Origin of the sequence: Pseudoalteromonas sp. MelDa3 (assembly GCF_002863625.1) — a bacterium.
Classification (GTDB): domain Bacteria; phylum Pseudomonadota; class Gammaproteobacteria; order Enterobacterales; family Alteromonadaceae; genus Pseudoalteromonas; species Pseudoalteromonas arctica.
On sequence record NZ_PJBR01000026.1, the window covers coordinates 1 to 40967 of the forward strand.

A 40967-nucleotide genomic window follows, 5' to 3' on the forward strand; every position below is an offset into this window, starting at 1 on the left:
TGAGTGGGTACTCGCACCACCAGCGTCGGATTCAACCGGGTTTTATGGTGTTGGTATTGCACAATCAAAACAACTTAATCATTCTCGTCGTGCCGCTCGATTACAGGCTGAGTTTGAATTGGCTAAGCAAACAGGACAAGAGCTGTCTGGTTCTGAACGTTCATTTGAGCAAGGTGGTGCAAGCGGTGATGTTAATACGCAAACTACATTTTTAATCGACCAAATAGTAGATTCGATACCGGTAGTGGGTTACCAAATAGTAGATCAAAAGCTCACGACTATTAACGGTCAATTCCACGCGTATACTTTACTGAAGTTGCCGTATGAAGAATTTAATAAAGCATTACAGCAATTGAAAGCGAAGAGTAATAATAACGCTGTTCAAAAGCAATTTGATGACTTGGAAAGACGCTTAGGTAAACGTCGTGCTGAGAAGGAAAAGACCACTCAAGCTGAGCACAACCGTGAATTAGAACTAATTGAAGCTCGTACAAAAGCTTTAAATCCAAGCCACGAAACTAAAAACAACTCTACTAAAGGTTAAAGATAATGATGTTTAAAAGCCACCTTGCAATAGCAGCTGGTGGCTATCTCGTAGCTTTAGACTTTTTAAGTGATAAATTTGAACAAATTAACTCACAATTAATACTGGGTGGTGCATTAACCTTAATCGGCGCTTCGCTGCCAGATCTAGATCATCCAGGTTCGTTCATCGGTCAGCGTTTTAGATTTATATCTAAGCCAATAAGTTTTGTTTTCGGCCATCGAGGACTAACACATAGCATAATCCCCTTGGCCGTTATTCTGTTTGTATATGGGCAATCTGCTCCGTACTGGCTGCTATGGCTTTGCTTCGGCTATGCAATGCATTTGGTCGGTGATTACCTTACTGACAGCGGGATACCTCTCTGTTATCCGATAACGAAAAAGCGTTTTAAATTTTTATTAGTAACTAAAACTAACACTATTGGTGAGCCAATATTAGTCACTGTTTTCTTAGTTGCATGTTTTCTATGGGTGTTTTTATGAATAAAAAATCTTTTGACAAAAATTATAATCCATTCGGTACAGATCTTAATGAAGACCTGTGCCAAATAATGTCTTCTGGTCACTACCAGCCCGGCGAAATAATTGAGAACGTTACAATGTTTGATGTTACTCAATTAATCGAAGAGGTTGTTCTTGAGGATGCTATTTATGAAAAAAATAGAATTTTGTATAAATTAGACTATTTCGATTTAATAGTTAGACCCCTTGAGTCTGTCTCCAGTTGGAGAGGCGAAGAAACCGTTAGCAGCCTTTATTTTGAAAGCAGAGTAAAGAATTTTTCATTCTTTGATTATCAGCTACTTTCTGAATTCAACCTACGTTTCAAACTTCTAAAAGTATTCATTAACAATGAAAATCAGCTTTGCTTTTGTTTCCCTTTGATTTTAGAAGGTGTCACTACAGAGCATTTGCTTGGTGCAATACACTCTTACATGACTGATTTGCAGAGTGCACGGAAAATGATTAAAGAGCTTGTATGCACAAAAGATATGGACACTACATCAAAGCATTAAATATTTATAAAAGAAATAAGGCGAAGCATAAGGCCGCGCCTTATTTTTACCACCCCAGCTTAGTAGCCTGAATATACATTTAGTATAAATTAGTGCTCTGTTGTTTCCTAAAAGGTAATTATTGTGAAAAAACCTACAAATTCTAAATATTCAGATGATCAGGTCGAGTTTTTAAGTTTGAATGTGAATAAATATTCTTTGGCAGAGCTTACTAAGCTTTTCAATTCAACATTTAAAACTTACAAATCAGATTTAGCTATAAAGAACACGCTATTTCGCAACAATATAAAACGTCCGAAGCCAGCGGGGATAAGTGAAAATACCCTTAAAACCTTTTTTCTGGGCAATACAAATTGCACTGCCGATGAGTTAACGAGACGATACAATAAGGAGTTTGCAAGTAACCTATGTACAGCATCAATTAGAATTAAGCGCAGAAAGTATGTTGAAAAAGTTGTAGAAGAAGAGGAGAGAACGCTTGCGTTTACTAAGTATGATGAAAGTTTAAACCCACATATTAAAGAATTAATATCGTCAAACTGGGGGTTATTGCTAAGCAAGCAGCCGGCAAAAAAAAGCGCAGCATAAATACCTGTTAAAAATTGAGCTTAGAAGGAATTTTAAATGTTTACAGATGAGCAAAAACTATCATGTGCTGTTGGTGAGTTAGTCCATAGCTTAGGGAATTTAATTGTGGATGAAGATTTGCGCTTTGGAGGCTTAACCGTGGCAGATGGTGAAATATTGCAAGCTCTAGGGCAAACGTTACGAACGAAAGAACTGAGCGATGAAAAACCAGTGCTTCAAAATGCAGGAATAAAACCAAGTTTACATTCACGAGCAGAAATTGTTGAGATGGCAGAGGCTATATTGCTAAAAGACTCTGAAAGCACAGGCAGTTAAATCATACTCATTGCTACAGCATTAAAAACAACTGTTTAATCGCTTATAGTTAATAAAGTAAGTTGGTGATAGATACATGATTATGTTTGAAATAGAGAAAGCTGGCCCTGTTGCCGGCTTTTTTATTGTCAATTCAATGAAGAACCATTAAACCTGTTAAAAAAGGTGAGTCTGAGTGAATTAGCTCATACCAGATCTTACAGTTTTGACTAATAGGTTTAGATTTATCTGACAGATATGAGCGACAAGCGTATATTGTTCTATTTAATTTTTCTTTAAAGTTTTAGAAAACTTAGTTATAAAAATACCTTAGGTTATTTGTTAAAACTATATAAAGTAGATAAATGAGCGTTAAGTCGGCAAAAATATGCGCGATGGGCGCACTATTAAATTGTTATATACCTTTCTAGAATTGGTGTTATCCCCGTCATTTTTGTGACACAATTTACAATTAAAAATTGAAAAATTTACCAGTAGGGGCAATTAGGTGGGTGTATGTTTATTAACAGGAAAAGAAGGGAAATATGTTAAATCCCACATAATTCCTAAATCATTAACTAGGCCTTCTAAACCAGGGAATAAATTTATTCAACCTGCTCAAAATCCAACTAAGAAGCGTTATATTAAAAGAGCCGATAGCTGGTATGACAAATCTATTGTAATTAGAGAAGGCGAAGACTATTTATCAGATATTGACTCTTATGCGATAGATGAATTAAGAGCTCAAGGTTTACTTTGGTCAAGCGATAAAATTAGAGAGCCAGCAACTGACTCGGTAAACGAGCTAACAGTTGTTAGCTTTAATGAACCGGTCAAAATAAGAAAGTACTTTTTAAGCTTGTTGTGGCGTGCTGCCGTTTCATCGTTACCTGAGTTTAAGGATATTATTTTATCTAAAAACCAAATAGAGCTGTTGAGAAAAATTATAGTAGGGGAAATGGAAGATGATTTAAGCCTTTTTCCTACTACTTTAATTCAATTAACAGAAGCAGGCCCTGCACACAATTTAACTCCAATTAAGCAAAGAGTCGGTGCTGACGGCAGAGAAGTCTATCGATTTTATATGAATGGTTTAATTGCTCATGTTCATCTCCATAACCCGAATATGGCTGTTTTAATGAATCCAGTTCCATATGATCACCCTATGTTTGTTGGAACTGAGCGAACTATCGTTATTCAAGTTGAAACGAAACATTCTTTTCAGTTAAATAACTTGAGAAAACATACTAACCAATATTCGCATAAATAAGAGTGTATTGGCGCAATCGGTATATAACAACACGCCCTGAGGTGGACGACTAGTAAAATTTAGCTATTAATTGCAAATTTTAAAAGTGGTGAGCCTCTGCGTTTTAAGGCCGCTAAATACGTCGATTCATCGTAGGGCGTATTCGTTTTCCAACACTTAAATACAATCCTTATCCATTTAAATGCCAGTGATCTAATTATGCTGTTATGCGGCTTACCCTTGGCTTTTTGTTGCTCATAATACGCTTTAGCCCAAAACGAATAACGAATAGAAAAGCCTGCCCATTCCACAAATGTTTGCCTTAAAAAAGTGGGGCAACTATAACGCCAATGAGTCCACATTTTTTGACCACTGCGCTCAATAACAGGCGCTATACCAGCGTACTTTTGAAGCTCTGCAGCATCATTATAACGCGCACGATTACTCCCAAAAGCAACAAGTAAACGTGGGGCGAGTTGTGGACCTGCGCCGGGTAAGCTATCAAATATCTTTTTATCCTGCTGGGCTTTATAAGCCGGTTTTATTGCTTTATCGAGCTTTTCAATGCCCTTTAATAACACTTTAAATTGCGTGATAAGCACTTCAACGAGCATTTGATTAGGTACAATTACTCCTTCGTCCAGAGTTAATGGCATCGCATTTTTAATACTATCTAGTCGTGCATTATTGACCGCGCAATAGTGTGAGTTATGACTCTCAAAAAAGTCGAGTAAAGTCTGTTTTCTTGGTTTTTTAACCGCAGTGAGTGATGGCCACTTTTGAATGAAATCGCAGAATATATACGTGTCTTTTTCTTTAAACCATTCAAGGGCCTGCGGGTAATAATTCTTTAATATCGCCGTTATTTTATTGGATAAATCGACACTGTCTTGCACTAAACTTCGGCGATATTCAACAAGCTGAGATAGCGAACGCATAGCTGCTGACTCGGGCTCAATGACAGAGAGCTTGTCCATGTGTAACTTAAGAATTTCAACTTGCAGAAAGGCATCTGATGGGTCATCTTTTGCGCCACTGGGCGTAAAAGCCTGGCGGTATTTAGCAACAGCACAAGGATTAACGGTGAATAAAGTAAGGTGGTCGTATTTAGCTAATGCATAAATAAGCGGCCCTTTTTTAAGTTCGCAAACAATCGCTATTTTCTGCTCTGGATAACGCTGCTTAATATCCATAGCCCATTCATGCAACGCTTCAGGTGTGTGTTTAATAACGGTGTAATGATATTTATTAGTGCTTGTTGGATGCTCACAAATATCATGTTTTTTATCGGCCCAATCAATGCCAATGAGTACAGCAAAATTATCAACGTTATATACTTTCATTTTATAGCGCCTACGGTTAAAGTTAAGGACGGAATGTGCTTAAATCTCGTTTCTCGCAGGTCTTATAGATAGTCTTGGTCGGCAATCCCTGAGTATGCGTTTTGAAATCGAGGTGCTCTGTTGGCTCGAACGTCTTGTTAAAAACATTAGATGTTTGGCATTCAATATTCGTAACCAACAGAAGCATATTCCACTTAATATAATAGTCAGTTACTTTTAAATTAAGTGACTTGGTCGAACTATAAGTCATTTCAGCAGGACAAAAAACAGTTGGTTTTTGCTCGTGCCTCGCTTATTTTAACTAACTATTTTATTGCCTCTGAATGAGGCGTTACGAACGTCCGCTTCTGGCACATATGCGACTGTCAGATTTGATTAAGTCCCGTTAATTAAATCTGACAGATTAAGTTAAGACTTATTTTGTCAAGCCCCTTCAATCACAATTACGTTAGTTTAATTTTAAAAACTGAGTACCCACGTTTATTTTTAAATTACTCTGAAAAGCTTGCTTTGCACAATCAATATCAACACCATCTATTTCTTCGGCCGCTTGTTCTGGGGTATTTATCCATCCTCGTAACCTACCAAATTCGACATTAAGGCGCGCTATAAAGCCCTGATTAATTTTGCGGTGTATATTACCGTTTTGATATGCCCGAGCAGTGAATAATACAACTTTCTTTTGAGCAGTGTGATCGAAGTAATGGAATGTTCTAAGCTTACCTGGTTCCCACTCTTCAACGGTACTTGCTCGCTCTTGGCCTAGCGTATCAAAGCCCAAGTTGTGTGCAATAGTAATTAGATCATCTATTTTGTTTGCAGAACTTTTTGAGAGCCCATTTATTCTATCAAATGAATAGCCGCCAAAATTGCCATAATTACTTGTAATTATTCGGTAGTCCAATGCAAATCTATCTAACCCGGATGGTTTTCTATTATAAAGCCATTCAGAGCGCCCAAATGTTCGTTGATTTGATTTATACAAAGTAATGTTAGACTCGCCAATTAAACTCTCATAAACAGATACTAATTGTGAGTCTATGTATTTATTCACGTTTTTTACTGCCCATTCAGCTATGGCATAAGCATTTTCTTTCGTGAAGTCAACGTTAACATTCTTCATCAACAAGGTTTGCATCTCTTCTCGAGTGCTAGTACATAACTTATCAGTTATTGGAGTAAAGCGATTAAATAGCTCTTTCCAGTATTTGTTTTTTAAAGATTTAATACGAAGTTTAATAGCAGCATAAATAGAGTCGATCGAAACGTTAAGCTCATCTAAAATACTTCCATCTACATGTTCTAAGCCTTTATAAGTGATAATAAGCTTTTCTAAACTGGCATCATAGTGGCTTACCAATGTACTTATTAGGTCGCCACCAGCTATTATTTCAAATTTATCAGGTTGCACATTCTGATGGAGCGAGTCTGCTTTTCTTGCAGCACTACCTTGTGCATCTATATCGAAGTTATCTGAAAACCATGCTGCAAAAGGGTCTACATCAACGGTGGCTCTATCCCATCGTCGCGAAGCACATTTAGATAAGCTTATATGAATGACGTCTACGGTGCATCGTGCTGGCCGATCTGCAGAACGATAGTCAGAGTTGCCTATTACCGTGAAAGTTGCTTTACGGCGAGCTAATGCGTCTTTTATAGCTTGGTTATTACTCCAGCGTGTAGGCAAAATTAAATATACGTCCGGTGCTAGAGATTCCGCGATAATTTTTGAGGCAAACTCAGAGTACTGGGTAAATGGTGGGTTGCAAAATATAACTGATGTTTCAATATCTATAAGCGTCTGGGCCATGAAATCAGTGCCAACAATCATAATATCAGCGGGTAAAGCTCGAATTAGAGGCAATGATTTTTCAATTGCATACTTTTCACCGTATTCATGTGCGATTGCATTAAGCACACGACCATCACCAACACCAATATCTAGCACAGAATAGGGCTTGTCGTAGCCTAACAAGTCGATGTGTTTTTTTATTAATGCAATGTCTGAATCTAATGTTGGATAAAATTCAAAATCACCAAATTCTCTTACTTCTTCAATAAGTTTAGCTATACCCATTTTTTGTGCCTTTGATTTGTTTCAATACGAACACAATACAAAGAACGAGAATTCACGCTACCGAATGGGTTTATACACTTTTATGAATTTGTTGCGTTTGGGAATATGCAATAGCGGCATTTATATGCTCACATTTTAAATTCGCGCATGAACAGGAAAGGGGATTTAAATTGATAGCATATAATTTAGAGTTTTGTATAACGCTAAATCCAACTCCTTTGTAGTAATGAACCGCAGTTATTTCATTTAATCGCTGTTCATTTATATCTACGACGTTGGACGGGTTATTATTGCCTTTGTTGCTATCAATAACACTATCAAGCTGCTCTCTTTTAGTATTAACTTGATTATCTGCAAGGCTAGTTCCCTCTAATGCATCCTGACTAAGCTTGTCGGCATGACTATTGTTAATTCTCTTGATCCAACATAATTCAATAAACTCTAACTCATAACATAGCTTCATAGCCCGCTTATTAAGGATGCGTAAGGCAGCGTCATTACAATTCCATACTCCATTTAGCTGATTAATCACTAACTTTGAATCGCCATACACTGTGGCTTTACGGATGCCAAGCTCAATTGCTTTCTCTAAAGCATATATAAGCGCACTGTATTCCGCTTGGTTGTTAGTACCGTGCCCATTAAATATTGAAACCTCGGCGACCACATTGTTTTGCCCATCAAATATAACTGCCCCACATCCGGTAGGACCAGGATTAGGATTACATGCCCCATCGAAAAATATTTTATGCATAAATTCCCCCTTAATTTATATGCACAATATCAATATTCGATTTTTAGGCTACCACTTGAAATAAAATTATTTAGAAAGGGGGTTTTGGGTATCTCTATCTTTTGAGATTAGTTAACTGAACACGGATAATTGATTTCATAGACATAAATCATAACTAGGAAAAATGATGTTTAAAGTGATCATAACGGCAGGGGTTTTATTATTAACTGCAATGACAGCTAACCCAGCCAATGCGACAGATTTCAAAGAAGGGCTTCACTACGATACATACGCATCTTCAAAATTAACAGGTAAGCCTACATTTATCGAATATCTGAGTTTCTTTTGCCCAGCCTGTGAAAATCTAAACACGTTTCAAGATGAGATTTACCGTTCTGTGCCAAAGGGTGTGATCAAGAGAAGGGTGAGTGTCGATATTATATCAAAAACCAGTCCAGATGGTTTTTTAGCCTTATCTAAAGTCATGGCTGTTAGTGATGAGCTTTATCCCGAGATTGGTAATTCATTAGTCGATTTAATATTTGTGGCCATACACAAAGAGAAAGTGACAATTACACCATCGTTAGTGGAGAAGTTAATCAAGGTTGTGGATGAAAAGTATGAAGCAGATATTTGGGCGCTATATAACAACCCGAAAACAAACGAAGTGGCTAAATTCACTCTTGGAAATCAAAGGTTGATGTCATCGAGAGGTATGCTGAGTACAGTTCCACGCATCATTATAAACGGTCGTCATGTTGTTAAATTTGATGGTTTGGATAAGAGTGATTTTTTTAAAGAGCTTCATGAATTAACTAAATATTTGGTAAATAAGGACTATGGTAATGATGAACATAACAACTAATTTAGAAGATGTAGAATTTATTGAGAATCAAATTATAAGTGATCCTGCAGCAAGCTATTGGCTTAAGGAACAAATTAAAGAAAGTTCAAATCGCGACATATTAGATGTTTTAAACGACGTTGATATTTTGCGTTCTATATTAGCTTTACGTCACGAGGCCATAAAGACGGCAAGGGGTTAAAAACACTTGCAAATCAACGCCTTATGTCCGATACTGCCTAGTATTGGACATAAGGCGTTGTTTTTAATCAACTTTATTGTTTTACTATTATATTGCCAGCCTCAAGTTCATCCAATTACAGATATTCTATTACCAATAAACTTACCCATATCGCACAAAGTGTCCGTCTAAATGAGCTTATTTGGTAATATCCATTACTGAAACCAAAAAAGTTGAGTTATAATAAAATAATATATATGCCATATATGGTATAAAAATTAAATTATAATATAGAAATTCAAAAATAATTCATGCAATTAATTGTTTTATTTATCAACAAACTCAATGGCTTGTTGAGCTTAATTTGTTAGGAAACAGATTTAAATTTCGACCTATACGTAAAATTATGCATTACAATTATAAGTGCTTGTAAAAGGATTTTTGAGCCTAAAAACCAAAATAAAATATGGAAATTATCTGAGCATGCTTACAAAAAAGTTTACCTATTTATTAAAAGAACTAAAACAACCTCATAGTTCAAGTCTCTACATCGCGTATGCTGACACTTTAAAGCAATTCGATTTTGATAAGCAAGATGCTCCCCACCAGCAGTGGATAGAAGCATGGCTTGAGAGCACACCTATTAAATCAATAGAGCTTACAAACCAAGGCATTTATGTTGGAATTACTATTAGAGAAAAGATTTTAGAAAAGTTTTCATTTATTTTAATAGATGCCTTAAAAATCGAAAATACCGCTACTTTACCTGCCGCACAAAATGATATAGAAAAAATAACTGAATTAGAAATAGAAGCATGGTTGGAATACGATTCAGATTGGATGATAACCTTGCTGACAGCAATATTTTGCAAAAACATGGGGATAGACAGTAAATATATAGATCCATACTTAAATGGGCGCCTCTCTATTTATGCAGACTCTTTCAATGAAAGGCTTTCGCTTGCCACAATAGCGATTGAATTTATAGAAAGTGGAGAAATGCCTATTAGTGATTATGAAAAAATCTTGGATTTCTTTGGGGCATTTTTTATATTGGCATTCTGTGAAGATGACGTACTTAAACAAAGAGTTTTGAACACTATAGGTGATATTTGAGCCCTATCACCCTATTTGTAACTCTTGTTTTGGTTAATTTTATTCTAAGATTAAAAATTAGGTCTACTTCATCTTCATGGTTACTCAAGCTTATATTTACACTTGGCGTACCTTTGCACGAAGCTGCACATTACATTTTTGCAAAAACCCTACTTTTAAAAGTCACAAAGACGCAATTTTTACCAAACTTCAAAGATAAAAATAAAATGGGGTTTGTTCAATTCATACCACACAGAGGACTTTTGGGCGCTCTTACCAATATGTTGGTAGGCATCGCCCCCCTGCTTCTTGGTTTCGCTATACTTGTCATTCTATATAACCAGGAGAAAAGCACTGATACAAATGCACTAAGTTATCTAGGTATTGGCTTAACAACTGTGGTTGTTATGCAAAGCATGATCCCATCATGGCAGGATATAAAGATAGCGCTAAAGGGCCTTTGTATCACGCTCGGTTTGCTCGTTGTAACTTCCCTTGCGTTCCCAGTAAGGTGGGAAAATATCATCTCTTATGAACTGTCTGCCCTACTAGAAGTGGTGTCACCGCACCTTATGGTATTAACCCTATATCAAGTAACAGCAGTTTTAGTCTTAACTGTTCTCAAAACTAGAAATTAAATAAGCACTGAATTAGGCTGACTGTTTACTGGCAGCTAGCTTAGTAGTTTTATCTAAATCTTTTATAAAAGACTTCCAAATACCAGTATATTCTAAGACTGAAGATTGCTTACTCAATGAGTTAACCATTTTTACTGTCAAAGTAATTAAATCATCTTCGGCAAATTGTAACCATAAGCACTGTTCCTGTTGCATTATTTTGTTCGGATGATCAGAAAATGCCAACCATAATAAAATGCTGATACCATAATCTGCGTCAGTGAGTTCTATATTTTCAAAAGGCCGCATGGCTGAAGAATAATAGCTATTAAGTAGCATCTTCTTAATTGCAATTACTTCTTTTGTTGAGCCTGTTGGATTTTTGATAATCTGAAGGCATAAATTCCTATATAAAGGAGTGTTTATAGTGTTCAAAGCGCTATCTATATAAGCTTTCATATGTTGCTCAACTCTTTTTGTGTTGGCTCAATAATCTCTGAGCTTTTAAAATCTACGTCGCTAAATCGTTCAAGCAAGTATGGCTTACCGTTACCCTCAATAGCCCAAACATCTTCCCCACTTACAACAAAAGCAAGTTTATAGCTTTTGCTTTCAAATTGCAGATGCCTTGCTTCACTTGCCAAGATTACTGGGTTACCGGAACACGTTTTCATATTTGAAAATAAGTCTTCAACATCAGCGCTTATTTGTCTCGATATTAAAGTACCTGTGAGCGGCATTTGAGCACCACCTACAGACAGCCCGCTTTTAGAAAATTTATATTCTAATAACCCATGAATTTTAATTTTTCCCTCACATTTAGCCGGGTTATATACCCAGTGGCCACTGAGTTTTTCAAAGTCGTTATCGTGAACATTTACAAAGGTTAGACCAGGTGCTTCTTTCTCATCAGAAAATAGAGAGTCGCAGCCAGCTATACATATCGATAACACGGCTGCAAGTAAGATTCGTTTATTCATATTGAGACCTCTTCATTAAAAACACTATGTTATCCATACTTTATGAAGCCCGCAAAAGTTAGAGAGTGCAAATAGGTGCCCTCTAAATTTTTGAAGCTATAAATATGCAGGGTAAAATAACCTAATTAACAATCAACAAACAAACGAATGGAAAAGACAAAAGATTTACTCAACCAATTAGTTGTAGGGAATATCCAATTTCAAGATTTTCTTAATTTGGAGAGTGAGCTTGCTGAATTAATGCAAAAAAGTAGTTACTCGAAACCAGTTCTTCACGAAGATACACCGCTGTCAATTTTATGCATGAACCTATATCAAGCAATAAAGGCTGCAAATAGAAAACAGAGTGCGAGCGTGAAGATTTCGAGCTTTTACAGTAACCCGCTTTGTAAATACTGGCTTAGTAAAGCCCAGTTAGCTTTGCAGAACGGTAGCTAGGTTATTGGATTGTGGTTTAATAATGGGAAGGAGAATTTACATGACAAAATTTGAAATTTATTCCAAGTGCCCTGCTTTGTATTTGCCATCTAAGGTAGAAGATTACACCTATGTAATTGATAATTTTTCTAATCTAAAAACGTGTATAGGCCATGAAATAATAGTTTATGGCTTAGTGAGTAAGAAAGGCGAGCACACATCACAAAGAGGTGTGCCATACACTAGTTACCTCTTAACAGATTCTGACGATTCTGCTTCTTTCGTATTGTTTGGTGATGAAAACTCCCGCGTTAAAGAAGAAAATAAACCAATGCATATCAAGGGTGTAATCGAGCTTGTAAATGGTAAGTATCAAATCAATAAAGCCTCAATTATTGATGATGAAAAGGCTGGTAAAATTGTACCTGTATACGATGGAATTAAAGGTAAGCTAATAAAGGCAGACGCAAATAGATCACTACAGAGCAATATAGGTGAAAGCGAAATTAAAAAAGGCAAAGACCAAATATACTTAGAGTTAGAGCGTTTGTTTGGCAAATCTGTTGAAAGCGTATTAGTTGAATTAGGGTTTGCAGGTACGATGTCAGTCAATAACCTATTATATAAAGCTCACAATCCTAAATTAGTACATGAATTTTATAAATCAATTGAGATGTTAAAGCGACTAAGTACCGCATTAATGGCCGGGGCTATATTAAAAGAACGAAAATGCGTGCCGACTACCACGCTTCAGGTAACCACCAAAATTGATGAAAAATTACTTACCAAATATATACCGTTCACACTAACCGGTGAACAGTTCTATGTTGCTAGCCAAATCATAGATCGTTTGTGTAATGGGCCTACTGCGCTTGATGGCCTACTAATAGGAGATGTTGGGACAGGTAAAACGGTTATAATGGCAATGTTGGCTAGACAGGTTGTACTTTCACAGACTAACAGCAAAGTAATATTCCTCGCCCCTAATGTCTCATTGTGTGAACAACTAAGAAAAGAAGTTTGCGCGATGATACCTGAAGTTCAAAGCGCGTTAATATGCGCAGGTAATAACTCATACGCTAATGAAGCGCGTTTGATATTTGGTACCACAGCCCTACTATTCAAGGAATTTAATGATGTTGAACTCCTCATAATAGATGAGCAACAGCAATTATCAGTAGAGCAGCGACGCCAAATAAAGTCCACACACTATCTTGAAGCGTCAGCTACACCGATACCAAGAACACTGGCGCTTACAAAATACAGCAGTGACAATGTTTTTTATCTCAAGCAGCAGCATTTACCGAAAGAAATATACACACGAATAGTACATAAAGAGCAAGGCTCTGACCTTATGCGCTCAATCCATGAAACTTTATCTTATGGGTGTAAAGTCTTAATTGTTTGCCCAAAGCGAGATAGCGAAGGGAGTAGCAATAAAATGATTGATGCTGAGTCGTTAGCGAGCAGTCTCAATTCACACTTTCCCGGCTTGGTGCGTGTATATCACTCGGCGCTTGATGATGAGGAATGCGAAATTGTACTTAATGAGTTTAAGACACATATACCAATAATGGTTTCAACGTCAAAAATACAAGTAGGGTTAACCATACCTGATTTGCGCCACTGTATAGTTTATGGTGCAGAACGCTTTGGCCTTACTACTCTACATCAAATACGGGGTCGATTAGCGCGCACACAACCGCAAAGCGGAAGTAATTGGGGGAAGTTTGACTTATTTTTACCTAATAAGCCCTCTGAATCCACTGAATTTAGATTGAATGTATTAACGCAGAGCAGTGATGGTTTTTATATCTCTGAAAAAGATCTCGAAATACGTGGAGCTGGAGAGTTATTGAGTGGCGGTAAAAAACAACATGGCTCTACAGACTCATTAATTAAAAATATAAGTATAGACTTAGGAAGATTAGCTTCTGCAATTGAATATTTTGAAGCTAAGGGAGAAAAAATACTCCAATCCACCAGCCCTGTTAAAATTCATGAATTAGCTTGAAAGCTTGAGTTGGCATTAATTGTAAAGTTAATGCCAGTAGTTGAGAGTCGTTAGAGGAATACGAAATAGCGTTTATGCAGCAACGTTCACAAGAATAGGATTTTTAGATAGTTTTGATTTTAACCTATGCAACCTTACTCGGTCGCGCATTCCAATTTTTCGTAGAGCGAAATCATGGATTGTAAAATCAATTACTTTAATACTGGTTAAGCTTGGTAGTGCAGGGATAATTGAACGAGAAGCACCCTGCCTGTAAATTGAATTAGGATTTAAACTAATCGGCAGTGGTTTTGTTCCTAGGTCTATGAAATCACCTTCCCATTCTATTACTAACTCTGCCCCCCGCCCGATTATCCTTTGGTTTGGGCATACAGGATAGCCTTCAATGAAACCATAAATGCCAACCCCACCATATATAGAATCTTGATGAAGATTGAACTGTCCGTTTTTTAAAATTGATATAAGTGATTTTGGAGAACATACATGATTGAATTGAATCAAACTAAAATCTGCCTTTTACAGGAGAATTAAGCCGCAATAATTATTCATTTTGCGGCACTAAAATTATTGTTGTCTTTGTTGTGCTTTAACAGGAAATTTACTACAAGCAATCATATCCTGACACATACGATTTATATTTCTCAAAATTATATCCGACCCTAAGCCAGCGAAATTTGAAGTATATTGAGCCAGCATAAAATGCCCAATATTTAAGGTTGTAGGCCAATCCATTTTGACAGCCATAGAGCCTCCTTTATGGAATACGCTAGCAAATAAACCATCTTCTTGGCGCTCGAAATTAAACCCTTTGTCTTTATTTTGACCGTGGTTCATAAACTGGCAACTAGTCGTGATACCAAGGAAAACAGCGATAACAACAGGTAGTTCTGTAAGCATGATTTGGACACTAAGCTTTTTACTCCAGTCGTAACGCTTGTCACTATGGTCATTTGGGTTAATGCGAACAGCCCCTTCAATCATAATCGTGTCAAAGCTAAAATTTCTACCTTGGCTTTTTCTAGTTTCACTTAACTTAAATTGCAATGCCGCACGTTTAGAGTAAACGGGGAACATTGTGTAATCTCTTTCGTTTTCACTGTCATTTTGAGGAACTTGTTCTTGATATTGCTGATTATTCGTCAGCCCCATAGCTGTCCCTTGCTGAGCTTGTATGTCGTTTTGAGCATAACCATTTACTTGCGAATGTGGCCTGGCTCTATGTAGTGGATTGTTAGGTTGCTCAGTTGCATGGTCAGAGGCAGGCGCTTGCCCGTTATTATAAGAACTTTGCTGTCTATTAGAGCCATTGTTAAATGAGTTCTGCCTTGGTGAATTTTGAAAAGGGTCTGCTTGCATTGGTCACTCCTAAATACATTAGTTATCTTGTATGTATTTATATCAAATTTGTAAAAGCACGCTACTGACTAAATTCGCCTAGATCTACTTTTTACTCTGTTACTGAATAAAACTCAAAACTTAGAGGTGCCCTTTTGGGGTGCTCTAATATTTCGGTAGTTGGTTTAATTTTAATATCATGATGTAAATTTGGGGATTTTAGGAAAAATCATGAAATCAGAAAGTAAGTTAATATGTAGGTTTCTATTTGGCATCTGTGCATTAATATCCGCAACATCGGCTAATGCAGATATTGTTCAATATTCATTTAAGCATTCGCAGACCGGTTCAGACACAATAATGGGTTCACCAGGCTCCACTGAGTATCTTAGTGTTAAGAATACACTTGCGGTATATTCTTCAGCAGGCTTAGATCGAAAAATAAAAATTAAGATTGTTAACAGTACTGGGTCTACTGTTTCATGGAAAGAAACTGGAATTATAAGTGCATCAGATAGATTTAATGTTGGTGAAAAAAGTTACTACGGTGATACCGTTATACTTGCAGCTCCTTCGGATGGTCGTTATAGCGTTGTTCAAGAGATTCTAACTAAAGATAACCAAATAGTAGAAACTTTTAGTAAAGAAATTATCATAGACACGCTAGCTCCAACCAGTAGTCCTAAATTGAGATCTAATTCACATGGCTATTCAAATGACACCACATCGGATGTTTGGAAGATGGGTATTGCTGGTAGCTCAGACCATTATGTGTTTTTAGATGACATTGAAGATGATATTGGTGTTCAAAAAATAACTATTCGAACCCTTAGACAAGATGGAAGTGAATATAAGTCAGCAACACTCGGATATAATATAACCACTAAAACTATTCAATATAATTACCATGATCTTTTTCCTGTATCTAATTTGGATGAGCTGTTTAATGTCAAAGTCGATATATATGATTTAGCGGGAAATATTAATACAGTTTCTCAGCCAGTTTATTATGATAACTATGCCGGCGCTCCATCAGAACCGTATGCAGTTTACGATCCTGATTCTAAGACAAGCATCGTACCGGGTACTACAGGTTATGTACCTTATGTTGCAGGTATGGGTGTTAAGACGAATCCAATCAAGATAATTTACCGACTTGATAAGAATAATTGGTATTCTTTTAATGAAGCTGGTCTAAAAATTTCAAGCCGTTTTGGTGGCGCCGGTCTTATATATTCCGACGAAAAATATGCATATATTACTTTCACATCTCCTATAAATTCCTTTAATCAAAATGACGTTAAATGGGTAAATTTCGGGTCATGGGCTGGAGGGAGCATACAGTATGATTTGGTATTGGAACCAGGCGTTCCTGAAACTCCAGAATTCGGCGCTGATGCACAATTCTATTATTCTGATATTGGCTGGGATACTTGGAGGAAATATTATATTTATAACGATCGCCTTCCTATTTCGATTCCTAAATTGAAGGTAAATGTATCCCCCAGAACGTTTGAACAAACTGTTGAGTTTAAAGGGTTCAAATGTATAGTTCCTACAGGTGGATCATCTTGTATTATTACATTTTCAGCTCCATTAGAATTAAAAAAAGGGACTACTGGATATATTCATAATGAGATTAATATATATAACGCTGAAAAAACACTTTACGCGCAAAGAAGGTGGGCAGAAGTAGAATGGAATGATGCGTACTACCCAGAAATTAGTACAACTTACGATGAAAGTTCGACAAAACTAACTGCTGAAATTTACCAACAAGGGCAAGGCAGCTATTTTGGTAGGCTTACGTTAAGTAATGTATGGATTGAAGACAAGGCGGGTTCTGTATTTGACGTACCTATAAAAAGAATAAGTTCGAATGGGGGCTATTATGTTTACCAGTGGGAATTGAAAAACCTACCTGAAGGCTCGCACGATATAGTTGTTGCCGCAAAAGAAAATCATGGACCTATATCAAAAGAATTAGCTGTAACTTTTAGTTCAGATAGAACTGCACCAATAGTTGAAATTAATTTTAGTAATAATAGTTCCACAATTCCTAGCCTCGATAATGTTGTAATCACTGCATACGATAATCAATCGGACATAAAATTTACTGATATACAACTTCTGGGTGGGCCTGCAAATGAAAACGTATATCTTGCTAGCTCTTCATTGGGCTCAGATAAGTATGGTCTTCTATATCCAGTTCTGTTTCCCTCAGAAAATACAGCAGGTAATTATAAACTTAGAGTAAGTGTTACAGATACCCAAGAAAATACAACCACGGTAGAAGAAAGCTTTTTTTATGATCCTCCACGTGTATCACTCATTGATGGTAGTTCGTCAATTGTTTTACCAAGTATTAGTCAAAACCTGTTACGCCCTTCAGGTGCTAAACCTATTCAATCAAAAGAGTTAACGGTTAAAGATGGTAATGTGCTTAGTGGTTCTTATCCTATTTTTGCTACATTAAGGAGTGATGCTGTAGGCAGTGTAGTTATACAAGGTGTTACCTTAAATCCAGGTGACACTAAAAATATTACTAACAGCTACAACTTTTCGAACGCTGGTGGAAAGTATAATCTTGATTTTTATCCTGCAGATGTTTCAAATAATGCAAAGGGTAGCCTACTTATAGGCACAACAGCCCCTAATGCTCCCGTTTTAGTATTTGCCTACGAATTTAAAAACCTAGAGACAAAACGAGAGGTAATGACTGAACCATTTGCGGTAATCGAAGAGATGACCTCGGATGTTTCTTTGTCTGAAGTAAGTCAGTTTTGTAAATCATTAACACATGATGTTGAAGCAGCGAAAAAAAGCGATCCTTACAATTCAGCTGTGTGTTTAGTGACACATGTTATAAGTGCCGTAAATAAAAAAGAAGTAACGAAAAGCGGTAAAGTTTCGTTTAGTGGATATATGGACTCCCTATCGTATGAAAACCTAAAAGTACGAATTAGCACTTATTCAGGCTCAAATAATTACACTTTGGGCGAATACACTTATGAAATACACCCGAAAACCCCAGATGGAACGATTAAGTCATCACTAAATATTGATACGTCAAGAGTCTTACATAAAATCGAACTTACTGAGTTTACGGCCACATTCGATAACTTTACAGGCTGTTCGATTACTGGAGATAAAGGTATAGCCATGGATTATGCCTTTGATAAAACGGCGAGCAATGGTGAAACTAAGTGTTACCTTGAATGGATAAAACTACCGATTGGCATAGCAAAAGTCGGAAGTAGTGTTACAGCAAAAGGGTATGCTGACGTTGTAGGCGCTAATACAACCTCATGGAGACTATCAATTTTCCATGATGGTGATCAAAGCTTAGTATTGTCTTCAGGGTCGGTAGTAAGCAACGTGGTCATTCCAGAGAGCCCTAAATTACTCGAAACCACTTTAAGCTATAGCAACGGTAGGCAGACTAAAGGTATTGCGCATTTACTTAGAGATAGCAACGCAAAAGTTAAGAGCATCCAATTCGAAGTAGAACCTAGAGACTTTGTTCAAGTAATAAAACTAAATGGACTTACTTGTAATGTACCAATTGGTATTAATGAATGTCGTATCGCACTTGATATTGGACCTTTAGGTGAACAAGAAACTATCATTACTGGAATGATCCCATTAAATACGCTAATTGATTCAATAATTCCATATTTTACGTCATTAAATGAAGGTAGTTTCGTCCATAAGCTAGATTGGGATTACACGCCACCTAAACTAGTGAAGGTGGCGATAAACAATAAAAGAGACGGCACAGTGCTAGTTGAAGATGTTGATGGGACTGAAATAAAACTAAATGAAGATGAAGTTGCACTAATATTATTCAGTCCATTCACTGATTTAAAAGATGAAGAAACATGGAAATTAGCTAATTCAAGCTTATACATTGCTTCTAATGAAGATATAACGTTTGAACAGTCAGTGTTTATTGATAGAAATCATTTCTTCTTTATTCACGATAAAATTAACTTAAATGATGAAAATAAAATTTTAGCAGACGATATTCAAGTCTATGGTAATTATATTGTTTACCGCTATAGTTTTAAATCTCTACCAGATGGTGCGTTTACCTTTGATGCTGATTTGCGTGACGAATTTACAAATGGCCAAGATTATAAGCACGACACCTTTGTAATGCAAAGAACAGCACCAGAAATTCAGTTAAGTCATCTACGTGATAAAGCGAGAATGATAGACGGTGTTTACTTTGCTACAGACTTTGGGGCTGTTACAAATCCGGGCTGGGATAGTAAAAATACGATAATTGAAGCAACGTTTGGCGGCGAAAACCTAACCTTAGTCGATGACCCTGCTGATCCACGAACTTATGTTAAATTTTTTACTGGTGACTTAGACACATTAACTCCCGGTAAATTATATCCCCTTATCATTAAAGCTAAGGATACAGCAGGAAATATAGGTGTATTTAACCAAGAGTTGACCTATGCACCATCTTTTTTCAACATCAAATCTAGTACAGCTACAACAGAGTTATACCAACATGTTCAGCGTGGTACTGCGTATGTATCTCAAAGCAGATACCTTTGTAACTATGTCGCTTCACAGGAGCTGGCAAGAGAGATCTCACGAGAAGCCCGTAAAGGATGCTACGTTAAAATTGATTCACTTCCTGATGGGATGAGCACAATTTGGCAAGGTTGGGCTCTTAAAGTAACTGGCTCTATTAATAAATTATCTGATAACGAAATAGAATACAGCGCCTATGTCGTTAATCCAGATGGTCAAGAAGTTAGAGTAAGTCATGAAACCTTTTCTTACGATATAAAACCTGCAGAGACAATGACCTTTGAAATGTCACCAATAATCAAGCTAGACGATAGCGTTTACGGGGTCATACCTGAAAATCCAGTTCTAGCTAGATATACGTTGGAAAATGTATCCGGCGAAATAAATATAAACGTTACGCGAGGTGAATATTCTAATAGTGAATTTATGGCTCAACGTAGTCATAAGCCCATTTATGAATTATTAGGTGTAATACGTGATGATGATGCTAACAAGCGTAACGTATTTGATAGATACCCATTTAAAGTTGAGGCTGCATACAACTTATCCCCTCAACACAACGCGGGAACATACGGTGAAGTGATTGTTTTACCTTCACGCAGAGTGGCTTTAAATTTAACGATGGAAAGTAACGACTTAATTTTAAGTACCGATGATGTAAAAGTAACGGCTCATATTGGTGCATGGAACTGGCAAGAAAAGCAAAGTGACTATGAAGTTTTATCGATGGGTGAATGGGATGTTTACCTCGCATATAAAGACAATAAAGGGAAAGAACAACGTATATCAGATGTAAAAACCAATTCAGCAAATGGACAGGTTATTTTCAATTTAAGTATTGAGGATATATTTAGAAAAAGTAGCGGTTTTTATGCAGTAGCGGAAGTTAAATCGCCTCACCCGGAATACACAAAAAAATTAACATCTACACCGATATTTATGCGTATTGTGCTAGGCACAGGTGTAAGTGGTGAGCTGGCGAGTAATCAAGTGCGTGGGAAAGTGCCGTTTACTACATTAGTTCGCTATGACTATGATTCAATAGAAGATATGGTTGCTGGTAATGATGCGGTGTGGCTTAAATCTAAAGACAATAAAAACTGGGAGACTATGGATGAATATAGTGGCAGAAGCGCAATACCGTTTTTTATGGGTGAAGCGGGTGATTACTATGTTAAAGCAAAAATCACGAACAAAAATACAAATGAGTCAACGACTACGCAAGCACTTAAAATAAGCGGTTATGATAAAGCTAGCCTTGTAATCAGTGGACCTTCACAGGTTTATGATGGACAAGATATGAAATTAAAAATGCTTGATTATGTAAAAGAGTTAACTGATTACGACGGCATAGCTCAATGGTCTCGTGATAATGGTGCTACGTGGATTGATGGCTCTCCACAGCAAATATTAGTAGCAACCGGCGAGCAAGAAATAATTTTAGGGCGTTTTAAATACCATACGTCTACTGCTGGTGCGGGTGATGATGCATGGGCACTTTCACGTTTTTACGTAAGGCCTGTCGGACCAAGAACCGTTATGGCTCAAATCAAAGCAACACATCTCGTTGAGTTAGGCGTTCCTATTAAAGTAGAAGCGCAAGTTTTAAATCTAAATGGGGGGGTTGATTTACCCATAGTTTATCAATGGTCTAAACCAAATGGGGAAACGAGCGATGAAGTCATATTTGACTACACACCTGTAGAGAGCGACTTAGATGCTCAAGGCCGGTTAAACTTCAAATTAAGTGCGTGGGTAAAAGGATATAAGTCTGAAACATTTAGAGAAACACAGCGTAATTTAGAAACGTGGAAATATGTTTTTCCTGAAATGAATATAGCTGTAAGAAGTAATATATTGGTCGCACCAGCTACCATTACGGGCATGATAGAGGTTCAACGTAAATTTATGCCTGGTATTACATATGATTATGAATGGATACAAGAAGATGGCATAGAAGCAAGAACACCAACTAGAATTTATAGTGAGATAACCCTTAAAGATGCAGGCGTTCATGAGCTAAAAGCAAAAGTGACTGACAGCCGTGGGATGAGTCGTATATTGAGTAAATATGTTGATGTAATTGAGCCAGATGAAACGAAAGGTACTTTTATCCATTTTCCGTCGAACCGATATAGTCGCGCTCCATTAGGCCTTGTAACTAGAGCCCAAATGACAGGAGGCCATCCAAAGGACTATATAATAGATTACAAATGGTTCGTGAATGGGGTTGAACAAGAAACGCTACAATCGCGTAGTCCAATGTTCCGCTTTGAAATTGAAAATCCGGGCAGTTATGAGATAAAAGCAGTTACAACGAGTCAATATGGCCAAGTAACTGAGGTTATCGAAAATTATACAGTTAACGCTAATTCATTACCTGAGTGTGTCAGTGATCAACTTGTTCGTTCTGGAACAATCCGTATTACTGCTAACTGTAAAGACAATGATGGTTACGTGATAGGTTACGACTGGTGGTTTAATGGCGAGTATGTAGGCCGTGGCGCCGCATCTACTCAGTTACGATTCAGTGAATATCCAAGCATGACAGTCAACTATGAAGCAATTGATGATGCTGGTGGACGTACAAAAGGTTCATTTAGCTGGTAGTTAAGAAAAAAACCATAGCCCCATCTAATGCAATATTAGATGGGGCTTTTTTCGTTTTTAACCCCTCTTAATTTCATTCAGAAAATTACAGCACCTATATTGGTACTCTCTATTTTTTAACCTTTCAATTTTCATGCTTGATAATAGAGAAAATTATCAAGGGCGACCCAAATGAAAAAGCATGTTTCAGCAATTTTTGTTGCAGTTTCATTCATATTTTATTTTATATATTTTTCTTCTCGGTACACGCTGGCTTACCCGCCGGGGCAGAGTGCGTGCCTTAACGCGTCTTTTTTCTTAATAGATAAGTGGGATATAGACATTGAACAAGGCGATTTAGCTTATTTTGAAATGAATGTTGAAAATCAATTCTACCCAACGGGTTTACGTTGGATCAAAAAAGTTGCAGCTATGCCTAATAGCGTCGTGTCAGTCGAGGAAAATAAAGTTGTGGTAGACAATTTAACAGAGTTTTCTTTGTCACTAAGACACATCATAACCGCATTAAATTTAGCTGATAACAGTATTGGCGAAATTGAAGATTATACAAAAGTAATTCAACTTGAAAATGATGAAGTATTCATGATTGGCGAGACTATTAACAGTTTTGACGGGCGCTTTTGGGGGCCTCTTAAGAAAGAACAAATTAAAGGAACAGCTTATGCGATTTTCTAAATTAATGACTTTAATCGTTGTCTTATCATGTGGCGCTCACGCACAAACTGCAGAAGAATATGCAGCAAAGGTAAAGCAAGATGCTGCCAATGCAGTCAAATCTATTGATCTGAATAATTCCCCGTTTGAAATTCCTGAAAGTATGAAGGAGAAATTTAGACAAGCTGCTCAGAATAAAGGTGATTTCGCTCTGCCAGATAGCAGCAATAGTTCAATGCACGAGATGACCCCAGCGCAACGTGAACAAATGAAAGTAGCGATTGATAATGTTAAAGCTAAAACAGAAGAAATGAAGGCAAAAGGCTGGTTAGACGCTTTTGATAAAGAAACGGTTAACAAGCAAGTTGAACAATATCGAGCCTCTGCGCAAATGCTTAGTGAGCAATCCACCAGCTCTCTTGAGCGTGCGTTACATGAGCATGCAGGACTAACAAAGGAACAAGCTAGCCACTTTAATGCAAGTGCTGATACTCCAAAATCACGCCAAAATGAAGCCAATGAAAAAGCTATATTTATTAGTTTTTCAATGGACAGAGAAACAATAAAAAATATTATCTACTTAGCCAAAAAGGAAGGGGCTGAGGTCTATGTAAATGGGTTACACCCACAACATAAAATGGTTAATGAAACGATGATGTTACTGCGCGAAATTGTGCAAGGCATTGAAGAACCCCCTATTGTGCGCTTTAACCCAACAGCCTTTAAAAAGTACGATGTAAATTCAGTTCCTACGATTCTTTATCGTGAACTTGATAGATATATCATTGCCTCGGGTGTGACCAGCTTTGATTGGTTAGAAACGGAATATAAAAATCAAAATGAAAGCGTAAATTACGGTGTAACAGGTCCTGTTAGCCAAGTTATAGAAAAAAGCATTATTGATGAAATGAAAGAGCGCATGGCTAATTATGATTGGAAAGCTCAGCGTAAGCGCACAATTGATAGTTTTTGGTCACAACAAGATTATACCCCACTCCCTAGAGCCACCAGCACCGAAGAATGGTTAATTGATCCAACAATATCTGCATCAAAAGATATAAGCACACCGCGTGGCGAACTGATTGCTAAGCAAGGCTCAGTAATGAACCCACTTAAAGGACATGGTGTTGGCTTTACGACAGTTATATTTAATGCAACTGATATTAAGCAAGTTGAATGGGTGTCGAAAAAGTTAAATGAAATGAATACGGTTGGCCAACTGATGTTAATCACTTCACAAGTGAGTAAGCAAAAAGGTTGGGCACATATTGAAGCGCTACAAAATCAGTTTAAACAAAAAATATTTTTAATGCCAAAAGAGCTGGCATCTCGATTCCAACTATCCGCCCTACCAGCAGTCGTTAAAACTGATTTACAAAAATCAATGCTTCACGTTACACAATTCGATATTAATGAGGAAGATAAATGAAAATTATACCCGCTTTATTTTTCGTGGCCGTCGGTATTTGGATAACTTACACATACCCTGATGTTGCCAAGCAAGCATACTCCTACATAGTTGTTGGTGTTAACTGGGCGCTCGCAATGCTCAATGATTTGAGGGGGGCTTAATGTCATTATTTAATATTAAAAACAGTAACAAAAACAAAAGTGGAATGACCAAAAATATAATGTATACAGCATTATTCTTTTTAGCACTTATAGCTTGTACGGCAAAGGCTGAAGATGTAATTCCTAGTGGGACTGCTGCAAGTACCGACGGTGTAGGCGCTTCATCTGTGATTTGTGAAGATGCAAACTTATTTACGAGTGTATTTACAGGCATTTGCTGGGATTGTTTTTTAGATAACGTTTCATTACTTGGTATTGGCAATCCTCCAGACGGTGCGGCACCCCGCTCTCCTGTTTGTGCGTGTGAAGATAGAGCCGGTGTTCCTCAAATTGGTTGGCCTCTTGCTTTTTGGCAGCCACAGCGAGTAATTGAAGTTACTACTATCCCTTGGTGTAGCGGTGGTTTGGGAGGTATTAGGCTACAAAATAGTTATGAGGGTCTTGGTCACTCAAACGAAGCGCCTAAAGATGGCACTCGCTCAACGAGTGGCTTTTATCAATATCATTACTATTCATACCCAATAATGGTGATGCTACAAATGTTTGTTATGCCCTCATGTAGCTCTGAATACGTTGACTTTGATTTAATGTACCTGAGCGAAGTTGATCCATTGTGGCACAATGATTTACTTGCTCTTCTGTTAAATCCAGAAGCAATTATATTTTCCAATCCAATTGCACAAGCTTATTGCTCTTTAGATTGTGTTCGCGCAACAGCAGATGCACCAATTGAGTCCTCATTTCCTTGTGCCGGTTGTGATGGAAATTTATACCCGTTAACAGGCTTTGTATATCCTCAACCTGACCAAGTTGCAGCAACTTCATTAATATCGCAAAGAGCAATCGCATCTCTACATCGTAAAGGTTTAGCTCGAAAGACTATGGGGCCTGAAGCGCAATGTGAGCCTACATGGGCACCAATGACACCTAGATCTCAGTATAAATTCTCTATGTTGTATCCAATACCTGAGTCAAGCACTACACCAGTACCTAATTTTGAAGTAGATGATGAACTTACTGGTCCGGATTCTATTCAAGTGCAAGCGGGTGAAGGTGAGAGCATAGAGGCGTATGAAAACTGCTGTCATCCTATGGGAATGTCAACAGCGCGTTGGTGTGTTCCCGTAGGTGGAAGAAAACGACCAGGTAAAGATAAAACGTTTTTATACCTAATTTGGAACTATCGTGATTGTTGTGTAAGAGATTTACCCGGTGGTGGTGGTTCTGGCAGCACAGAGGGTGGTGAGTAATGTTAAAAAATATAGGTGTATATGGTTCACTGATCATTTCCACGATGCTAGTAAATTCTAGTGCGTTAACGGTAGGTATGCTTTTAGGTACATACTCAACATCAAGTTACGCTCAAGATGAAGACAAAATACTAAAGGACTTAGATAATAAGTACGATATTAGTAATCCATATCGCCATAATTTAGAAAGCAAAACCTATGATGTAGTACCTCGAGCTTCAAGGGATATGACAAGTCAGCTTGAGACTATGATCCTCAAGTCTAACTCAAGGACCAACACGGTTGATATAAAAGGTACAACAGGCTCAAATGCGGATATGACGACGGCAGTGAAGAATGCAAATGCCGTTAGCTCAACCCAAATAATGCCCAGTGTTGACCCCACTACAAATGACGTAAATGTTAAGTTAAACAAAAGCCGAGCTTTTGAAACGTACCGCGATTCAAGTGGTGCAATCAAAGTAAGGCTTAAGCCAGGGGCAGACTCTTCACTTTCACCTGTTAGCGTATCAGCAGACGAAATATATTCTTCTGAATTAAATCACGGACAAACAAAATGGGAAGGTGAAGGAACGTATGAAGATGAAGATGCCTTTTATCAAGCTGGCCGTGATTCTAATGCGAGACTTAGCTCAACGGCTAACAATACAGGCGAAGCTGTTGCTTATCGAACAGTTTTAAGTAATGCCCAATCGGGCGCACAACAAACTGTTCCAGATGCAATAATGGCACAAAGCTATGCAACATTAGATGAATTAGAAACTGGCGGTGCTGGTTTCTTTGATTCATGTGGCTCAACAACTGTCGCTAAAAGTGGAAATTTATATGCCCCAAATATTGAAGAGAGGTTTTGCCAAAGGCTACAAAAAGATAATCCATTTCATTGCCAAGTAAAGCGAGCAGTGCCTGTAATTTCAGATGCAGTGCTTACTGTTGCAGGTAAAGGGCGAAATATATTAACGGTAGAGTTTAATCTTCAAACAGGAATAGTTAAAGCTATTGAACCAACGGATTCGATTGCTTTTGATTTTAACGTAGCTGCAAATGATGCCTTTAAGAACATGTGTGCAACTGATCCAGATGCAGTTTTTAGCCGGGTTACACTAGATACTTGGGAAGGGACAAGCTTGCCGGGAAAAATTGATAAATCTACGATAATGACTGAGCTTCAAGCGCCAAGCTGTGCAAATGGCTTGGTGGGTATTATTAGCATTGAAGATAAAACAGATGAGTATGGTGACACTGAATGGATTCTAAACGCTCAAGCAAAATATAGATTTGTAGGTCAGCTTGGTGAAGATACTCAAATTCCAGAGGGATGCTATGACGCGCTTTCAAGTGAAGATAAAAAAACAAAGGGACTAACTTCTTTCCCACCTGATCCAATCACGGGAGAATTTAAAGTAAATGGACAATGTACGTTTACTGGTTACCAGACAATACAAGGTGGCTTACAGGGGTATGATGAAGAAATGCTAGCCTCTACCCTGCCATGGTATTACGGCGATATAGAAAATATATCGTGGGAAGTTAACTTAGATGGATATACATGCGATCCCTTTAAAGGTGAAAAAGTATGTACTAACGTAGAGCAACCCGATGGCTCGGTAGATGAGGTGTGTAGGTCGTGGGACGAAATTCAATCTACAGGAGGGACGTGTGGAACTTATGAAGAAAAAGATGAATGCGTCGAAATTAAAACAGAGTGTACAGAAGGTTTTACGATTGACGGTTGGAATTACTGCGTAAATGAAACAGTAACCTATGAGTGTGACACAGGCTATGACGTTGACTTTGAATATGAGACAACTGAATCATCATGTGAAGGCATGTTGCCATGTTCAGGTGGTGAATGTAGCTGGGGTGAAAAAGAAGAAAACGAAAACTTCCTTAAAGCTGCGGCCATAGCAAACGTTATGGAACAAATACCAGGTGAAGCTTCGTGTGATGTGCCGGGCGATTTATCAACCTGTCGTATTTTTGAAGGTGAAAGGCAATATTGCTCATGGGCTACCGCTTCAGACTGGGGTAATGATTGCTGCGAAGCACCAGAAGGTATCGACTTTCTTGATTACCTAAACATGACACAAATGATGCTCAAGTTTGAAAATCAGCAAATGGGAGGGGTATTTTCTGAACCCGCTGTAGAAGCCATTAATGGTGCATGGACTACGGTATCTGACTCGGTGACTTCTACAAACGCTTGGGAAAGTCTTAGTTCATTTTATACCAGTGCCGTGGAAACCGTTACGGGCAATGTTGCAACTGCTGTACCGGGTGCGGCTAGCGGTTCTGCAGGAGCAGCAGCTTCAACTGTAGCTGAAGCTGGCTTAGGTCCTATGACACAATATATATATCAACTTATTTATGACGCGTTGCCAGAAGAGTTGGGTAAACTTATGTTCTCAACAGCTGTGTCAACTGAGGCGGGAAGTGATGCGGTTGTAACTGGTTTAAGTGATGGGATGGCAAGTGCCGCTAACTTTTTGGGTGCGGTAATGTTTTGGTATTCTATGTATCAACTAGCACAACTGGTTGGTTCATTATTAACTGCATGTGATGAAGTTGACAGTGATACGGCACTTAAACTTGAAATGCGTCAATGCTATGCGGTGGAGGATAAATATTGCGCTAAAGAAGGCTTAGGTGTTTGCTATATGAAAAGGCAGGATTATTGTTGTTATGGCTCTATTTTAAGTCGAATAGTTATGGAGCAAGCTCATGTATTACTAAGTAAAGATATGACTGAGTGCTCAGGGTTAACGCATGAGGAATTACAAGCACTAGACTTCAATCAAATAGATCTAAGTGAATGGATTGGCGTAATGATTGAGTCAAATTTAATACCCGAGTCGAATCAAGATGATTTAAGCGCTGGTGGTAGGTATGAAAACACTGAATACAGAGAGACACCCACTGAAAGGACTCTACAAAGAACAAGCAATGCAGCTGAGGGAGCAAAGGCTATTAAGGAAAAAATGAACGAACCATTGGATTGTTCAAAGTACCCGCGTCCACAAATTTGTGAGTTCGGGTTTACACTTGGTAGTGAGGAAGGCGGCTGATATTCTTTAGGATGTTAAAATGCCAGCCTAATAGGCTGGCAACTAGAGAAAAATGAATATCTCATTCAGAATAATTATTTGTTTAATTTAAAAGAAGAATTTTCTTTAGTGAATAAATGCATTGTATTGTTATGGATTACGTAAGGGGCTGGAACAGTGTATTTAACCCCACTACCCCAACGACCGAATGTTTGTGGTACTACCGCAAAGCCTGAAGTAGCAATAGCCATATCAGTAAAACCTGCATACCCGCCATGGAAGGTTACTGTAATAACACTTTGTTGCTCACCCTCATAGTTTACCTTTCCAGTTACTTCTACGTTTACTGGCGTAGCGCATGAGCCTTCGTATTCACGTTTTACGTTAATGAATTGTCCTGAGTTATTAGCAAGATCATACTTTAATTTTGGCTGCCCTGTCTTATCACACAGAGCTCCATCAAACATAAACATAAAGTTGTTATCTCTGCCGTCAGCACTAAGTCTCATAATGCCAATGTAATTAGAGTTTTCGATGTTTTCAAAAGTTTTTGTTAATTCAGATTCTACAACTTTTACTGCGTCAGCATCGACGTTTGGGCTATCTAAATCACCTAAAAAAACAAGCATAGGTTTCCAATTAAAGGCTCTGTCTGCCTCTGATTGAGCACCCATGCTCCCAGCTAAATCAATTAAGCCACCAGTTAGGAAAGACATAGCGTATTCCGCCCCAACTAATGCTCCATTTGCTTTGAATTGCGCTTCTTCTGGTAACGCTACATCAGATAAACCTGCGGTTTTACGTGTCATTTGAGCCACATTTAATGCAAAGCTAGCATCATCGTCAAATTGATAAACTTCATTTGATTCCATTGTTATAACAGGTGGCTGAGTAGACATACAAGCTGCCAATGAAAGCGTAGATAGTGCTAAGATTGATTTTTTTATGAAGTTCATTTTTTTAATCCAAATGTTTAATTGCATGTATTAAAACATATTTGTATAAATAGGCTACTGATTGAACTCAATATTATTGATTATATTAGGTGCAATCGCCACAATTCTTCTATTTCGTATACTTTTTCAGTATAGGTATCTTTAATTACGCCACCAGCTGTTACTGTCATATACAGAACTCTACTAAGCCCACTTTTCTGGCGATACTTAACTGAAGCATGGCAACCAGCTACTTTGTTAATTGCTTGTGAAAGCTGCTCAAGGCTATAACAAAGAAAATCGTCTTTGCCGATTGTTTGAATTTTTATCATGATTGTAACCCATCCAATACAAGACCTGCCTTAAATTGAGAAACATGACTACGCAATATATAAGACAATTTAATAAGTTGACGCTCTTGCGGATTTGCCTTGCCGCTTTCCCAATTAAGGTAATCGCTTACTTGTACATCTAATTTTGTGGCGACAGTTTCTGGCGAAAGTAACTGCTTCTCTCTTTGCGATTTGATACGTCTACCAAGAATGCGACTGTATTTGTTCATATACATATTTACCCTACTTCAAATTTACAGAGGTCATTTTTACCTATTGTAAAATTTAGGCTACTGAACAGGAAATATTAGAATGCATGTTTTAGGCACTTCTAAGATTACATATGGCATTAACAAACGATCAAAACGCGGTAGTTGAACACAGAGACGAAAACAAACTTGTACTCGCTTTACCCGGAAGTGGGAAAACCCATTTATCAATAGAATTGGCCAGTGAAATTATAAAGGCTAATGAAATTAATAAACTAATAATGGTTACTTTTACTCGTTCATCTTCAAAGGAAACAGAGCATCGAATTTCAAAATTGATCAGTGAAAATGACTTAAAGCGAATAGATATAAGAACGTTTGCTAAATTAATACTTGACCATGCACGACCGCTATTAGATGGACGTAGTTTAATAATGGGACCAACACACGATTCATTTAAACGTCGTGCTGTAGGTACAGATGAAAAAAATCTACAATTTTTAGATACTCAATTTCCTGTGGAGTATCTAGAATCAAATGGGGAAATTGGCGAGCTTTCAGAAATTTCATTGAAATATCTTCAAGCACTCTGGCAGTACAAAAAAGTTGATTTAACGACATTGAGTATAGAGCTTATTTTTGCATTACGTGCTAAGAAAATTGAGCCGTTGGATTTTACTCACATGCTGGTGGATGAATTTCAAGATACGTCAGCAATAGAATATGCTTGGATAAAAGAGAATAAAAAAGAGAATAGATCCTTTACGGTCGTTGGAGACGATGACCAGGCCATTTATTCTTGGCGTGGCGGTTTTGGTTACGAAAACATGGTTAAATTCCAAGAAGAATTTGAAGCCAAAGCTTTCCTCTTAAGTATTTGTTTTAGATGTGCACCTGAGATATTGGCGTATGCAGCAGAGCTCATTGACTATAATGTAGAGCGAATGCCAAAAAGCATGAACTCTGCAAAAGATCCGGGTGGCAGAGTCGTTTTCAAAGATTATGCACGTTTAGATATTGAAAAAGCCCTTAAAATTGATCCTGAACGTATCCACCAATACAAAAAAGAAACTATTATAAATAGAATCGTACCAAGTGGATTATCTTGGCATTACCGCAGAGCAATTGAAAACTACCTTAACCTCATTAATCAAAAAGTGTACGCCAATAAACCTGATAAAGTCATTATGAGCAAAACTTCAGTACCGTTTGAATGCCAAGGCGTAGTAGCCCTAGAAATAGCTCAAAACCCTAAAGGCTGGGCAGTGTTAGCTCGAACCAATAAGTTATTGGATTTGATGCAGGAAGAATTAGTTTACTTAGATATTCCTGTTGAGAGGATTGGTGGTAAATCTATATGGGAGTCACCATTGATTGTTGGCCTAGTCAGCTTATACAGAAGCTTATCGAACCCGAAAAGCATGGTATTTATTGATGATGCACTTAGCTTTATAGGTGTTCCAAATAATGTTATTAGCGAAACACATAAGCATGTTGTTGAGGTTGGCGATATAAATAAGGTTAGTTCATTATCATTGCCGGAAAACAAAAACCTAAATATTTATTTGGACTTGGCCAAAAACATACCTAGTAATGACGATGAAGAAGGAATTGATGAGTTCATTAGTAAAGTTTTTAATATTGCATCAGTAATATCAAAGGATCACGAACGCGCTGTTAATAAACTACGGTTAGTTTCTGACCGACTACAAGGTTACAGCGGGTCACTAAGAATGAGGGTGTCAGCTTTGATTCGCCTTATGCAGATGAAAGACGAAATTGACCATAGCGATAAAGATAAGGTGATACTGGCCACTATGAATGGCTCAAAAGGACTTCAGTGGGAAAAAGTATGGATAATAGATGTTGAAAAAAATAGAGTACCTACAAAATTTAGAGGCGATAGTGACAATGAGGACAGTAAGTTAGCATTTTTAGAGGAAGAAAGGCGTTTGTTATACGTGGCCATCACTAGGGCTGAGTCACGATTACATATAAGTTATCGCCATGGGAAGCACTCGCAATTTATTGAAGAAATGCAGCCAGATTAGGCGTTCCTTTTAACGGAAGTAGTCTTTTATCAGCGAGGTCAGAAAACCATTTGGCCTTGCTTTAATTTTTTAAATAAAAAACAGTACAAGCCTTGTAAAAAAAGTAAATGCGTTATATATTCAAATTATCGCTACGGCGATAAACCCATTTTCGCTACGGTGAAAATAAATCGCTACGGCGGTAAACCCCCTTTCGCTACGGCGAAAATAAATCGCTACGGCGATAAACCTCTTTCGCTAAGGCGAAAATAAATCGCTACAGCGATAACCCTTTTCGCACCTGCGAACGGTTTGGCTAAGCCAACAAAATGAATTTAAATAAGAATACCAACCCCCCTCCCCCAGTGAGCATTAGCTTATCTGGTATTTTTCATGCTTAAAATTTATTGAAAACATAACTGCCTAGTTATGTCCTTAATAATTTTTACCGTTTTTTTTAACTGAAGTTTTTAACTTCGACTCCTTGCATGGAGTATAACCCTTAGCGGCTTTACATCCCTGTATCGCGACGGTTCAACCTTTTTAGGTCAATGAATCATATGCTACGGCATCAACCCCAAACCCAACCAAATAGTCCTGCTATTTGTAAATTAAAAAAACGGAGAGTAACCACTCATGCGAAAACTTAAAAAAAGCGCACTAACCCCTAAGGCAAATAAAAACATCTTTAGTAATTTTTTCAACCTCGTTGGATTAGTTAATAAATGTATTTATCTGCCGACCTATTTAGTTTCAAAACTTTTTCATAGCGAAAATTTCTTTGGGAGACTCATAGTTTTGTTTATCTGGCTTTTGAATGTAATATTTTTAATGTTTATTTCTTCTACCATGACAAGCACAACAGGCTTATTAACCAATCTTAGTAACTTTATTGTTTCGTTTGGTCTTTTAAGTGCAGTTCCCGTTTTAATTATTCAATTTAGAAAAGACTCTTTTTAAGTTTAACCCCTTAAATCGTAACTAAATAAACCCAAGGCAAATAAACACCATTAGCAACCCATTCAACCACGTTGAATTTGCAAATTTTTGTTCCTAATGCCTACCTAGTAACCGTACTTTAAACCGTAATTATTTATTCTAACCACTCGTTGTATTGCTTATATTGATTTTGACTGTAATAATTTTTTTATTCCTTTCATGCTTTTCAATTAACACTACATGCTTACTAACTATCCTTAACAATTCCTTTGTTTCGCTTAGTTTTTAATTCTGGTTATTATTTATTTCTGCAATTTCAAAGTCACTTTTTAAGTTTAATCCCTTAGATCGTAACTAGACAAACCCAAGGCAAATAAAACACCATTAACAACCCATTCAACCTCGTTGAATTTGCTCGTTAATACTTTTATTTTCCACACCATTTAGTTAACACACTTTCATATCAAACAATATTTAACCCTGCTGTACTGATTATCTTGGTTTTGACTGTAATATTTTTTCTATTGCTTTCACTACCACGGCTATCTTTACGCACTTATTAACTAACTCTAACAATATTTTCTTTTGTTTTGTTTAGCTCTTTAAGTTTGGTTTTTTGTTTTTGTTTTAATTTTTGAAAGTTTTCTTTTTAAGTCCAACCACTTAAATCGTAACTAAATTTAACCCAAGGCATCAGCCTAAACCCTACGGGAGTATTTATTCACTCCTTTGGGGTGCATGTACTCCCGTTTTTTATATCCCGGAGAGTAACCATGCAAACCCATGCAAAGAAAAATAAAGTTAACCACCTAGACAAAATTGAATGCGTTTATCGTCTACAACACCACGGCTCTACTATTAAAGCTTGTGCTAAACGTTTTGGTGTTACTGATAAAAAAGTAATTAGTTGGCTTTCGATGCACGAAAAAGGTGAACTTATTAAGCAACATGCTCAGTGGTCACCAAGTTGGAATAAAGAAAATGTAATTCAACATCCGTTGGATTTAGATATATTGCAGGCAATTAAGCGGGGAAATCCCACTTATGAAGACTCAATTATCTCTTTGTTCGACCCTGAACTTGATGCAGTTAACTGCATATCTCATGTTGAATGGAAAGATGAGGAAATTGAAAGACTATGCTTATGGATGGTTGATCGTTCTTTAGAAATTCTTCGTGATGTTGCTGTTGATAGCGATGACTTAATTGTTGAGCTTGAGTTCGTAAGTTCTAACTATTTTGCATTAATTTGTAAAGCGTTTGGCTTTGATCATGTTGAACTCCGTAAAGGAATTTATCATGAGCTTAGACTTCGCGGCGTAAATGAATTTGCATTAGAAATGTTAGAAATATCAGCTGTATATACTCGTTCTGGAGTTACTTATGTTCCTAAAAGTGAATACTAAGCATTCTTTAAACAATGTATTTACATGTGTATTTGAAATAGATGGAGATATTAAATGAGAGATTTAGTATTTAGGCAAGCATTTGCTTATAACTTAGTTGAAATTATCACTGCGATAGTTACATCAGAAAATCTTAAATTTAATTCATTTATTAATAATACTGATATTTTGGTTTGGATTGCATTAGAGCAAGGTGATGTAGTTCCCCAATTATATATTAGTGAGATAGACAAAGCTTTAACTGAGCTATCAACTGATTTTAATGGGAAGTATATAGAAGCATATGCTTTAGCAGTTCAAACATATAACGAGAATTATGAAATTGATAAAATGGCTGATTCAAGCATTTACGTTTCATAATTTAACAACTGTATATAAAGTTCTAAACTCTAAATTTAATTGTAAAGATTAAATTTAAAACCCTAATCGGGGATAGTTTTCCCTGATAGGGAAGATCTATCTCCAAAAAACTTAATTCCTTTTGGAGAGTAACCATGTCAAACACAAACACGGCAGAAAACGTAACAGAAATTCAATCAGCAAAAGTAAACTACAACGAATTAGAGAAGGTCGATGCACATAGCATATTTCCTGATTTTTTCACTCCCGGTGAAAGAACTCTTACTCGTCGTAAAAATCGTCACCCTGATTGTCAAGGCTCTAACAAGTATTACATTCCGACAGAAAAGACGCTTAAACGCTTATTATCTTGGTGGATGGCGCCTGTTCAACTTCAAACTTTTGGTTTGCATGGTGAAACAGGTACAGGTAAAACTGAAATGTTACTTTTTGTAGCAGATCACTTAAATGAACCTGTATACATGGTTAAGTGTCACGGTAGCTTAATGCCAGAAGATTTAGAGGGTTCACGCGTTCTTATGAGTGGTGAAACACCTTTTAATCCTGGTCCAGCTGCTAAAGCTTACGCTAGCGGTGGGTTAGTAATTTTTGATGAACTTGATAAGGTAAATCGCAACACTGGTGCTGCGATTCATGGATTACTGGAAGGTAAACCTTGGCCTATAGAGCAAATTGGAAAAACACTAACTAAACACTCATTGTGTCGTATCGCTGCCACAGGTAACACGACTGGTGAGGGCGGCTCAGAGTTTTACACTTCTTCACAGAAGTTAGACGATGCCTTACGTTCACGTATCGGTTGGTACAGAACGTATTACCCACAACCAGCGCAAGAGTTAAAAATAATACAAAAGCAATTCCCTGCAATCCCATATGCTGTCGCACATAAGATGGTCTTAGTCGGTAACGAGTTAAGAAAATTACGTGTGGGTGATGATGGTAAAGGCATTGATGATCCAATCGGTTGTATTTTTAGTACACGAACATTGGTTAATTGGGCTTTTCATACGATGGTATTTGGTAAAGATGCGGAATGGCGCGAAGCCTTAGATTTCTCTATGCAAGGCGGTGTAGATAGTGATAGCCAGGATGTAGTTGATGCAGTTTTGCAGCGATTATTAGGTTTAGATCTTGATAAACCAAGTGGAGAAGTTTTTGCCTCACACGCAAAAAAGTAACAGGCTCTTCCACAAAACCGGTAGCTAGTTTTTACGATATGACAGACAGTTTAGATTGTTCCGTTTTTGAAGCTCACGAGTTTCCAGACGGTTCATTTAAAGCATTGTCTATCGGTACTAATGCTAATGGAAAGAGATTATCGGTTACATTTAGTTGCTTTGGAGTATTTACTGGTCTTAATAGTATATACAGAAAAGTTAGTGATATAGAGTGGGTGGATAACAATACGCATCTTGATGATGTTGTTACACACTTTACGATTAAACACAGCACTGAATACAAAGGACAAGAAGCGGTTGAATTAGGCTTTCTACCATGTAGGCCGTCTTCGTACCCAACAGAGTCCTTCGATGTTATTACTTTAAGTAAAAGCAAAGATGAACTTTGGGCCATTGGTCACTTTAATAATGCTCTTTATGTTTTTTACAAAAAGAGCAAACGTTATGGTGATTATTGGATACCGCAAATAGTAGATAGTAAAGTTTCTTCAAGAGATCGTATTCAAGAAAAGCTGGATGATGGTTATTTAACTACCATTAATAGCTTTGAGTTCGATCACAAAACTAGAAACTTAGAATATTGTAAATAGAGGCTAACACCTCTAAACCTAAACCCTACAGGGGCATAATACCCCTGAACAGGGTTGTTATGCTCCGAATTTATCAAACCCCCGGAGAGTAACCATGACAACCCAAACATATACAGTCGATTCAGCAAAAGAAGCTTCTAAACTAGCCGCAAGCAATGCCAACTTAGATATTAAAAGTGGCGCTTGTTTAATTTCAGTAGAAGTTCAAGGAGCATGTGGCGAAAGTATTATCTCTGATAGTAAATCGTTAATAGATGGACAAGTGCTCGACTCTGAGTTGCTTTCAGGTACTAAGCTACGCTGGTTCCCGAAAGAAAAACTTAGATTTGTTAGTAAGTGTTCAGCGCAAGCTCGTCGTGCTCTTAATCAACGAGGTATTAGCTTTGCAAAAGGCGCTACCCTTGTACCAATCAGTCAATTAGATGATTTGATTACAGAGTTACATGAAATTGATACTGAGTTTAAAGCAGAAGTGCAGAACCTTAGAAGTGAGTATGAAAACACCATTGAAGACCATATTTTAAATAACAAGCCTGTAGAGGCCTATATTAGAAAATGTTCAGATGAAGCCAGCAAATTTGCTAGTCGATTCACATTCAAGGTGCACCCACCAATGGCAATTCAACCTCTTTTTGATGGTGATGAAAATGTTATCGCAGAGGAAGCTAGTCAAACTTTGTTTGATGAAATTTCCAGCGAAGCAGCTGAAATCTATCAAAAGTCGTTTCTTATGGCAGAAAAAGCAACAAGCAAGAAGTTAAAACCAGTTTTCGCTCTACGCGATAAATTGATCAATTTATCTTTCTTGGATTCAACTGTTGCCCGTGTAGCTGAGCGCTTTTCTGAAGTGCTTAATGAATTACCTTTGACCTACCCTTTAATGGGCGGTGATTATCACAAAGTTTGTCATTTTTTGACACTTGTAAGTGATCGAGCAAAAGTAATTGCTTATGGAAAAGGTGGTGATGAGCTAAGCGAAGTTGAAGAAATAGAGGAAGTTGAAGAAGTACCAGTAGTGGATAATGCGTCAATTGCAGAGTCTAGTATAAACACTGAAGATAACCCTTTCAGTGATAACCCATTTGGAGAAGCAGTAGAGCAGTCATTTGATGACCCATTCAATTCTGAACAATCAGTTCAGACAGAGAGTGTGGCCATAGACAGCTTTGCTTTTGACGGTTGGTAATTAATTTTATCAATTGTTAGCACCAGTAAAAGCCTAGCGCTTTTGCTGGTGGCTTGCTCCTTAAAAACATTTTTTTTGGAAAGTGTTTCTAAAGATTAAGAACTTAAACCCACGCGGGTACACCATACCCGCTTGGGCATGGTTGTATCCCAAATTTAGATATTTTGGAGAGTAACCATGAAAATTAATTTAAAAAAAATGCTTGAAGGTAAGACTGTTAAAACAGTAGTCCGTGGAGATTACGTTTACAAAACAGTTGAACATAATGGCAAAGAAATTGTTGTAGGTGCACAACTAGCCATTACCAATTCTTCTCGAAGAATTGAGAATAATGAGGAAGTTACTGCATAACCACCATCCAAGCTCGCTTTTGCCCGCTTGGGTGGCGAGCTTTCTTTTTACCGGGTCACGGTGATCACCAATACACCTGAGACTCGGATGTATTGGGATCACCGTGATTTCGATATATGAGGAAGTAATATTATGAACTACAACAATTTCGACAAAATTAACCATGTTAAAGCATTAGTAGACCAAAGTGGCGGTTGGGAAAGTGTTCTTTCAAACTACCATGGGTTAGCGCAATCATTTGAAAAAGGTATTAGGCAGCAGCCTTGTCCTTTAACCGGTGGTGGCCGTACTAAGTTTAGATGGTTTCGAGACTACAGAGATACAGGTGGGGCATATCATAACGATGTTGGGCCTTTACCAGATGGTATATCAGTTGTGTCTTGGTATGTTGGGTGTTCTGTCTCACAGGCTTTAAATGAAATTATACGTATTTGCGGCGGTGACTTATCACGAGTTACTGAATCAGATGCAGCTAAAGCACAACGTAAGCATACCCAACAAAGCGCATACAAAACGTCAGAAGAGGCCTTAGCAAAAGCTAAAAAAGTTCTTAGGAACAATAAAGCTCAAGCTAAGCCAATTTTGAACACTCATGCGCAAGATTACCTTCGCAATCGTGGTATTAATTCGGACCTTACTAATATGTCTGATTTGGGCTTTCATCCAAAACTTGCATATAAGGAAAGCGATGAAACAAATTGGCAGCACTTCCCCGGAATGCTTGCCATGGTACGTGATGTGAACGGTAAACCTGTCACTATGCACCGCACTTTTCTCGACACAAAACTACCGGTTAAGGCAGATATTATGCGCAGCAAAATGATTTTTGCGCCTATATCTGATGTTCGAGGCTGTTCTATTCAATTAGACCAACCAAGAGACGTAGGTTTTGGAGAAAAAGTTATAGGTATAGCTGAAGGCATTGAAAATGCACTTAGTGTTCGTGAAGCTACAGGAACTCCTATGTGGGTCGGTATTTCGGATCGTTTAATGGAAGCTGTAAAGTTTCCAGATGACGTTACGTTTGTCCTAATTTGGGCTGATATTGAACCTAGTGGGGCTGGTCTTGCTGCAGCGAAGCGCTTGAAGGAACGTTTGGAAAAAGAGGGCAGAAATGCAGAAATCTTTGTACCAAATTGTCCTGAAGGTGTTGATAAAATTGATTGGAATGATGTTTATCAGTCAAAGGGCTTTGATGGTTTTCCACCAGCTCTTAGGCCTGAATTTCAACTTGATACTGGAGTTGTTATTCATGATTAAAATCATCACTTCGTCGCGTCAACATCACAGCGTAGAAAGCAAAGGCACAATACTTCAGAGTCTTGAACAAGGCTCCGTTGTACACAAGTCACAGTGTAGAACTGGAATTTGTGGCTATTGTAAGTGCAAATTAAAGTCGGGTTCAGTGACTTACGTCACTGAGCCTTTAGGCTTTATGTCAAACGATGAAATCTTGCCATGTATATCAATTGCTAATGGAAATATAGAAATAGAGAACTGAAAAGGGAAGTCCTTTTTGGTCCTCTATTTTTCATTTTATTGTTTCTCTAAGCAGTAAAACGAAAAGCAGATGATATAGAACCTAATAGCTCCGGCTATAAACCCTTAAATAAAACCCTATACGGCTTAGCCGTTAAACCCCCTATGGAGAGTAACCACCCATGAAATCAAAAAACAGAGTTATAAAAGTAGCTAGAGTATTATCAAAGTTAATGAGTGACAGAGAAGGTATTAAGGTCACTGTTAGTGGTAGTACGGCTTATAGTTGTGGTGGAAGAATTAATATTCCATTTGGTGATTTTACTGATCCTGATTATGTGTCTATGACGCATGGTTATATTGATCATGAAATTGGCCATGAAAAACACACCAGTTTTTCAATCAACTTTAAGAGTAAGTTACATTCTAATTTATGCAATATCTTTGAAGATGCACGAATGGAGAAGTTAGTTGGTTCAGAGTATCCAGGCGCTAAGTTAAACCTTGAAAAACTTGTTTTAATAGCAATTAAGAAAGGCTTGTTTAGTGAACCTGTGAGTTCTGATAATCCGTTATCACTAGTATTAACATACTGCTTATATAAAGGCCGTGTACTTGGTGCAGGCAACCTTTGTCTAGATCAATATGCTGAACAAGCTTTAGCGTATTTAAAAGCAACCTATGACAATAACTTTATAGATAGTTTAACTGAAATAGTACATGGAATTACAAACACTCGTAGTACGCGTGATTGTGCAGATATGGCTTGGAAAGTTATTGAGCTTATGAAAAGTACAGATGAAGAGGAGCAAGAAGAACCTGAAAATGGTGATGATAGCGACGATTCAGAAAGTGATGAGCAATCAGACGATGAGCAATCAGATGATGAGCAATCAGATGGTGAGCAATCAGATGGTGAGCAATCAGACGGTGAGCAATCAGATGGTGAGCAATCAGACGGT

36 protein-coding genes and 1 pseudogene are annotated in these 40967 nt (G+C 37.5%); 27 read left to right on the forward strand and 10 right to left on the reverse strand.

Going from position 1 to position 40967, the window contains the following annotated elements; all coding sequences use genetic code 11:
* From CXF89_RS07420 to CXF89_RS07445, 6 genes are all read left to right on the forward strand, one after another.
* The coding region (locus CXF89_RS07420) for an LPP20 family lipoprotein (RefSeq protein ID WP_145990805.1) at positions 1-544 on the forward strand (544 nt) is incomplete at its 5' end.
* Between the two features lie 5 nt (positions 545-549).
* Positions 550-1029, forward strand: a complete 480-nt coding sequence (locus CXF89_RS07425) for a metal-dependent hydrolase (protein WP_024591267.1) — start codon at positions 550-552, stop codon at positions 1027-1029.
* Complete coding sequence (locus CXF89_RS07430) at positions 1026-1562, forward strand: hypothetical protein (RefSeq protein ID WP_121954236.1); 537 nt, start codon at positions 1026-1028, stop codon at positions 1560-1562. Before CXF89_RS07425 ends, CXF89_RS07430 begins: the two co-directional genes overlap by 4 nt.
* 123 nt (positions 1563-1685) lie before the next feature.
* Positions 1686-2150 (forward strand): hypothetical protein, encoded by a 465-nt coding sequence (locus CXF89_RS07435; protein ID WP_121954237.1) that lies wholly within the window; start codon positions 1686-1688, stop codon positions 2148-2150.
* A gap of 36 nt (positions 2151-2186) precedes the next feature.
* Positions 2187-2465, forward strand: coding sequence for a hypothetical protein (locus CXF89_RS07440; RefSeq protein WP_121954238.1), 279 nt, complete (start codon positions 2187-2189; stop codon positions 2463-2465).
* A gap of 487 nt (positions 2466-2952) precedes the next feature.
* The gene (locus tag CXF89_RS07445; RefSeq protein ID WP_121954239.1) at positions 2953-3714 is read left to right on the forward strand and encodes a hypothetical protein; all 762 of its coding nucleotides are present in this window, start codon (positions 2953-2955) and stop codon (positions 3712-3714) included.
* Positions 3715-3773: 59 nt separating this feature from the next.
* Here CXF89_RS07445 and CXF89_RS07450 read toward each other — a convergent pair whose 3' ends face one another.
* From CXF89_RS07450 to CXF89_RS07460, 3 genes are all read right to left on the reverse strand, one after another.
* Positions 3774-5036: an IS110 family RNA-guided transposase gene (locus CXF89_RS07450; RefSeq protein ID WP_121954240.1), complete on the reverse strand. Its 1263-nt coding sequence runs from the start codon at positions 5034-5036 to the stop codon at positions 3774-3776.
* Between the two features lie 448 nt (positions 5037-5484).
* Entirely contained in the window at positions 5485-7113 is a 1629-nt protein-coding gene (locus CXF89_RS07455) for a DUF4942 domain-containing protein (RefSeq protein ID WP_121954241.1), read from the reverse strand.
* A gap of 70 nt (positions 7114-7183) precedes the next feature.
* The gene (locus tag CXF89_RS07460) at positions 7184-7867 is read right to left on the reverse strand and encodes a ribonuclease HI family protein (RefSeq protein WP_121954242.1); all 684 of its coding nucleotides are present in this window, start codon (positions 7865-7867) and stop codon (positions 7184-7186) included.
* Positions 7868-8033: 166 nt separating this feature from the next.
* On the opposite strand from CXF89_RS07460, the gene CXF89_RS07465 reads away from it, so the two are divergent.
* The 4 genes from CXF89_RS07465 to CXF89_RS07480 all read left to right on the forward strand — a co-directional run bounded on the left by CXF89_RS07465 (position 8034) and on the right by CXF89_RS07480 (position 10604).
* Positions 8034-8711, forward strand: a complete 678-nt coding sequence (locus CXF89_RS07465; RefSeq protein WP_121954243.1) for a thioredoxin domain-containing protein — start codon at positions 8034-8036, stop codon at positions 8709-8711.
* Entirely contained in the window at positions 8692-8892 is a 201-nt protein-coding gene (locus tag CXF89_RS07470) for a hypothetical protein (protein WP_121954244.1), read from the forward strand. The genes CXF89_RS07465 and CXF89_RS07470 overlap by 20 nt, the downstream gene beginning before the upstream one ends.
* 462 nt (positions 8893-9354) lie before the next feature.
* The gene (locus tag CXF89_RS07475) at positions 9355-9987 is read left to right on the forward strand and encodes a hypothetical protein (RefSeq protein ID WP_121954245.1); all 633 of its coding nucleotides are present in this window, start codon (positions 9355-9357) and stop codon (positions 9985-9987) included.
* 113 nt (positions 9988-10100) lie between these two features.
* Positions 10101-10604 carry a hypothetical protein gene (locus CXF89_RS07480; protein ID WP_145990806.1) on the forward strand — a complete coding sequence of 168 codons (504 nt, stop codon included), beginning with the start codon at positions 10101-10103 and terminating at the stop codon, positions 10602-10604.
* Between the two features lie 12 nt (positions 10605-10616).
* On the opposite strand, the gene CXF89_RS07485 is transcribed toward CXF89_RS07480, so the two are convergent.
* Entirely contained in the window at positions 10617-11042 is a 426-nt protein-coding gene (locus CXF89_RS07485) for a hypothetical protein (RefSeq protein WP_024590290.1), read from the reverse strand.
* Complete coding sequence (locus tag CXF89_RS07490; RefSeq protein WP_024590291.1) at positions 11039-11563, reverse strand: hypothetical protein; 525 nt, start codon at positions 11561-11563, stop codon at positions 11039-11041. The genes CXF89_RS07485 and CXF89_RS07490 overlap by 4 nt, the downstream gene beginning before the upstream one ends.
* Positions 11564-12041: 478 nt before the next feature.
* Here CXF89_RS07490 and CXF89_RS07500 point away from each other — a divergent pair, with 478 nt between their 5' ends.
* Entirely contained in the window at positions 12042-13994 is a 1953-nt protein-coding gene (locus CXF89_RS07500) for a helicase-related protein (RefSeq protein ID WP_180961385.1), read from the forward strand.
* A gap of 72 nt (positions 13995-14066) precedes the next feature.
* Here the strand turns inward: CXF89_RS07500 and CXF89_RS07505 are convergent, their stop codons facing one another.
* Complete coding sequence (locus CXF89_RS07505) at positions 14067-14495, reverse strand: hypothetical protein (RefSeq protein WP_121954248.1); 429 nt, start codon at positions 14493-14495, stop codon at positions 14067-14069.
* A gap of 63 nt (positions 14496-14558) precedes the next feature.
* Complete coding sequence (locus CXF89_RS07510) at positions 14559-15350, reverse strand: hypothetical protein (protein ID WP_121954249.1); 792 nt, start codon at positions 15348-15350, stop codon at positions 14559-14561.
* A gap of 210 nt (positions 15351-15560) precedes the next feature.
* On the opposite strand from CXF89_RS07510, the pseudogene CXF89_RS21565 reads away from it, so the two are divergent.
* The 6 genes and pseudogenes from CXF89_RS21565 to traN form a co-directional block, all read left to right on the forward strand.
* A pseudogene (locus CXF89_RS21565) lies at positions 15561-16334 on the forward strand (DUF4165 domain-containing protein); the annotation flags it as partial.
* A gap of 351 nt (positions 16335-16685) precedes the next feature.
* Positions 16686-22490 carry an Ig-like domain-containing protein gene (locus CXF89_RS07515; protein ID WP_257983187.1) on the forward strand — a complete coding sequence of 1935 codons (5805 nt, stop codon included), beginning with the start codon at positions 16686-16688 and terminating at the stop codon, positions 22488-22490.
* Between the two features lie 171 nt (positions 22491-22661).
* On the forward strand, positions 22662-23165 hold the full coding sequence (locus CXF89_RS07520) for a S26 family signal peptidase (RefSeq protein WP_024590297.1): 504 nt from the start codon (positions 22662-22664) through the stop codon (positions 23163-23165).
* Positions 23152-24573 (forward strand): TrbC family F-type conjugative pilus assembly protein, encoded by a 1422-nt coding sequence (locus CXF89_RS07525; protein WP_121954251.1) that lies wholly within the window; start codon positions 23152-23154, stop codon positions 24571-24573. The genes CXF89_RS07520 and CXF89_RS07525 overlap by 14 nt, the downstream gene beginning before the upstream one ends.
* Before the next feature lie 142 nt (positions 24574-24715).
* Positions 24716-25966, forward strand: coding sequence for a TraU family protein (locus CXF89_RS07530; RefSeq protein WP_121954252.1), 1251 nt, complete (start codon positions 24716-24718; stop codon positions 25964-25966).
* The gene (traN, locus tag CXF89_RS07535; protein ID WP_121954253.1) at positions 25966-29031 is read left to right on the forward strand and encodes a conjugal transfer protein TraN; all 3066 of its coding nucleotides are present in this window, start codon (positions 25966-25968) and stop codon (positions 29029-29031) included. The genes CXF89_RS07530 and traN overlap by 1 nt, the downstream gene beginning before the upstream one ends.
* A gap of 74 nt (positions 29032-29105) precedes the next feature.
* On the opposite strand, the gene CXF89_RS07540 is transcribed toward traN, so the two are convergent.
* From CXF89_RS07540 to CXF89_RS07550, 3 genes are all read right to left on the reverse strand, one after another.
* A complete protein-coding gene (locus tag CXF89_RS07540; RefSeq protein WP_029753599.1) occupies positions 29106-29966 on the reverse strand; it encodes a hypothetical protein in 861 nt (286 codons plus the stop codon).
* 80 nt (positions 29967-30046) lie between these two features.
* Positions 30047-30277 (reverse strand): hypothetical protein, encoded by a 231-nt coding sequence (locus CXF89_RS07545; protein ID WP_121954254.1) that lies wholly within the window; start codon positions 30275-30277, stop codon positions 30047-30049.
* Positions 30274-30507 carry a helix-turn-helix domain-containing protein gene (locus CXF89_RS07550; RefSeq protein WP_180961386.1) on the reverse strand — a complete coding sequence of 78 codons (234 nt, stop codon included), beginning with the start codon at positions 30505-30507 and terminating at the stop codon, positions 30274-30276. The genes CXF89_RS07545 and CXF89_RS07550 overlap by 4 nt, the downstream gene beginning before the upstream one ends.
* 113 nt (positions 30508-30620) lie before the next feature.
* Between CXF89_RS07550 and CXF89_RS07555 the strand changes: the two genes are divergently transcribed.
* The 10 genes from CXF89_RS07555 to CXF89_RS07600 all read left to right on the forward strand — a co-directional run.
* Positions 30621-32537, forward strand: a complete 1917-nt coding sequence (locus CXF89_RS07555; protein ID WP_121954256.1) for a UvrD-helicase domain-containing protein — start codon at positions 30621-30623, stop codon at positions 32535-32537.
* 1691 nt (positions 32538-34228) lie between these two features.
* Entirely contained in the window at positions 34229-34861 is a 633-nt protein-coding gene (locus tag CXF89_RS07565; protein WP_121954258.1) for a hypothetical protein, read from the forward strand.
* Between the two features lie 54 nt (positions 34862-34915).
* Entirely contained in the window at positions 34916-35221 is a 306-nt protein-coding gene (locus CXF89_RS07570; RefSeq protein WP_121954259.1) for a hypothetical protein, read from the forward strand.
* Between the two features lie 134 nt (positions 35222-35355).
* On the forward strand, positions 35356-36399 hold the full coding sequence (locus CXF89_RS07575) for an AAA family ATPase (protein ID WP_121954260.1): 1044 nt from the start codon (positions 35356-35358) through the stop codon (positions 36397-36399).
* A 38-nt stretch (positions 36400-36437) separates the two neighbouring features.
* Positions 36438-36989, forward strand: a complete 552-nt coding sequence (locus CXF89_RS07580; protein ID WP_121954261.1) for a hypothetical protein — start codon at positions 36438-36440, stop codon at positions 36987-36989.
* 94 nt (positions 36990-37083) lie between these two features.
* Complete coding sequence (locus CXF89_RS07585; RefSeq protein WP_121954262.1) at positions 37084-38175, forward strand: DUF3150 domain-containing protein; 1092 nt, start codon at positions 37084-37086, stop codon at positions 38173-38175.
* Positions 38176-38352: 177 nt separating this feature from the next.
* Positions 38353-38526, forward strand: coding sequence for a hypothetical protein (locus CXF89_RS21170; RefSeq protein WP_180961387.1), 174 nt, complete (start codon positions 38353-38355; stop codon positions 38524-38526).
* A 132-nt stretch (positions 38527-38658) separates the two neighbouring features.
* Positions 38659-39786, forward strand: a complete 1128-nt coding sequence (locus CXF89_RS07590) for a DUF7146 domain-containing protein (protein ID WP_121954263.1) — start codon at positions 38659-38661, stop codon at positions 39784-39786.
* Entirely contained in the window at positions 39779-40027 is a 249-nt protein-coding gene (gene yfaE / locus CXF89_RS21570) for a class I ribonucleotide reductase maintenance protein YfaE (protein WP_033027823.1), read from the forward strand. Before CXF89_RS07590 ends, yfaE begins: the two co-directional genes overlap by 8 nt.
* Before the next feature lie 160 nt (positions 40028-40187).
* The coding region (locus CXF89_RS07600) for a hypothetical protein (RefSeq protein ID WP_145990808.1) at positions 40188-40967 on the forward strand (780 nt) is incomplete at its 3' end.

What these genes read in the sequence shown, in the direction of transcription:
- CXF89_RS07425 (WP_024591267.1), top strand. Translation starts at nt 550, where the DNA reads ATGATGTTTAAAAGCCACCTTGCAATAGCAGCTGGTGGCTATCTCGTA.
- CXF89_RS07430 (WP_121954236.1), top strand. Translation starts at nt 1,026, where the DNA reads ATGAATAAAAAATCTTTTGACAAAAATTATAATCCATTCGGTACAGAT.
- CXF89_RS07440 (WP_121954238.1), top strand. Translation starts at nt 2,187, where the DNA reads ATGTTTACAGATGAGCAAAAACTATCATGTGCTGTTGGTGAGTTAGTC.
- CXF89_RS07450 (WP_121954240.1), bottom strand. Translation starts at nt 5,036, where the DNA reads ATGAAAGTATATAACGTTGATAATTTTGCTGTACTCATTGGCATTGAT.
- CXF89_RS07455 (WP_121954241.1), bottom strand. Translation starts at nt 7,113, where the DNA reads ATGGGTATAGCTAAACTTATTGAAGAAGTAAGAGAATTTGGTGATTTT.
- CXF89_RS07460 (WP_121954242.1), bottom strand. Translation starts at nt 7,867, where the DNA reads ATGCATAAAATATTTTTCGATGGGGCATGTAATCCTAATCCTGGTCCT.
- CXF89_RS07465 (WP_121954243.1), top strand. Translation starts at nt 8,034, where the DNA reads ATGTTTAAAGTGATCATAACGGCAGGGGTTTTATTATTAACTGCAATG.
- CXF89_RS07470 (WP_121954244.1), top strand. Translation starts at nt 8,692, where the DNA reads ATGATGAACATAACAACTAATTTAGAAGATGTAGAATTTATTGAGAAT.
- CXF89_RS07475 (WP_121954245.1), top strand. Translation starts at nt 9,355, where the DNA reads ATGCTTACAAAAAAGTTTACCTATTTATTAAAAGAACTAAAACAACCT.
- CXF89_RS07485 (WP_024590290.1), bottom strand. Translation starts at nt 11,042, where the DNA reads ATGAAAGCTTATATAGATAGCGCTTTGAACACTATAAACACTCCTTTA.
- CXF89_RS07490 (WP_024590291.1), bottom strand. Translation starts at nt 11,563, where the DNA reads ATGAATAAACGAATCTTACTTGCAGCCGTGTTATCGATATGTATAGCT.
- CXF89_RS07500 (WP_180961385.1), top strand. Translation starts at nt 12,042, where the DNA reads ATGACAAAATTTGAAATTTATTCCAAGTGCCCTGCTTTGTATTTGCCA.
- CXF89_RS07510 (WP_121954249.1), bottom strand. Translation starts at nt 15,350, where the DNA reads ATGCAAGCAGACCCTTTTCAAAATTCACCAAGGCAGAACTCATTTAAC.
- CXF89_RS07520 (WP_024590297.1), top strand. Translation starts at nt 22,662, where the DNA reads ATGAAAAAGCATGTTTCAGCAATTTTTGTTGCAGTTTCATTCATATTT.
- CXF89_RS07525 (WP_121954251.1), top strand. Translation starts at nt 23,152, where the DNA reads ATGCGATTTTCTAAATTAATGACTTTAATCGTTGTCTTATCATGTGGC.
- CXF89_RS07530 (WP_121954252.1), top strand. Translation starts at nt 24,716, where the DNA reads ATGTCATTATTTAATATTAAAAACAGTAACAAAAACAAAAGTGGAATG.
- traN (WP_121954253.1), top strand. Translation starts at nt 25,966, where the DNA reads ATGTTAAAAAATATAGGTGTATATGGTTCACTGATCATTTCCACGATG.
- CXF89_RS07540 (WP_029753599.1), bottom strand. Translation starts at nt 29,966, where the DNA reads ATGAACTTCATAAAAAAATCAATCTTAGCACTATCTACGCTTTCATTG.
- CXF89_RS07545 (WP_121954254.1), bottom strand. Translation starts at nt 30,277, where the DNA reads ATGATAAAAATTCAAACAATCGGCAAAGACGATTTTCTTTGTTATAGC.
- CXF89_RS07550 (WP_180961386.1), bottom strand. Translation starts at nt 30,507, where the DNA reads ATGAACAAATACAGTCGCATTCTTGGTAGACGTATCAAATCGCAAAGA.
- CXF89_RS07555 (WP_121954256.1), top strand. Translation starts at nt 30,621, where the DNA reads ATGGCATTAACAAACGATCAAAACGCGGTAGTTGAACACAGAGACGAA.
- CXF89_RS07565 (WP_121954258.1), top strand. Translation starts at nt 34,229, where the DNA reads ATGCAAACCCATGCAAAGAAAAATAAAGTTAACCACCTAGACAAAATT.
- CXF89_RS07570 (WP_121954259.1), top strand. Translation starts at nt 34,916, where the DNA reads ATGAGAGATTTAGTATTTAGGCAAGCATTTGCTTATAACTTAGTTGAA.
- CXF89_RS07575 (WP_121954260.1), top strand. Translation starts at nt 35,356, where the DNA reads ATGTCAAACACAAACACGGCAGAAAACGTAACAGAAATTCAATCAGCA.
- CXF89_RS07580 (WP_121954261.1), top strand. Translation starts at nt 36,438, where the DNA reads ATGACAGACAGTTTAGATTGTTCCGTTTTTGAAGCTCACGAGTTTCCA.
- CXF89_RS07585 (WP_121954262.1), top strand. Translation starts at nt 37,084, where the DNA reads ATGACAACCCAAACATATACAGTCGATTCAGCAAAAGAAGCTTCTAAA.
- CXF89_RS21170 (WP_180961387.1), top strand. Translation starts at nt 38,353, where the DNA reads ATGAAAATTAATTTAAAAAAAATGCTTGAAGGTAAGACTGTTAAAACA.
- CXF89_RS07590 (WP_121954263.1), top strand. Translation starts at nt 38,659, where the DNA reads ATGAACTACAACAATTTCGACAAAATTAACCATGTTAAAGCATTAGTA.
- yfaE (WP_033027823.1), top strand. Translation starts at nt 39,779, where the DNA reads ATGATTAAAATCATCACTTCGTCGCGTCAACATCACAGCGTAGAAAGC.